Raw genomic sequence first — 57,671 nt, forward strand, 5'->3', positions numbered from 1 at the left:
ACCGGCGCGAGGCCTTCCGGCACCACAGCTACGTCTCGCTGCGCGCCGACGGGGTCATCGTGGGCTGCGGCGTCCAGGGCTACTCCTTCGCCGTGGAACGCGTCGCGGCGCTGCTCGCGGCGGCCTGAGCCGCGGACCCGGCCCCCGCGCCGTGTCAGGCCTCGCCCGGCCGCCAGTCGGGCCACTCGCCGGGATGGTCGGCCCAGTGCACCTGCTGGGGATCGGACACGTCGATGTCGGGGAACACGTCGCGCACCCGCAGCTCGAACTCCTCGCGCTCGAACTGCTGCCAGCCGACACCGCGCAGGTGCACCCGCCGGTAGCGGTGGTCCTCCGCGAGCGGGGCAACGTCCACCTTGTGGGTCGTCTCCATGCCTCCAGGGTGCACCCGCGCCCGCCGCGGCGCAGGTCTGGCCACCACCACCTCGGCGGGGCGCAGCAGGTGCCCGCCGACCCGGTAGCCGGGCCGTACGACCTCGGCGCACACCGGGCCCTCGGACTCCGCTCCTCCGGCGGTGCCCACGGCCTCGTGCCGGACCGGGTCGAAGGGGTCGCCGGGCGTGCCGAAGGACTGCAGGCCCAGCTCGCCGAGCCGGGTCTCCAGCACCTCCGCGACGGCGCCGAAACCCTGCGTCACCTCGCCCAGTTCCCTGGCACGGTCCACCGCGTCCAGCACCGGGAGCAGGCCCCGCAGCACGTTGGCGACGGCGATCTCGCGCACCGCCAGCCGGTCCCGGTGCACGCGCTTGCGGTAGTTGTCGTACTCCGCCTTCAGCCGCTTGAGGTCCGCCGTGCGCTCGGCGAGGCGGGCCCGCAGCTCACCCGCCCCCTCGGGCGGGGCGGCGCCGTTCATGCCGTGCCCCCCTCCCGCTTGTCGTCGTCGACGATCTCGGCGTCCACCACGTCGTCCGTGCCGTCGCCCGCGTCGGACGGCGGCGGTCCGGCCCCCTGGCCGGCCCCCGCGGCGGACGACTCCGCCTGGGCACGGGCGTACATCGCCGTACCGATCTTCTGCGCCGTGGCGCTCAGCCGCTCCGTGGACGTGCGGATGGCCGCGGTGTCGTCGCCCTCGGCCGCCAGCTTCTCCTTCAGGTCCGCGACCGCGGCCTCCGTCTCGGTCCGCAGATCGGCCGGGACCTTGTCGGGGTTGTCGCGCAGCAGTTTCTCGGTCGAGTAGACCAGGCCTTCGGCGGTGTTGCGGGTCTCGGCGGCCTCACGCCGCCGGTGGTCCTCCTCCGCGTACTGCTCGGCCTCGCGCATCATGCGGTCGATGTCGGTCTTCGGCAGCCCGGAGCCGCCGGTGACGGTCATCTTCTGCGTCGTACCGGTACCCAGGTCCTTCGCCGCCACGTGCATGATGCCGTTGGCGTCGATGTCGAAGGAGACCTCGACCTGGGGCACCCCGCGCGGCGCCGGGGGCAGGCCGGTCAGCTCGAACACGCCGAGCTTCTTGTTGTACGCCGCGATCTCGCGCTCGCCCTGGAACACCTGGATCTGCACCGACGGCTGGTTGTCCTCGGCCGTGGTGAAGATCTCCGAGCGCTTGGTCGGGATGGTCGTGTTGCGCTCGATCAGCTTGGTCATGATGCCGCCCTTGGTCTCGATGCCCAGGGACAGCGGGGTGACGTCGAGCAGCAGCACGTCCTTGACCTCGCCCTTGAGCACACCGGCCTGGAGGCTGGCGCCGATGGCCACGACCTCGTCCGGGTTGACGCCCTTGTGCGGGTCCTTGCCCGTCAGGGACTTGACCAGGTCCGTCACCGCCGGCATCCGGGTCGAGCCGCCGACGAGGATCACGTGGTCCACGTCGGAGACGTCGATCCGGGCGTCCTCGACCGCCTGGTGGAAGGGTGACTTGCAGCGCTCCAGCAGGTCCGCGGTCAGTTGCTGGAACTGGGCGCGGGTGAGCTTCTCGTCCAGGTGCAGCGGGCCCTCGGCGGACGCGGTGATGTAGGGCAGGTTGACCGTCGTCTCGGTCGACGACGACAGCTCGATCTTGGCCCGCTCGGCGGCCTCCCGCAGCCGCTGCAGCGCCATCTTGTCCTGCGACAGGTCCAGGCCGTACCCGTTCTTGAAGCGCTCGACGAGATGGTCCACGATGCGCTGGTCCCAGTCGTCGCCGCCCAGTTGCGTGTCGCCGTTGGTGGCCTTGACCTCCACCACGCCCTCGCCGATGTCGAGCAGGGACACGTCGAAGGTGCCGCCGCCCAGGTCGAAGACGAGGATCGTCTGGTCGTTCTCCTTGTCCAGGCCGTAGGCCAGGGCCGCCGCGGTGGGCTCGTTGATGATGCGCAGGACGTTGAGCCCGGCGATCTCGCCGGCCTCCTTGGTCGCGGTGCGCTGCACGTCGTCGAAATACGCGGGGACCGTGATCACCGCGTCCGTCACGTCCTCGCCGAGGTAGGACTCCGCGTCCCGCTTCAGCTTCTGCAGCACCCGGGCCGAGATCTCCTGTGCGGTGAACCGCTTGCCCTCGATCGCGCCGGAGTCGGGGAACCGCCAGCCGGAGTCCCCCATGTGCCGCTTGACCGAGCGCGCCGTGCGCTCCACGTTGGTCACGGCCTGGCGCTTGGCGATCTCGCCCACGAGAACCTCGCCGCCCTTGCCGAAGGCCACCACCGAGGGCGTGGTCCGCGCTCCCTCGGTGTTGGTGATGACGGTGGGCTCACCGCCCTCCAGTGCGCAGACCACCGAATTGGTGGTGCCGAGGTCAATACCGACCGGACGTGTCATGTCAGTCGCCTCCTCCCCTCCAGGGTGCGACGCCGGGGGGCCGACCACCAGACGGCAGGGGCGGGCGGGCGGGCCGCTCCCGATCCGGAATATTCACGACGCCCACCACGGCGGGCGCTGCTAGCGTCGGCCAGATGTCCTCACTGCACGCAGGAGTGATCCTCTTCCACGACCAACACCTCGCCGTACACGACGACTTGACCCTGCCCCGGGCCCCCGTCCCGCCGCGCGGCGACCCCGCGGCGGCGGCCCGCGAGGCGGCCCGAACCGCCCTCGGCGTCGACGTCCGGATCGACGCCTCACCGTGCCTGGAGGTGCGCGCGGCCGCGGGCACCGAGCTGTACTTCCGGGCCGCGGCCCCGCTCGCCCCGGCAGCCGCCCCGCCCCGGCTGCTCGCCCGGGAAGAGGCCCTGCACCTGCCGCTCGCGCCGTGGACCGCCTGGGAGGCCATCCTGCGCTCCTGGGACGGGCCGCCCTGGTGGCGGGGCCGCCTCGTCCTGGAGGAGCCCCTCGGCCGCCCGCCCAAACGGACCCGCGCCGGGGCGGTGATCATCCGCGACGGCCACATGCTGCTGATCCGCTACCGGCACCGCCGCGGCGGCGACTTCTACGAGATCCCCGGCGGCGGGGTCGAGCCGGGGGAGACCCCCGAGACCGCGGTGGTGCGCGAGCTCGCCGAGGAGACCGGCCTCACCGCCACCGTCGGCCGCGAGATCGCCCGGGTCAACCGGGTCCACCGCGGCTCGCACCCCGGCCACTACTTCCTCGTCGAGGCCAGTGGGACCATCGGCCCGCGCTCCTCCCTCGACCTGGAGAAGGGCGCCGCCCCGGTCTGGGTGCCCGTGGCGGACCTGCGGCACCTGCCCCTGTGGCCCAAGCGGCTGGGCTGGCGCATCGCCCACTGGCACAGCGTGGGCTGGCCGCAGCGGCCCGCCGAGTTCTGCGACTCGCTGCTGGACCTGCGGGTGCCCTGCGACTGGTGATCCGCGCGCGGTGGGAGGATCACCCGCATGGCACACATCATCCTGGTCCAGGGAGACATCACCGAGCAGGCCGTGGACGCCGTCGTCAACGCCGCGAACTCCTCGCTCCTGGGAGGCGGCGGCGTCGACGGCGCCATCCACCGCCGCGGCGGCCCGGAGATCCTGGAGGAGTGCCGCGCGCTGCGCGCGTCCCACTACGGGCGCGGCCTGCCGACGGGGCAGGCCGTCGCCACGACCGCGGGACGGCTGCCCGCCCGCTGGGTGATCCACACCGTCGGCCCGGTGTGGTCCGCCGAGCGGGACCGCTCGGCGGAGCTGGCCTCGTGCTACCGGGAGTCCCTGCGCGTCGCGGAGGAACTGGGCGCCCGCACGGTGGCGTTCCCCGCGGTCTCCACCGGCGTGTACGGGTGGCCGCTGGAGGATGGGGCGCGGATTGCGCTGGGGGCCGTGCGGGGCGCGGGGGCGGGGCGGGTTGAGGAGGTGCGGTTCGTGCTTTTTGATGAGCGGGCGTACGGGGTGTTCGAGGCGGCGTTGGCCGCGGGCTGATCCTGGGCGCGGTTCCCCCGCCCGCCCGCCCTCCCTCCCCGGACAGCGAGCGCAGCGTTACGCGCGGAGGGCGAGGACCGCGTCCACCGTGTCCGCCTCCGCCGCGGACTTGTCCGCCCTGTAGCGCAGGACACGGGCGAACCGGAGGGTGACCCCGGCCGGGTAGCGGGAGGACCGCTGGAGCCCGTCGAAGGCGATCTCGACGACGAGTTCGGGGCGGACCCGGACGACCCAGCCGTCGTCGCTGACGGCGAGTGCCCGGAGGTGTTCGGTCTGCCAGGCGAGCATCGCGTCGGTGAGGCCCTTGAACGTCTTGCCGAGCATCGCGAACGTCCCGTCGGGACGGCGGGCCCCGAGGTGGAGGTTGGAGAGCTTGCCGGTGCGGCGGCCGTGGCCCCATTCGGCGGCGAGGACCACCAGGTCCAGCGTGTGCACCGGTTTCACCTTGAGCCAGGCGGCGCCGCGCCGTCCCGCGCTGTAGGGGGCGTCGAGGGCTTTGACGACCAGCCCCTCGTGACCGCGTTCCAGGACCTGCGCGGCGAACTCCCGTGCCGCCTCGCGTGTGGCGGGGTCGGCCGGGTCGGTGGCGACCATGCGTTCGACGCGGCGCGGCTCGGGGGCGATGCGGGCCAGTTCGGCATGGCGTTCCGCGGTGGTCAGGTCGAGCAGGTCGCGGCCGTCGACCGACAGCAGGTCGAAGAAGACCGGTGCCACCGGCAGGGCCACCTGGGCGGTCGCGACGTCGAGGCGTGAGCCGACGCGGGAGGAGGTCTCCTGGAAGGGGCGCGGGCGGCCGTCGTCACCGAAGGAGATGACCTCGCCGTCGAGCACGGCCTCCTCCACCGCCAGCTCCATGGCCGCGGCCACGACTTCGGGCAGCCGGTCGGTGATCTCGTCGAGGGTGCGGGTGTACACGCGGACGTCGGGCCCGGCGCGATGCACCTGGACGCGGATGCCGTCGAGCTTCTCCTCCAGCGCGCAGGGGCCGAGGCGGTCCAGCGCCTCGTCCACGTCCTTGGCGGTCTGCGCGAGCATCGGCTGCACCGGGCGGCCGACCTCCAGCCGGAACGCGGCGAGTGCCTCGGGGCCGTCCGCCAGCAGGGCGCGCGCGACCGTGCCGAGCGAGCCGCCGAGCATCACCGCCCGCCGTACGTCCTCCGGTGGCGCCCCCGCCGCGACCGCGAGCCCTTCCACGGCGAGCGCGTCCAGGGCCCCCTGCCGCAGCTCGCCGCCGATCAGCCCGAGCAGGAAGGTCTGCTCGTCGCGCGTGGCCGCGCCCATGAGCTCCGCGACCAGCCGTTTGCGCTCCGCGGCGGCGCCCTTGCCCGTCACCGCCGCGATCCGGTCGAGCATGGCGTGGACTCCGGCCACGGTCAGCCCTGGCTCGGGCGCCGGCTCGTGGCGCTCGCGCAGGGTGCTCCAGCCGACGCCCGTGCGGCGCTGCGGAAGCCGCCCCGCGATGTAGGTGATCACCACGGGCGCCTCGTCGGGCTCCGCGGCCCTCAGGAGCCGGGCGAGCGCCGCGACCTTCTCCGAACGGGCGGACGTGGCCGCGATCTCCTGGGACGTACGCGCGATCTCCGCGAGCAGCATGGCTCCATCGTCGCCCAGCGGCGGCCCCTGCGCACCAGTCGTGCGCGGTCACGCGGCGCGGCTGCCGCCCGCCATCTGCCGGCGCTGCACCAGCCGCGTGATGTCGCCGCCGGTGACGATGCCGACCGGGCGGCCGCCGTCCACGACCACCACGCGCACGCCTGCGGCGCCGGAGCGCAGGTGGTCCAGGGCGTCGTTGACGAGCTCGTCCGGCGAGCCGGTGGTCACCTGGGACAGCGGGACCGCGACGTCGCGCACCCGGACCTCGGCGCGGCGCTCGGCCGGCACGGAGGTCAGGCGGCGCAGGGACACCAGACCGGACAGCCGCCCGTCGAAGTCGAGCAGCGGCAGGACGGAGTGGCGTGACTGCAGCGCGACCTCGTCGATGAAGCGGTCCACGGCGAGCCAGTCGGAGCCCGTCGCGACCGGCGAGGACATCGCGTCCCCGAGGCGCACCCCGCGCAGTGCCGAGCCGATGACGGCGCGCTGCCGCTCGGCCCCCGCGGTGAGGGCCATGAACAGGCCGACGAGCGCCAGCCACAGGCCGCCGGGCACGCCGCGGGCGAAGGCCAGCCAGCCACCGAGGACCAGGAGCACGCCGACGACCTGCCCGCCCCGGCCGGCCGCGCGGTCGGCGCGGTCGCGGTCCCCGGTCCGCCACCACAGCAGGGCCTGCAGCACCCGCCCGCCGTCCAGCGGCGACGCGGGCAGCAGGTTGAAGGCGCCGAGGAGCAGGTTGGCCCAGCCCAGCCAGATCAGCAGTGCCCCCGGGACGGAGCGGTGGGCGGCCGCCGCCACACCGATGCCGGCGCCGAGCGCGATGCCCCCGATGACGAGGCTGGCCAGCGGCCCGCTGACCGCGACCAGGAAGGCCGCGCGCGCCGACGTGGCACGGTCCATGCGCGTCATGCCGCCCATCGCCCACAAGGTGACGTCCTGCACGGAGATCTGCTTGCGCAGCGCCGTGGCCGCGTGGGCGATCTCGTGGACGAGCAGGCTCGCCATCAGCAGAACCGCGCCCACGGCGGCGGCCAGGGTGTAGACGGTGGGGGACAGCCCGGGGATCCAGGCGGGCAGGGTGTCGCGGCCGAGCCCGTACGCGAGCAGCACGACGAGTACGGGGACGCTCCAGTGCATCCGCAGCGGTACCCCGTACACCCGTCCCATCTGAATCGAGCCGTTCATCCCACTGTCCAGTGTCACTCCGTCCGGGCCGGGGCGGCGCGGTGTTCCTGCGGGCTGATCCCGCGTACCCGCTTGAAGGCCGCGCTGAGCGCGAAGGGACTGCCGTAGCCGACCCGGCGGGCGACCGCGCCGAGGGTCGCGTCGGGCTCGCGCAGCAGGTCCGCGGCGAGCGTGAGACGCCAGCCGGTCAGATAGGCCATCGGGGGTTCTCCGACGAGTTCGCCGAAGCGGCGGGCCAGTGCCGCCCGGGACACACCGGCCTCGGCGGCGAGCCCGGCCACCGTCCAGGGGTGGGCCGGGTTGTTCTGCAGCAGGCGCAGCGCCCGGCCCACCACGGGGTCGGCGAAGGCGCGGTACCAGGCGGGGGCCGACTCACCGCGCCGGGCGAACCACGTACGCAACGCCGAGATCAGCAGCAGGTCCAGCAGCCGGTCCAGGATCGCCTCCTGCCCCGGTTCGTCCTTGACGATCTCCTCGGACAGCAGCGCCGGCAGCGGGCTCTCCCAGTCCCCGGCGGGGAGCACCAGCAGCGGCGGCAGCGCGTCCAGCAGGCGCCGGCCGACCTCGCCGCCCAGCTGGTAGGTGCCGACCAGCATGGCGTCCGCCCCGTCGGCCCGGTTGCCCCAGGTCCTGACCCCCAGCGCCATCGCGTCGGCCAGGTCGTGACCGTCCGCGGACCGGCACACCCCGCCGGGCAGGATCCATGCGTGCGGTGGGGTCGAGGGCCGGTCGGCGACGGTGTACGGGGCCGGGCCGCGCGCGACGGCGAGGTCACCGGGGCCGAGCCGTACCGCCTCGCCGTCCTCGGGCACGATCCACGCCCCGCCGCGCGCGACCGTCATGACGCACAGCGGCACCCGGTCCTCGATCCGTACCGACCACGGCGGTTCCATGACCATGCGCAGCAGGAACGCGCCCCGCGCGCGGGGTCCGTCGAGCAGGCCCGTCAGTGCGTCCATACGGGTCAGCGTAGACGCTCGCGTATGGAGTGGAGCCGATCAGCCATGGTCCGTCTCGTTCCATGGTCGGTTCACTAGGGAGCCTGACGCAGACACGCACACCGCTGCCCCAAGGCACCGCGCTCGTCCTCGGCGGCACGGGCAAGACGGGCCGCCACGTCGTCCGGGCGCCGGCCGCCCGCGGCCTCGCCGTACGCACCGCCTCCCGCTCCGGCGAACCGCCCTTCGGCTGGGCGGACCGCGCCACCTGGGCACCCGTGCTCGACGGCGCGACCGTCGCCTACCTGGCCTATCACCCCGACATCGGCGACTCGGGAGCCGCCGCCACGCTCGGCGCCCTCGCCTCGCCGGCCGCAGCGAGCGGCGTGCGCCGCATCGCGCTGCTGTCCGCCCGCGGCGAGGACCTCGCCCGGCCCGCCGAGGACGCGGTGCGGGGCGCGGGCGCCGACTGCACGGTGATCAGGGCCAGTTGGTTCTGCCAGAACTTCAGCGAGGGCCTGTTCCGCGACGGCGTCCTCGACGGCGGAATCGTCTTCCCGGCCGGAACGGTCGGCGAACCCTTCGTCGACGCCCGGGACATCGCCGATCTCGCCGTCGCGGCGCTCACCGGTGACGGGCACGCCGGCCGCGTCTACGAAGCGACCGGCCCGCGCCTGCTCACCTTCGCCGACGCCGCCGCCGAGATCGGCGCCGCCACCGGCCGCCCCGGCCGCCCGTCCGCTACACGGCCGTTCCACCGCGCGCGTACGCCCCGCACCTCACCGCCCTCGGGCTGCCGGACGAGACCGTCGGCTTCCTCGTCCAGCTCTTCGGCGACCTGCTCGACGGGCGCAACGCCCTTCTCACCGACGACGTCGAACGGGTCCTCGGCCGCGCGCCCCGCGACTTCCGCGACTTCGCCCACGAGGCCGCCGCCGCGGGCGCGTGGCACCACTGACGCTCCCGGGTGTCCGCGGCGCCACGTCCCGACCTTCGAACCCGCCGTGGGACGTGAGGGGTTCGGGCCGGGCGGAGATGGACTCGGCCGCTCCCTGTGGGACGTGCGTGGGGATTCCGTACAAGCCCGAATCCGCACCGGAGTTGACCGGCGTGCCGGAGCCCGCGAGGCTGGGCGCGTCGGCGGTGGACGACCGGGGGAGCGCTCATGCACGGCGGCGAGGGCGACGCGGTGGTCATCGGCGGCGGCCTCGCCGGGATGCTGGTCGTACGGGCGCTGCTCGGCCATGTCCGCAAGGTGACGGTCGTCGAACGCGATCGCTACCCGGACGGCCCGGCCTTCCGGAAGGGCGTGCCGCAGGCCCGGCACCTGCACATCCTGCTGACCGGTGGCCAGGAAGCGCTGGAGGAGCTCCTTCCCGGCACCGGCGCGGAGCTCGCCGCGGCCGGCGCCCGCCGCCTGGACATGCCGCGTGACCTGCTGACCTGCGGCCTGACCGGATGGCAGATCCGCTTCCACGAGGGCCGGCACTCGCTGATCTCCTGCACGCGCCCACTGCTCGACCACGTCGTCCGCACCCGTGTCCTTGCGGCAGCCGCCGCCTCCGGCACGGCGGTGGAGGTCGTCGAGGCGACCGATGCGGTGGGCCTGCTGGGCGGCCCCGACCGCGTCACCGGTGTCCGCGTGCGGCCGCGCGGCGCGGGGCGCCAGGAGCGGGACATGGACGCGGACCTCGTGGTGGACGCGTCGGGACGCGCCTCGCGCACGCCGCAGTGGCTGGAGGCGCTGGGACGGGCGGCTCCCGCCCAGGAGTCGGTGGATCCGGGCCTCCAGTACGCGTCGCGCGTCCTGCGGCTGCCCGAGCCCCCGGGGACCGGGGTGTACGTCCAGTACCGGCCGGACAACCCGGCCGCCGGTGGGCTGCTGCCGCTGGAGGACGGCACGTGGATCCTCACGGTGTCCGGGATCGGCGGTCTCGACGTGCCCACGGACGAGGACGGCTTCGCCGAGTTCACCTCCGGGCTCGCCCACCCCTACCTCCACGAACTGCTGCGGGGCGCCGAACCGCTGTCCCCGGTGATCGGTTTCCGGGACACCTCCAACCGGCGGCGCCGCTACGAGGCCCCGGGCGGTGTGCCCGAGGGGCTGGTCGTCGTCGGCGACGCGGCCTGCTCCTTCAACCCCGTCTACGGCCAGGGCATGACGGTGGCGGCGGTCGGCGCGCTCGCCCTGCGCGACGCCTTGGCGGACGGCGGCCCGCGCGCGGGCCTGGCGGCGCGGGCGCAGCGGGCCGTCGCCCGCGCGGCGGACGCCGCCTGGCTCACCGCCGTGGGCGCCGACCGCCCGTACGTGGACGTCGGGCAGTCCTCCGCCCCGGGCCTCGGCGAGCGGTTCACGAGCTGGTACGTCGAACGGCTCGTGGCCCGCGCCGCCGTCGATCCGGTCGTCGGCTCCGCCTTCCGGGACGTGGTGGCCCTCACCGCGCCGCCGTCCCGCATGCTCGCTCCGGCCGTGGCTCTGCGCACGATGCTGCTGCGTCGCCGCCCGGCGCTCGCCGACCCCCCGCTGGGTCCCGTGCCGGCTACACGGCGGTGATGGCGCCCGCCACCAGGGCGGGTTCGTCGATCTGTACGTAGTGGCCGGCCCGCAGGAGGAGCCGCAGTTCGCTGTGCGGGAAGAGGACCGCGAACTGGCGGGCGACGCGGGTGTTGAGCCAGCGGTCCCGGGCGCCGAAGACCACGCGGACCCGCGGCTGGAAGTCCTGGAGTTCCGGGATGCGCCGGCGGCGGCTCAGCACCGCCCGCGGCAGCTCCTCGTTCAGGCGCCAGAAGGCCGGACGCGCGGCAGGGAACTCCTCGTACAGCAGTGTCACGTACGCCTCGCGCGCCACGGGGTCGCGGATGAACGAGCCGATCTGCCAGGCGAACAGGCGCCGGTCGAGGTCGGGGCGGCGCCGGGCGACGGCGTGGGCGGCGGCGCGCAGCAGGGGGGTGGAGTAGAGCGCGATCGCCGGCGGCCGGCGCAGGGCGGGCGTCCAGTGGTAGTAGGTGTTGAGCAGCACGAGCCGGGCGACGCGGCCGGGGTGGGCGAGCGCCCAGTCGATCGCGGGCGGCCCCGAGGCGTCGTGTGCCACGAGGATCAGCCGGCGGTCGCGGAGCCCGGTGGCCGGGGAGTCGGCGACGGCGGCGAGGTCGGCCTCCTGCTCGGCGACGCAGTAGGGGTGGCCGGGCGGCTTGTCGGAGCGCCCCCAGCCGAGGAAGTCGAAGCGCACGACGGGCACGCGGCCCCGGAGGTGCGGCACCAGCCGGTCGTAGAGGCGGCAGTTGTCGGGGAAGCCGTGCATCAGGACGACGGGAGTGCCCGCGCCGGGGGAGACCTCGGCGTACAGCCGGTGGGGGCCGCGCGTGACGGCCGGTGTCTCGGTGCCCGGGGCCATGGCGATCTCCCCTCGGCCGCGTTCCGTGGGCCCTTCGTTCAGCCTATCGCTCCCTGCCGAAGGGGTTGTGGGAGCGCTCCCATGTGGCCATGATGTCCGCATGACCTCACGTGCGGCCATCCGCCCCTATCGCCCGGAGGACCGGGCGGACCTCTACGACGTCTGCGTGCGCACCGGCCACGAGGGCGGCGACGCCCGCGCCCTGTACGCGGACCAGGATCTGCTGCCCGACATCTTCGCCGGCCCGTACGCCCACCTGGAACCAGACCTCGCCTTCGTCGTGGACGACGGGACGCGCGTCGTCGGCTACGTCGTCGGCGCCGCCGACACGGCGGCCTTCGTGCGGCGCTTCCGCGACGAGTGGCTGCCGACGGTCGCGGACCGCCACCCGGCGCCGAAGGGCGTGCCGCTGACCCCGGACGAGGAGATGGCGAGGCTGCTGCACTGGCCCGAGCGCATGATCCTCCCGGAACTCGCCGGTCATCCGGCGCATCTGCACATCGATCTGCTGCCCGAGTACCAGCGGGCCGGATACGGCAGGGAACTGATGGCGCGTCTGCTCGCGGCGCTCGCGGCGCGCGGTGCCGGCGCCGTCCATCTGGGCATGGTCACGGCGAACACCCCGGCCCGTGCCTTCTACGACCGCCTCGGTTTCCAGGTGATCCCGGTCGTGGACCCCGGGCCGCTGACCTACCTGGGACGGAAGACGGACGTGCCGGTGCGCTGAGGTGCCGCGTACGTCCGCAGGCGGTCTAGAGAGCGCTTGCCCCCGCGGGTAGGGTCCACGACGGCCCACCCAGCGGCCGGAGAGGAGCCACCCCGTGACCCGTTCCGCGCCCCCGCACCCCTTCGTCCTGCCGCCCGAGGACCGGGTGCTGAGCCCGTGCACCGGATGGACCCGGGCCCATTGGGAGGCCGTCGCCGACGGACTGCTCGCGGCCGTCGCCCCGCACGCCACCCCGGGCCGCGCGCTGTACCACCTGCCCGGCGGCCGCCCCAGCAGCTCGGGCGTGCGCTCGGACGGGCTGGAGGGCTACGCGCGGACCTTCCTGCTGGCCGCGATCCGCGTCGCGGGCGCCGACGGTGACGACCCGGAAGGGCTCCTGGAACGGTACGCCGACGGCCTGGCCGCGGGCACCGCCCGCCCCGGCGGGGATGGACCCGAGGACTGGCCGGTCGTCGCCGACCGCAGCCAGCCCCTCGTCGAGGCCGCCTCGATCGCCCTCGCGCTGCGCCTGACCCGCCGCTGGCTGTGGGACCGGCTCGACGACGCGGTGCGCGAGCGCGCCCGCGCGTGGCTGGCCCGCGCGGTCACCGCCGAACCCTGGGCCTGCAACTGGGAGCTGTTCCCCGTCACCGTCGCCGGCTTCCTCGGCGACCAGGAGGCCGTCACCCGCGGCCTGGACGGCATCGAGCGCTGGTACGTCGGAGACGGCTGGTACACCGACGGCGACCGGCGTGCCTTCGACTACTACAACGGCTGGGCCCTGCACCTGTACCCCGTGCTGGAGGCGTGGCTCTCCGGGGACACCGACCGCCTCGACCGCTACGGCGCGCGGCTGCGCGTCCACCTCGCCGACTACGCCCGGCTCTTCGGTGCCGACGGCTCGCCCGTGCACCAGGGGCGCTCCCTCACCTACCGCATGGCCACCGCCTGCCCCTTGTGGCTCGGCGCGCTCACCGGCCACACCCCGCTCACCGCGGGCACCACCCGGCGGCTGGCCTCCGGCGCCCTGCGCCACTTCCTCGACCGCGGCGCGGCCGGACCCGACGGGCTGCTGTCGCTGGGGTGGCACGGCCCGTACGAGCCCGTGCTCCAGGCGTACTCCGGCCCCGCGTCCCCGTACTGGGCGAGCAAGGGCTTCCTCGGACTGCTGCTCCCTGCGGACCACGAGGTGTGGACGGCCCCCGAGGAGGCCGCGCCCGCCGAGCGGGCCGACGCGCTGACCGCGCTCCCGGCGCCCAACTGGCTGCTGCAGTCGACCGTCGCGGACGGCGTCGTCCGTCTGCACAACCACGGCAGCGAGGACGCCCGCTACGACCCGCACTACACCCGCCTCGCGTACTCCAGCGCCACGGCGCCGGTGTCCGCCGCGGATCCGCCCGACAACCACTTCGGCCCGGTGCTTGCCGACGGCTCGGTCACCGCGCGGAGCGGGATCGTCCCGCTCGGCGCGGGCGAGGGCTGGGCCGCCTCGCGCTCCACGGCGGGCCGGGGCGTGCACGTGGTCGCCGTCGTCCTGGCGCGCGGCGCCGCCGAGGTCCGCGTCCACCTGGTCACCGGCGCCGAGCCCGGCACGGCCGTACGGCAGACGGGCTGGCCGGCGGGGGAGGGGCTGCGCTCCGAGCTGCTGCCGCTGCACGGACTCACCGACGCCCCCGCGCTGCCGCCCGCGCCGACCGCGTGCACCCCGCACGCCGTCGTCCCGGCCGCCGACGGCGTCACCACCGGCGCCGGCCGGAGCGACGGCGGCAGCGGCGACCTCTTCGTGTGCGCCGCGCGGCTGACCGGCGCACCGGACCCGGAGCCGCTGTCCGCGGCGGCGAAGGCCGAGGTGCGCTCCACCTCCGCCGGCCACGAGGTGACCGTCCACTGGGCGGACGGGACGGCCCACCACGTGCGCCTCACCCCGGGCGGCGCGGTGGTGGAATCCTCTGCCCCGGACGGTCGTTGAGGCGGGCATGAGCGATACGGAACTGCTGCGACTGCTCGCCGACACCAACGGGGGCGAGCTGGTGACGATCAAGCGGGACGGCCGCCCCCAGATCTCCAACGTCACCCACCACTACGACCCCGCGACCCGGGTGCTGCGGGTCTCCCTCACCGACGACCGCGCCAAGACCCGCAATCTGCGGCGCGACCCCCGCGCCAGCTACCACGTGACCACCGCGGACCGCTGGGCGTGGACGGTCGCCGAGGGCACGGCCGAACTCACCCCCGTCGCCGCGGACCGGAACGACGCGACCGTCGAGGAACTCGTCGACCTCTTCCGGGCCGTGCAGGGCGAGCATCCCGACTGGGACGACTACCGGCGCGCCATGGTGGAGGACAAGCGCCTGGTCCTGAAGCTGCATGTGGAGCGCGCCTACGGGCAGCCCCGCGCCGGGGGATAGCCACGCCGGGTCCGCGCCCCGTGACAGGACGCGCACAGGATGGACAACGGGGCGCGGAACTGGAATGACCGATGTAGGAGTTGTCGCTGTACATACTGGTGCTGCCGGGACCCCCACGGTCACGGCGCGATCGTGACCGCCGACTACCGGGAGGTGCCGTGACCGGCTCCAGTCCGAAGCGTTCTCCGCTCGCCCGTCTCATCCCCGCTTTCGGAGACAATCCCTACGGGGAAAGGATGGAGCGCATCCAGCGGTCGCCCCACTTCGCCGACGGCGTCTTCACGAACCCGGTGAGCGCCAGGACGGCGCCCTCGGGTTCCATGCTGCGGTTCGCGCGTTCCTACTTCCGCAAGGAGGACCGGGTGCGCCGCGCCCCGGGCGGCGACATCCCGCTGTACGGGTCCACCCTTGCGGATCTGGCGGCGCCGCCCGCGTCCGGACTGCGGCTCACCTGGATGGGCCACTCCACCGTCTGGACCGAGATCGACGGGCACCGCGTGCTCTTCGACCCCGTCTGGGGCGAGCGCTGCTCCCCCTTCTCCTTCATCGGGCCGAAGCGGCTGCACCGGCCGCCGGTGGCGCTGCGGGAACTGGGCGAGGCCGACGCGATCGTCATCTCGCACGACCACTACGACCACCTCGACATGCCCACGATCAAGGCGCTGGCCGGTACGGGCACGCGCTTCGTGGTCCCGCTCGGCGTCGGGGCGCACCTGGAGCGGTGGGGCGTCCCCGCGGACCGCATGACCGAGCTGGACTGGCACGAGTCCACACAGGTCGGCGGGCTCACCCTGACCGCGACACCCGCCCGGCACTTCTGCGGCCGGGCCATCCGCAACACCCAGCACACCCTGTGGGCCTCCTGGGTCGTGGCCGGACCCGAGCACCGCGTCTACCACAGCGGCGACACCGGCTACTTCCCTGGATTCGCCGAGATCGGCGCCTCCTACGGCCCCTTCGACGCCACGATGGTGCAGATCGGCGCCTACAGCGAGTTCTGGCCGGACATCCACATGACGCCGGAGGAGGGCGTCCGCGCCCACGGCGACCTGCGTGGCGAACTGATGCTGCCGATCCACTGGGGCACCTTCAACCTCGCGCCGCACCCCTGGGAAGCGCCCGCGGAGGGCACCGTCGCCGCCGCCCTGGCCTCCGGCGCCCGGGTCGCCGTGCCCCGCCCCGGCGAGCCCTTCGAGCCCGCCGCCGGTCTGGCCCTCGACCCCTGGTGGCGGGCTGTCGCCAAGGGCGGCGAGGGCCGCGCCTGGCCCGCCCTCACCGACGGGAGCGGGACGGCCGCTCCGCAGGCGGACACCGCCACGGCATAACCGGCCTCCCCGGATGGACCGCCGACCCGGCCCGGTCCCGCGCCGTCCCGCGGGCCGGCCGGGTCAGCCGTCCAGGCCCCAGAACGATCCGCGCTTCATCGCTGCTCCTGACGTGGGTGCTCCTGACGGGGGTGGGGCCGCCGTACCCGGCCTGCGCCCCGGCGCGCCGCCGGACGGTGGGATCCGTCCGGCGGCGCCGCGGTCGGTGGTCCCCGGTCAGTGGTCGCCGGTCAGCGAGGAGAAGGTGAACGAGAAGGACGCGGGGGCGGCGTCCAGCCGGTACCGGGGGAGCACGCCGGGGCCGCAGGACTGACTGCCGATGCCCTGCTGCGCGTGGTCGAGGTTGACCCACAGGGTGTCGCCCGGCACGAGCGCGGTCGTGTGCGCGGCGGCGTCCAACTGCTCGGTCGTCCACGGACGGGCGGTGAACCAGAAGGGCGGCTCGCCCTCGACGGCCACTCCCGTGCCGTCCTCGCGGCGCAGCCGCACCCACCGCACGTCGGCGCGGGCTCCGTTCTCCTGCGGGCGGACGTAGGGCGTCTGCAGTGCCTCGACCGGCGCCGTGTGGCGGCCGATGCGGGACGCCGTGCGCGTGTCGGGGTAGGCCTCGCCCGGTCCGCCGCCGTACCACTCGGCCGACGTCAGGGTGGAGCACAGGCCGAGCCGGACGCCGAGCCGGGGCAGCGGCAGCGTCCACACGCCCTCGGGCGTGACGTCGACCTCCAGACGCAGCCGGTCGCCGTCGGCGGTCCAGCGGTAGACGGTGCGCAGCGCGAACCCCTTGGCGGCAGGGGCGACCCGGGTCCGCACGGTCAGGCCGCCGTCCTCCACCACGACCTCGTCGACGCGGTGCCGCATGCGGTGCAGCCCCGCCTCCCGCCACAACTGCCCGTAGCGCTCGTCGGGCTGCCAGGGAGCGCCCTCGTCGTTGTCGGTCGGGGCCCGCCACACGTCCAGCCGGGGACCGCGGACCGCGTAGCCGTCGATCAGGCGCAGCTCCCCGCCCGCCGCGTCGAACGTACCGGGACCGAGCAGCACGACACCTCCCTCGGCGGCCCGCGGCGAGTGCGGCGCGGAACCTCCCGCGGCGGCGCGCGCGGTGGACGGGACGAGCGCGGGCCACTGGCCCCAGGCCACCTCGTGCCCGGCCGCCGCCCACGGCATGTCCCGCTGCAGGACCGCCCTCACCTGCCAGAACGCCTCCCCGGCCAGGTCGGACGCGGCGGGCTCGGGCAGCTTCAGCTCGGTCGACTCGCCGGGTGCCAGCGGCGGCACGGCCAGGCAGTCCTGCGCCGCGGTGACCCCGTCGACCTCGTACGTCCAGGTGAAGCGCAGATGCGAAAGGTCCGCGGTGTCATGGGTGTTGGTGACGCGCACGGTGCCCGCGGCGGCATCGCCCTCGATGCGGACCGGTTCGATCACCTTCTTGTACTCGACGAGACCGGGTGACGGCGTGCGGTCGGGGAAGAGCAGCCCGTCGCACACGAAGTTGCCGTCGTGCATCTCCTCGCCGAAGTCGCCCCCGTACGCGTACCACCGGCGGCCGTCCGGGGTGCGGCGGGCGATGCCGTGGTCGATCCACTCCCACACGAAGCCGCCCTGCAGACGCTCGTGCGCCTCGAACAGCCGCTGGTACTCGGCGAGGCCGCCCGGCCCGTTGCCCATGGCGTGCGCGTACTCGCACAGGACGAAGGGCATCGCGCGGCGCCTGGCGTCCAGTTCCGGGTCGCCCCAGGGGAGCTCCTCGCGCCGGCCGATCAGCTCGACCTCGGCGTGGTCGGCGTACATCCGCGAGTACAGGTCGGTGTCGGCGCAGGACAGGTCGCCCTCGTAGTGGATCGGCCGGTCGGGGTCGCGCTCGCGGATGCGGCGGGCCATGGCGGACAGGCCGCGGCCGGTGCCGCACTCGTTGCCGAGCGACCAGACCACCACCGAGGGGTGGTTCTTGTCGCGCTCGACCATGCGGTCGGCGCGGTCCAGCAGCGCCGGGGTCCAGCGGTCGTCGTCCACGGGGTTGCCGGCCCAGCCGACCTCGCCGAAGCCGTGGGTCTCCAGATCGCACTCGTCGACGACCCACAGGCCCAGTTCGTCGCACATCTCCAGGAAGGCGGGGTGCGGCGGGTAGTGGCTGGTGCGGACGGCGTTGATGTTGTGACGCTTCATCAGGAGCACGTCCTCGCGCATCGTCGCGAGGTCCAGGGCCCGCCCGTGCGAGGGGTGGAACTCGTGCCGGTTGACGCCCCGGAAGAGGACGCGCCGGCCGTTCACCGTGAGGACGCCGTCCTCGACGGCGACGGTGCGGAAGCCGATCCGGAACGGGACGCGCTCGCCCTCGCCGGCCAGTTCTGCGGCGTACAGGCGCGGGACCTCCGCGCTCCACGGTTCGACGGGCAGCGTGACCGACGCGCCTGCGGCGATGTCGACGCCGAGCTCGGGCACGGTGACCCGGCACCCGGACGGGGCGTCGACGCGCAGCGTGCCCGCGCCGCGGGTGTGGTCGTACGCGGCGTGCACGAAGAAGTCGGGCACGCATCCCTCCGGCCGGTGCAGCAGCGTGACGTCGCGGAAGACGCCCGGCAGCCACCACATGTCCTGGTCCTCCAGGTAGCTGCCGGAGGACCACTGGTGGACGCGGACGGCCAGCACGTTGCCGACCGGGCGCAGCAGGTGCCCCACCGCGTATTCGGCGGGCAGCCGGCTGCCCTTGAAGACGCCCAGCTCCTCGCCGTTGAGCCAGATCCGCGCGCAGGACTCGATGCCCTCGAAGCGCAGGACGCATTCGCCGCCGGCCGGCCAGGTCTCCGGCAGCGCGAAGGCGAGGCGGTGGTCGCCCGTCGGGTTCTCGGTGGGGACGTGCGGCGGGTCGACGGGGAAGGGGTAGCGGGCGTTGGTGTACCAGGGCGCGCCATGGCCGTGCAGCGGCCAGTGGGAGGGCACCGGCAGCATGTCCCAGCGCGAGGCGTCGAAGTCCTGGCGGACGAAGGCGGTGTCCTCGGCTTCCGCGGCCGGGGACAGCCGGAACCGCCACAGGCCGTTCAGGCTCAGCCGCGCAGCGTCCGAGGCGGGGGTCCAGGCGCGCGGCGGCAGGGCGCCTCTGCCGGGGGAGAAGTCCTCGTAGTAAGGGAGTTCCGGTGCCCCGGGCGTCCGCGTGGACGCCTGCCGGGGCTGGGGCATGCTCATACGGCTCCTCGGTCGGCCCGGCGCGCCGGCCGGCGTACCGGGCTCGTGGACGGTGAGGGTGCGGGCCACCCGCTGACGAAGGTGATCATGGGCAGGGGCGCGGCGCCAGGAGGCGCCCCGGTACGCCGGGAGGGACCACGCCGGACGCCGTACGCCCGGGGCGCGCACCGTGCGGCGCGGGCCGGAACCGTACGGGTGTTCCGGCCGCGTCGGCACCGGCGGCCTCCCGCTGCGACGAGGGCGGCGGTGCACGGTCGCGGGCGGTGGCGGCCCGCCGTGCGGATGCCCAGGGACGTGCCCCTCATGGCGGCCCCCTGCGCCCCCTCGCCGACCGGCCTTCGCACCGGAAGGCTACGGCGGCGCGCGGGCCTTGCGCAGTCCCTTGCGGCAACCCGCGGGGGGAAGCCCGGGTGGCCGCCCGCGGGCCTCACCCCCCGGTGATCGCGCGGGCCAGCGCCTTGACGTCCGCCGGACGGGTCGTGTCCACCCGGTGCACCCGGCCCAGGGCGAGCGGCACCGCGCCCTGCACCCACAACCGCCAGTCCTCCTCCGGGAAACGCGTCACCTCGGTGTGGACCGGATGCCGCAGCGGGGCCCGATCACGGACCCTGCGGCGCGCCGTCTCCGCGGGTACCGCGCACCACACCTCGTGCACGTCGTCGGCCCCGGCGCGCGCGAGCCCCGCGGCCACCAGCGGTCGCGTGTGCGCGAGCCAGGGGCTCTCCAGCACCGCCCCCCTCGGCGCGTCCGCCAGCAGCGTCCACAGTGTCTCGGCGGCCGCGGCCCCCAGTGACCGGCTCCATTCCCGGGCGGGCCGGTCCGCCGGGCGCAGCGCCGCCAGGGTGTCGGCCAGCGTCTCCTTGACGGAGTCCTTGCTCAGCAGGGGGAGTTCCAGTTCGCGGGCGAGCGCCCGCGCGAGCGTCGTCTTCCCGGCACCGGGCAGACCGTTGACCAACACGGCTAACATGACGCGACCTTAACCACCGGCCGTGGCCGGAATGTCTCATCCCAGCCGACTTCGTCGACGTGTCGAGGGTGCCGCCGCCGTCGGCGGCGGTCCGCCGCGCCGCCCGTCCCCGCCCGTGGCAACGCGGTGGCGCCGGCCGCGAGGGCCGCGGGGCCGTGGCACGGGATGCCCCCACGGCACGCGGCCCGGGGGAAGCTGCCGGATCGTCCCGGCGACCCACGACGAGGAGGACGCTTCGGATTCTCCGCCTCCCGACGCACCGCAGGCGGGGGCGACTCCAGCGGCGGCCGGGGGCGAGCCGGCGTGCGGCCAGGGCCCAGGTGTATTGGTCGCGAGCGTTGCCGACACCGGGGCGGGCTTGATCAAGGCGAAGACCTCCGGTGCGGTGGAGCTGTCCAGGACTGCACCACACGGAGGTCTTCGTGTCCCACCGCGATGCCCGGCCGACCGTTCACGGCAGGCGGCTGCTGGTCGAGCGTGTCTGTGCGGGGCGCCCTGTCGCGCACCCGGCGGCCACCCACCCAACACCCGCGTGAACGACGCTGCGGGTCAATGCCCCTGGGCGGGCGGCGCCACCAGCGTCGCGGACTGCCCCGCGTCCTGCAGCGCGGCGGCGACAAAACCGCCGGCCTTCAACTCCTCGACCACCTCACGCAGGAACGCGACCGTCTCCGGCCGCCGCTTCCGGGTCGTGCCGACCGCCTGCCGGATCTCCATGAACCGCTCGTCGACCAGCCGCAGTCCGGGGTGGGCCGCGACGAAGCCGGTCATGGGCTGGCGGATGCCCGCAGCGACCTCCAGGCCCTCGGCGAGGAACACCTCCACTCCCTCCTCGCCGCGCACCACCGCGGCGTGCCGCAGGGTGCGGGTGAGGAAGAGGTCGTAGGCCGAGCCCCGTTTCACGCCGATGCGCACGCCCGGCCGGTCCACGTCGGCCGCCGTGCCGATTGACGAGTCCTGGGGCACGGCGTAGACACCCTCGATCACCACGTACGGAGCGGTGAAGGCCACGTCCGCCTCGCGGGCGGGCTCCACGGCCAGGAAGCAGAGGTCCGCCAGGCCCGTCGCCATCGCCTCGTAGGACGTGCGGGCCGCGTCGAAGCACAGGAACTCCACCGGCATGCCGAGCCGTGCCGCGACCTCCCGTGCGATGGCGACCGTCACGCCGCCGGGTTCCCGCTCGGTGCCGTGCGCCAGTACCGGATTGCCCAGGTTGATCGAGGCCCGCAGAACCCCGGTGGGGGCCAAGTCCTCGATGACGTCGGTCGTCGCGATGGTCATGGGGCCGAGTCTAGGAGTCCCCGCCGACAACGAGGCGGGTGAGGCGTACGCCCGCGGCCCCTTTCCTCAGGTCTCCACAGGCTCGCGGCGGCGTTGTCAGTACCCGCGCCTACAGTTCCGGTCACTTGATCAACCCGGTGCAGGGAGGCACACGATGGGGTGGGTGACGGCGGGCGACTACGAGGTCTCCCTCGACGACGGAAAGGTCGTCTGCCGCAACGCGGCCGGCCGGCGGCTGAAGTCCGTTCCGGGCAAACTGGCCGACGACCCCGCGGTGGTGGGGCTGCGCCAGCTCACCGAATGGCTGGACCGCCACGAACGGCAGTGCCTGGCCGACGTGGAGCGGTGGATGGTGCGCTCACTGCCGGTGCCGATCGCCGTCGTCGCGGCGGTGTGGCCCGACCCGGCCTGGCAGGCCGCCCTGCGGGACGTCGTCGTCACCGGTGCCGACGGGCAGGTCGCCGGCTTCCTGCGCGACGCCGGGACCGAGCGCGGGCTCGGGCTGGTGGACCTGGACGGAGACACCGTGCGCATCGCCCCCGAACTCGTGCGCATCCCGCACCCGGTGCTCTTGGACGACCTCGAGGACCTGCGCGAGTTCGCGGTCGAACTGGGCGTGGAGCAGCGGGCGCAGCAGCTCTTCCGCGAGGTCTGGCACCGCCCGGCGGACCTGGACCCCGAGGGCACCGTGGTCGAGGACTACGCGGGGGGCACGTTCAAGGAGCTGCGCTTCCTGCACGGCCGCGCCACCTCGCTCGGCTACCGGGTACGCGGAGGGCACGCCGTCTGTCCCGTCCTCGAGGACGGCCGGTCCGTCGAGGCCCGCATCTGGATCGGCGACTACGACGGCTGGAGCGAGACCGAGACCGGCCCCCTGTCCTGGACCGACAGCGCGGGACGCGCCCTGGGGCTCGGTCAGGTCGGCCCCGTCGCCTGGTCGGAAGGCATGCGCATGGCGGCCACCCTCTACGCGGGCCGCGACATCGAGGACGAGGAGCAGGCGGCATGAGCACCCACGACCGGAACAGCGTCACCGCGCTGCTGGACGCCGGAGCCGTCCTGCCCCTGGGCACCATCGCGGGCGAGGAGGCCGACACCCTCACCGTGCGCGGCTACACCCACCCCGTGCTCGACGGCCGCCGTGTCGTCCGGCTCGTCCCGGGCACCCTCGGGGAGGCGGAGGACCTGGCGCTGGACTTCCTCGGCCTGATCCGCGAGCCCGAGACACCCGAGGTCGGACAGGTGCGCCGGGAGACCCTCGGCTTCCCCGCCTGGGCCCTGGTCAACGACCCGGCCAACGGCCACCACGCGCTCGCCCTGGTCAAGGACATCGAACGGCTCGCGCGAATCGCCAAGTCCCGGGCCGGAGCCGCCAGGGACGGCTTCGAGGCCCTGGCCGAACGTCTCGGCCGCGCGGTGCCGCACTTCCTGCCCACCTTCCACGAGCAGGCCGCCCGGGTCTTCCTCCAGCACGAGAACACCACCTACGCCGCCGCCTTCTTCGGCAAGGCCCGTGCCGCCGAGCGCGTCCACGGCCTCACCGTCGACGAGGACCGCCAGCGCGCCGTGTTCCTGGAGTTCGCGTTCGCGGGCGCCCTCACCGTCAAGGCGCTCAAGGAGCACGTCAAGGACCTCGCGCTGCGCCTCGACCCGTCCGAGGCCTGGCGGCAGTTCCGCCAACTCGCCGTGGAGCGCTGCGCGGCCGGGATGCCGCCGTACGCCTCGCTGCCGCAGGACGCCCGCGCGCTGATCAAGGCCGCCGGGCTGAACCGGGTCACCGAGGAATGCGCCCTCGTCGCCGACCTGCTGGCCTCGCCCGCCGTCGTGCGCGCGCCCGGCTCCTTCTGGACCGCCTACCGGCCCACCCTGGTCGTGCTCGCCGAGCGGCAACCGGCGGTACGGGCACGGCTGCTGGAGATCATGCCGACCGGCCTGGGCCGCGACCCGGAGCACGACGAGTTCTGGCTCGCGCTGCTCGCCGAGACCGGCGCCGACACGCTGCTGACCGGGGAGGCCGGCGAGACCGCTGCGGCCGTCGACGCGGCGGACTGGCTGACCCGCTGGGCCACGCACCGCAAGCACGGCTCACCCAGCTCCGAACGCTCCGCGTCCACCCTCGCCCTGGTCGCCCGGATGGCTCCCCGGCTGCGCGCCGACGGACGTCCCGTCGACCTCTTCGCGGCCCGCTGGCGCGTCGGCGCCGAACTCGACCTGCTCGACCTGTGCGCGGCGGAGGGCGTTCCACTCACCGTCCCCGAGGCCCCCGGGAACGTCCACCTGCCGCTCGCGCCGTGGCTGCTCGACCGCGGTACCGGACGGCGCGACCTCGTGGCCTGCGGCGCCGACCCCCGCCTGCGGCGCCTGCTGCACCACGCGATCGGCCAACTCGGCGACCAGCGCACGCAGACGGCGGCGCTGGAGGCCCTGGCCGCGCACCCGGTGCTCAGCACCGTCCTGCACGCCTGGCTGGACGAGGCGGCCGAACGGTTCACCGGCGCCCGCGGCCTGCCCGCCTCGCGCGCCGCCCTCAGCCGCATGCGGTCCTTCCGGTCCGTCGCGGCACGCGTCAACCCCGGCGCCGTCGCCCGCGTCGCCGGCCACGACCTCGCTCCGCTGCTCGGCCGCACCCTGCGTGAGGGCATCCTCGACGAACTGGGCTGGCCGGCGCTCGAGGAGGCCATCGAACTCCTCGACGCCGCTGTCGCCGCGGCTCCCGGGGAGCACGCGCTCGGGATCGCCGAGGCCTGGCCCGCCCTCGTCCTCTCGCGCAAGCACAAGGTCGTGGTCGTCGGCCCCGACAAGGTGCTCCTCGAACACGACCTGCGTATCCCCGTCGAACTCGACCGCTGGCACCGGCCCGAGTTCCGCTACACCGACGGCGAACTCCTCGTGATGTGGCGGGAGGGCGACAAACAGCGCGGCTACTGGTCAGCCCGGCCCGCCGACATCTTCACCCTCGGCGGCGAGCCCCTTCCGACGTGGTGGCACGCGCAGGTCGGCGCGCCCTCGATCCCCCTCCCCGGCGGCGGCCGCGCCACCGGCGGCCGCACCCTGCACGCCGGTGACACGGTGGTGCCGCCGAGCCACCCGGTCCTCGGCGACGGCACCTCCTTCTGGCGCCAGGGCAAGCAGGGCCGCGAGCAGGTCTGGATGGAGTACGACCCGGTCACGGGCACCCACGGCCGCGCCTCGCTGCCCGCCTTCCTGCGCTCCGGCATCCGCGAGGGCGCCCGGCTCCAGCAGGACGACTGCGAGGTCCTGCCGCTTCAACCCGGCCTGGAGACGTCACCCTTCGGCACCGACGGCACGGTCCTGGGGCGCTGGGTCCGCGTCGAGGGCGAGGGAAGCGAGGCGCGCTGCACCGCCGGCACGCCCGACGGCCGCATCGTCGGTTTCCCCCTCCTGAAGGCGGCGAGCCGTTCCCGGGCCGTCCCGCTCGGCGCGCTGCGCCTTCCCGGTGGCGCCGAGCCGGTCGTGGCGCACACCGGCCAGGCGGTGTCGCTCCACGTGGCCGGCGACACGACCGGTGCCGACGAACTCGCCACCTTCTCGGTGTGCGGGAACGGTGGGGAGTTCGCCGCCGGCACCCGGCTCGTCCCGCCGCTCCCCTTCTGGCACGCCCTGCGCCCGCGAGACGAGAAGGGCTCGGCCGTGCTGCGCGCCTTCACCGACGCGCAGGCCGCCGACGTGCTGAAGACCACGGCGAGCGCCCTCGCCGAACGCAGCGCGGAGGTGGCCCGCACCAAGGAGTACACCGGCCCCTCCGCCACCGCCGTGGCACGCGCCTGCGTGGCGCGGGCCCTTCCCGGGCTCGCCGAGAAGCGGCTGATCGAGGGAGTGAGCGCGCTGGTGCAGGGCGTCCTCCGCCACGTGGAGGGCGTGAACGGCTTCGTCGCACCCCCGACGGGGCGGACGGCGCAGTCACGCAGCCGTACCGAGGGCATGTTCGCCGACCACAGCCCCGAGCACGGCGACGACCACACCCTGCGCGGCGCCGTCGCCGGCATCGTCGACGACGGGTACTCGTGGTGGTCGCGCGACACACAGTGGGCCACGCTCCGGCAGATCCGCTCCGTCAACCACGTGCTGTCCGGTCGCCCCGCCGAGGGCAAGCCGCTCCCCGGCCGGGACAGGATCGGCGCCCTCGGCGGCGGATGGCACAGCGACGAGTGCACCGTCACCGGCATGGGACTGACCTGGCCGTCCGTCCTCGGTGCGCTGCGCGCGCTGGCCTTCCGCGCGGCGTCGCCCGCCGTCCCGGCGAAGGAGCGCGAGGCGCTGTGCCTGCTCTTCGAGGCGATCGCCGCGGGACGACTGGCGGCGCCCGGGGGCGGGCTCCGCGAGGTCGTCCTCGGGGAGAAGCACGAGACGCAGCAGCGAGTGGGGCAGGTCCTGCGCCGCGGTGACCGCACCGTGGTGATCCTCGCCTGCAAGAACGTCGACGGACAGCGTGAGCAGGTCCATTGGGCCGCCCTCGACCACGACCCCTCCGGAGCCTTCGGCGCCGTCGCCCACTTCACCGCGGAGGGGGAGAGCGACCGCACCCCCGACCTCCCGGCGGCGCGACTGGACGAAGTGATCCGGCTTCTGCGGGACAAGGGTGCGACGCCCTGGCGGGAGGGCGGCCCGGGGGAGCTCGTCGCGGCGACGGGCGGCGGCCTCGGCCCCGTACAGGCGGCGCTGCTGCTCGCCGGCATGCCCCAGGACCCGGACACCTCGGCACTGGCGGCCGTCGGGCTGAAGCCGCGTCAGAGGGAGTTCGGCGAGGGACTGCTGGCCTCGCTGGGCCAGGACGGCCAGACGGCCCTTGCCGGCGCCCTTCTGCCGGAGGAACCGGCTGAACTGTGGACCACCGGGCCCGACATCGCGGCGGCAGGCCGCGTCTGGGCCGAACGGCTCGGCGACTTCGTCCGCCTGCCGGAGGAGGTCGCCGGTGAACTCGCCGGCGTTCCGGCCGGGGCCGCCGAGGCGGTCCTCAATCCCGCCCGGACCCCCTGGCTCAGCCGCACCACCGTGCAGCGGCCCGACAAGGACGGCGACCTCGTTCCCCAGGACCCCCACGCGCTGCCCGGACGGCAGGACATCCCACGCTCCGTCGCCGCGCTGGCACAGCTCGCCTACGGCCTGCCCTACGGGCATCGGCTGCGCGCCGCGCTGCCCGGCGGCCTGGCCGCGCTGCGCCGCCGGCTCGCCGATCCCGGACTGCTCGTCGACGCCGACATCGAGTGGACGGCGAAGGGCGGCCCCACCGCCGTTCAGCTCCGCAAGGCCTACGGACTGCCCGCGACCGGCGGCGCCGACGCCCATGGCCTGACGCACGTCGGCGAGGCCCTGGTGCTGCGCCCCTGGTACGGCGACACCGAGACCGTGCTCGTCCGCCCGGCCGGGCTGACCGGGCCCGACGACGCCGTCTTCGGCCTCGTCGAGGGACTGGTGGGTCCGCACCGCGGCGGCGCCCTGCACGGCCTGCGGGCCGTTCTCGGTGACGGACTGGAGCGCGCGCTCGCCGCGGGCACCGGCCCCGATTCCCCGGCCGGCCATGCCCAGGACCCCACCTTCAGCGTGCCCGATCTCGTCGCCGAGGTCGCCGCCGCCCACGGCCTCGGTGAGGACGCGGCCGCGCTCTACCTGCAACTGCTCGCCCTGCCGGACCCCACGGACCGCAACTGCGCCCGCTGGACAGGCTGGAAGCCCGCGCGCATCAAGAAGGCCCGCACCGAACTCGCCGCGAGCGGCCTCGTCGTCGAGGCCCGCCGTCCGCGGGCCGGGCGCACTCTCTTCCTGCCCTGCGGCTGGCGCGACCTCAAGGCACCCGCCCTGCCGGTGGAGACCTGGAAGGAACGCCTCTACCCCGTCCGCGACCACGTCAGGACCGTCCCCCTGCTCCCGGTATCCGAACTGTTCACCGCCGCCTGGGACCGTGTCCGCGACGGCGACGCCCCCGCATTCGAAGAACTCACCACCCGCGCCACCCGGAAGGGCCGCCGCCGATGACCACCACCGCACCCCCCGCCGACACCACCGCGCCCGCGCGGCGGCAGGTCACTCCGCCCGAGGACCGGTACGCCACCGAGCTGGCCTTCCTCGCCGCCCACGACACCGGACCCCGCCCGCCCTCCTGGCGGCTCACCCCGCGTGCCGTCGTCACCTTCGTCATGGGCAGCGGTGGACAGCCGCTGAAGCTGCCGGAGGACGCCGTGGTGCCCGGCGACGTCCCGCGCCGGCTCGTGGTCGAGGGAAAGTTCGTCGGCGACCGCGCCCTGGTGGAGCGGTGCGTCGTGACGCTCGCGGGGGAGCGCGGGCTGCTGCTCGTCGGCGAGCCCGGTACCGCGAAGTCGATGCTCTCCGAGCTGCTGTCCGCCGCCGTCTGCGGCACCAGCGGCCTGGTCGTCCAGGGCACCGCCGGCACGACGGAGGACCAGCTCAAGTACGGCTGGAACTACGCCCTGCTGCTCGCCCAGGGACCCAGCCGGCAGGCGCTCGTCCCCTCGCCGGTCCTCACGGCCATGTCGCGCGGCGCCGTCGCCCGCGTCGAGGAGGTCACCCGCTGTCTTCCCGAGGTGCAGGACTCCCTGGTCTCCCTGCTCTCCGAGCGGCGCATCGCGATCCCCGAACTCGCCGGCGGCGAAGACGCCTTGGCGCACGCGGCACCCGGTTTCACCCTCATCGCCACCGCCAACCTGCGCGACAAGGGCGTCTCCGAGATGTCCGCCGCCCTCAAGCGCCGCTTCAACTTCGAGACCGTCGGCCCCATCGGCGACCTGGACGCCGAGACCGCGCTCGTGCGCAGCCAGTCCCGCGCCGCCGTCGAACGCGCCGGGGCGCCCTACCAGGTCGACGACGCCGTCCTGGAGGCCCTGGTCACCGCTTTCCGCGACCTGCGCGAGGGCCGCTCCGCCGAGGGGTGGGAGGTGGAGCGCCCCTCCACGGTGATGAGCACCGCCGAGGCCGTGTCGGTGGCGGGCGCGCTCGCCCTGGCCGCCGCGTACTTCCCCGGCGACCGCGACGTGCTCGGCCTGCTGCCCGGGCATCTGCTCGGCGTGGTGCGCAAGGACGACCCGGCCGACGCGGCACGGCTGCTCGGTTACTGGGACGGTCCCGTCCGGCGCCGCGCCGAGCAGGGCTCCCCGACCTGGCGCACCCTGTGGGAACTGCGCACCGTGCTGGAGGGATGACGGCCGTGTCCCGGACCCCCGACGCCGCCCTCGCGGCGTTCACGGACACGGCGGCGCCGTACCTCGTCGGCGTGCGCCACCACGCGCCGTCGCTCGCGGCCGCCGTGCCCGCCCTGCTGGACGACGCGAAGCCGGACGTCCTGCTCGTCGAACTCCCGGGCGAGATGCAGGAATGGCTGCCCTGGCTCGCCCACGAGGAGACCCGGGCACCCGTCGCCCTCGCCGCCGCCCCCGGCGACGGAGCGGGCGGCGGGCCGGCCTTCTACCCCTTCGCCGACTTCTCGCCCGAGCTGGCCGCCGTGCGCTGGGCGGCCCGGCACGGCGTCCCTGCCGTGGCCTGCGACCTGCCGCTCGCCGATCGCGCGTGGGCCGCCGGCCGGGAAGCGCCGGGAACGGCGGGGGAGTCCGGGCCCGGACTCCACGCGGCCCTGCGCGACCGCGTCACCGGCCGCCCCGGGGACGACCTGTGGGACCGCCTCGTGGAGGCCACCGCCCCCGGTTCACCGCCCGAGGCGCTGCGCCGTGCCGCTCTGCTGACCGGATGGGCCCTGCGCGAGGACGCGGCGGCCTCCGGCGGTGTCCCCGCACTCGACCTGCGGCGCGAGGCGTGGATGCGGTCCCGCCTCGCGGAGGCCACGTCCGGCGGGGCCCGCGCGGCCGTCGTCGTCGGCGCCTTCCACGCCCCGGCGCTGCTGCCGGCTGCGACCACCGGGAGCGCGTCCGCGACCGGCGAGGACTCCGGGACCGCGGCGCGCGAGGACGACCGCCCCTGGACGACCTCCCTCATCCCGTACACCTATGCGCTGCTGGACGAGCGCTCCGGCTATCCCGCGGGCATCCGCGACCCGGAATGGCAGCACCTCGTCCTCGACACGGCCGGCGACCCCGACGCCCTCGAGAACGCGCTGATCCGCACGGCGGTCCGGGTCTGTGCCGAACTGCGGGCACTGGGCCACCCGTCGGGTCCCGCCGACGCCCGGGAGATCGGCCGGCTCGCCGGCGACCTCGCACGGCTGCGCGGACTGCCGGCCGCCGGGCGGGGCGAACTCGTCGAGGCCGTGCAGACCGTGCTCGCGCAGGGCGAACCGTACGGGCGGGGACGAGCGGTCGCGCGGGCCATGGAGCGCGTCCTCGTGGGCAGCCGGAGCGGGCGGCCCGCCCCCGGCGCCCCGCGCAGCGGACTCGCCCCCGCGGTGGAGGCCGAGGCCGCCGCGCTCGGACTGCCGGGACCGGAGCCCGCGACGGCGGCCACCGACGCCCGGGACCTGCGGCTCGACCCACTCCGCTCCGACCTCGACCGCCGGCGCGAACTGCTGCTGCGACGACTGGCGGTGTGCGGTGTGCCGTACGCCGAGCCGAGGGACGTCAGCGGCGTCGGAGGAGCCGACGCCCTCACCACCCGCTGGCAGGTGCGCTGGACACCGGCGACCGCCGCGATGCTCACGGCCGCCGGCACCCGCGGGGTCACCGCGGCGCAGGCCGCCGAGGGCGTGCTCCGCGAGCGCCGCCGCTCGGAGACGGAGGAGGGCGGCCCCACCGCGGCCCAGACGCTGCGCGGGCTCGCGGAGGCCGCCGAGTGCGGGCTGCCCGTACTCGCCGACGAACGGCTGGCCGAGGCGGCGGACGTCCTCCCCGGCACCGGCACCCTGCCCGAACTCCTCGGCGGCCTGGGGCTGCTGGACCGCGTGCGCGCCGGGCACGTCGCCGGCCTCGGTCCCGACGAGGACCGCACGGCCCGCGCGGAAGCCGTCGCCGGCCTGCTGACGGCGGCCGCGGTGCGCCAGGCCGACGGTCTCACCGGTTCCGAGGATCCCGCCGACGCCCACGCACTGCTCGAACTCGCCCATCGCGCCGACCGGTTCGGCGGTATCCGGCTCGCCGACGCGCTGGCGCGCCTCGCGGCCGGAGGATCGCCCCTGATGCGCGGCGCCGCCGGTGCCGTCCGGGTGCTCCTGGGCCACGAGCCCGCGCACGACCTCGGCGCCCGGGTCGCCTCCTGGCTCGACGGGGCGACCGACCCGCCCTCGCGCGCCGCCCTCAGCGCCCGCCTCACCGGCCTGCTCACCGCGGCCGGCCCGCTCCTGGAAGCCGCCGCCCCGGCGCTCGAACCGCTGCTTGACCGGGTCGCCGACCTCCCCGACCGCGCCTTCCTCGACCGGCTCCCCGCCCTCCGTGGCGGCTTCGACACCCTCAGCCCCGCCGCCCGCGACCGGCTCCTGACGGCGGTCGAGGAACGCCTCGACACCAGCGGCATCGCCGACACCGCGGGAGCGGACCCCCTGGCCCTCGCCGCGTGGACCCGCGCCAACCTCACCGCCCGCGCCACTTTGCAACGCCTGGGCCTGCTCCCTCCGCGTGACGAGCCGGCGCCGGAGCGGGCGGCGCGCGACGCGGTGCCGGGTGCGCGTGATTGCGCACCCCGTACGACGGACGACCCCTCGGGACGCACCATCGGCGCCGCGGACCGCTGGCGGCTCGTGCTCGGCCGCCGGGCGGAGCGGCTACCGCGCGGCGCGGCGGCCCTGGCCACCGCCCTGGACGAGCTGTACGGCCGGGGCCGTGGCGAAGGGAGCCGCGGCGACATGGCGCCCGGCAACGGCGGCGGCCGGGAGGCGGCCTACCCCGGGGTGCGCGAATGGTCGGAGGAACTGGCCGTGCTGTTCGGGCCGGGCATCCGTGAGGAAGTACTCGCCGCGGCGGCCGCGTCGGGCCGCAAGGACGCCCTCACGGAACTCGACCCGGACAGCGTGCGCCCCTCGGTGGAGCTGCTGCGCACCGTGCTCGCGCACGCCGGAGGGCTGCCCGAGGCACGGCTGGCGGCCCTCCGGCCCCTCGTCCGCCGCCTCGTCGAAGCCCTGACGCGGCAGCTCGCCACGCGCCTGCGCCCCGCGCTGCACGGCGCCGTCGTCCCCCGTCCCAGCCGGCGGCCGTGCGGCGGTCTCGACCTGCCGCGCACCCTGCGGGCGAACCTCGCGACCGCCCGCCGCGCCCCCGACGGCACGGTCCAGGTCGTCCCCGAGCGCCCGGTGTTCCATACCCGGGCCAGACGCGCCGCGGACTGGCGGCTGATCCTCGTCACGGACGTCTCCGGGTCCATGGAGGCGTCGACGATCTGGGCGGCGCTGACCGCGTCCGTGCTCGCCGGGGTGCGGACCCTGTCGACGCACTTCCTGGCCTTCTCCACCGAGGTGATCGACCTCACCGACCACGTCACGGACCCGTTGTCCCTGCTGCTGGAGGTCAGCGTCGGCGGCGGCACCCACATCGCGGCCGGACTGCGCCACGCGCGCGAGTTGGTGACCGTGCCGTCGCGCACGCTCGTCGTGGTCGTCAGCGACTTCGAGGAGGGCTACCCGGTCGGCGGACTGCTCGCCGAGGTCCGGGCGCTCGTCGGCGCCGGCTGTCACGTGCTGGGCTGCGCGAGCCTCGACGACACGGGACGCCCCCGCTACTCCACCGGTGTCGCCGGACAGCTCGTCGCCGCGGGCATGCCCGTGGCCGCCCTCAGCCCCCTCGAACTCGCCCGCTGGGTGGGGGAGAAGATCACATGAACCCGAACCTGCCCCCGGTCGCGCCCGCCGTCACCGCCGCACTCGTCACGGCACTCTCGCCCCGGCTGCGCAAACGCCTCGACGCGGCCGCCGCCAAGCTGGCCGGCCGCCCGGTCGTCCGAGACGGCGACACCGTGCGCGTCGCGATCGACGACGACACCGACCTCGAACTGCACGCCCCCGGCGGCACGGTGACGAGCACCGGGGCCATCCGCTGCGGGTGCCTGCTCGCCCCGGACTGTCTGCACCGGGCCTCCGCCGCCTCCGCCGCGCCGGTCGCAGAACCCGACGCCGGTGACACGGAGCCGGTGGGCGCCGAGCCGGACGGGGTCGCCGCACCGCCCGAGGCGGCGGAGACCGCCACCCCGCAGCAGTGCGCCGCCGCCGGCGCCGTGCGCGGCGCGGCCGCCGCCGTCCTCGAGGCGGGCGTCGACGGCGCCGGCGCCGTGCCCCAGGCGGAGTTGCTGCGGGCGGCGCACACGGCCCGGATCGCCGGCCTGCCCCGGATCGCCTCGGCCGCCGTCTCCGTCGTCACGCGGCTGCGTGCCGCCCGCTCCGGCGACCCGGCCCACCGCCTGGCCGACCTGGTCGAGGCACTGCGCGAACTGCTCGGCCCCGCGCACCGCGTGCCTCACGCCGCGGGCCCCGAACTGGCCGCCGTGCGCGGCACCGCACGGCAGCCCTACAGCCCGGACGGCTCCTTGCGGGTGTACGGCCTGTTCTCCGAACCCGTGCTCACCGCGAGCGGCCACGCGGGCGCCGTCACATGGACGGCCGACGCAGACGGCCGGCTCCACACCGTCTCCGACGTCCTCCCCGGCGGACCGGGAAGGGCCACCGGCGCCGCCGACCGCAGCGTCCGCATCGGCGACACCGCCCTGACGCACCGCGAGTTGTCCCGCGCGGGACTCGCCGTGTCCGGCGCCACGGTCTCGCCCACCGGCCGTCTCGGCGCGGGCGCCGGGGTGCGTGCGGTACGGGCCTCCGGCGCGTCCTGGACCGGCGAACCGCTGGACCGCCTGTGGTCCGTACCCGTCGCCGACCAGGCCGCCCGCGCCCTGGCCACGGGCGACGGCCTGCTCTTCCTCGACGTCACCCTCACCGGTACCGTGCGCGAGTCCGGCGGGGACTGCCTGCTCGCCGACTGCGACGGCCTGACGATCCGGCTCACCGCCGCCCACGACCACCCCGCCCTGCCGTACCGGGACAATCTGCGGCTCCTTGCCGCCGCCCCCGGCCTCCGCCTGCGCGTCGTCGTCCGTCTCGACCCGGCACCGCATGCTCGCGCCCGGCTGCTCGCCCTGAGCCATCCCACGGACCCGGAGACACGACTCGACGCCGGCCTCGACCGCCTTCAACGTGCCGACCTGCCCCCGTCCGGGCTGCCCGCGGGCGCCGCCGCCCCTCTCGCCGCCTCCGACGACGCGCCCCTGCACCTGCTGCACCGCCGCGTCCAGCAGGCGGTGTCCGGCGGCCGCCGCGTGGTCGCCCTCCCCTCCACCGTCCCCGCCGACACCCACCGCCTGCGCCGCGCCGGGCTCGCCACCGCGGCCGACCTTCTCGCCGACCTCCACGCCCGAGCGGCCACCCGCGACCGCGACGCCTTCGGCCGCCTCCTCCCCACCGACCCCGTCCACTTCGCCCACGCCTGGCTCGCCGCCGCCACCTACACCGCCGAGGTCGACCGCGCGCTCTGTGCGGCCGCCTGGGGCACCGACGTTCCTGAGTGAGCCGGTGATCCACCCCGCTCCGGCCTCGCGCCGGGCCATGGCCTTGCCCCGTGGGTGGAGGCCGGGAATGCTGGGCCGATGCCGGGGCAGCGCAGGAGGAGACGTCAGCGGCGCGACGAGAGGGAGCGGGCCGCCGCACGGTTCGCGCCGGAGACGGGCCACTGGGAAGTGCTCTTCGAGACCCATGACGCGTCGGAGTGGCGTGCGCACATGCGCCGTCTGCGATCGTCCGGCACGCGGATCGACTGGACGGCGGTGCGGATGGACACGTTGTGCGGCCGCCTGGTCCATCCGACCGTCTACCGGCTGAGCCTCTTCGTGCCGGACGCCGACCGCGATCCGCGCCAGGGGCCCGCCGGCAGCTGATCCTTGCGATCGTCCGACAAGCCGGGGGGTCGCGTCGCGCCCGGAGCGGCCCCTTGAGTTCCGGCCGTCTTCCCCGTCATGCCTGAGCGGGGCGAGTGCGGTCGCCAACGGGGCCTGTTTCCACCCGACTTCGGGCCGCGTCGGGCCAAGGATCCACGTCCCGCCGCCGGAACGGGCCGTGCGCGGGCGCGTTTCCGGCGCCCTCCTGCGACGGCCGGCGGAGCCCCGCCGGCCGCACGGTCCGCCCCGGTACCAGCCCCGGTACCAGCCCCGGATCCGCGCGTGGAGCCGCCCCGGGCGCGCGCGGCCCCGTTTGGCGCGATCCGTTCGCCCGGGCGTGTGGTTCACGTGTGCATCGAGGGCCCTGTGTTGACAGGTATTCAGCTGAGGCGTTTCACTCAAGCCCGCTGGCAACGTTGTCAGGAGCCGGACAACGTTGTCGTGCGTCGAGCGAGTGCGGCGCACCCTCAGTCATCCGTGAAGACGACCCGGTTGTGGAGGCACGTGATGGCAAGACCCTGGCGCGACCTGCTGATCCTCAGGCCCCATCTCCCGCGCGTACGGCGCCTGCGCGTTCCGCTGGCGGCGGTCGCCGTCCTGAGCCTCGCGGCCGGACCGCTGCAGGCGGCCTCCGCCGCGGCACCCGCCGCTGACGTCCCCTGGGTCGACGACCCGGCGTCGTTGGTCAATCCGATCATCGGAACATCGGGTGCCGTGGACACCTTCCCCGGTCCCGACATGCCCTTCGGCATGCTCCAGTGGGGGCCGGACACGACCCCGGACCGCCCCTCCGGCGGCGGTTACGAGTACGACGACAAGAAGATCTCGGGCTACAGCCTCACGCACATCTCGGGCCCCGGCTGCCCCGCCGCCGGTGACGTGCCCGTACTCCCCGTCGCCGGGTCCCTCACCGGCGACCTGAGCGCCACCTCGACCGGCTTCAGCCACGCCAACGAGCGGGCGGAGGCCGGCTACTACCGGCTGACCGACGACGCGGGCATCACCACGGAGCTGACCAGCACCACCCGCGCCGGGCTCGCCACCTTCACCTTCCCGGGCAGTGCCGACTCGCACCTGCTGCTCAAGCTCAGCGGCGGTGCCACGCAGATCGACAACACCCGCGCCCAGGTGGTCAACGACCACGAGGTGTCGGGCGCGGTGAGCAGCGGCCACTTCTGCGGCGCCGACAACACCTACACGCTGCACTTCCGCATGACCTTCGACCGGCCCTTCACCAGCAGCGGCACCTGGGTCGGCTCCTCGGTCAACCCCCAGGCGAAGTCGCTGCGCCTCGGCGCCCCGGAGCAGCCGCTCGCGCCCCCGGCGACCCGCGGTCCGCAGAAGGAACGGCACTTCACCGTGCCGGGCCGCCCCGGACCCCGCGCCGGCCACGGCCCCGGCGGCGACTCCGCGAAGGGTTCGGAGACCGGTGGTGCCACCCCGAGTGCGGGCACCCGCGCGAAGCCCCCGGTCACCGGCGCCAACGGCATGTACCTGACCTTCGACACCACCACGCAGAAGGCCGTGAAGGCCAAGGTGGCGATCTCGTACACCAGCGACGCCAACGCGGGGAAGAACCTGACCTCCGAGATCCCGGGCTGGAACTTCGCCGGCGTCCGGCAGGCCAACCACGACGCGTGGAACAAGATCCTCGGCCGGCTGCGGATCGGCGGCGGGAGCCACGACCAGCAGGTGCAGTTCTACACCGCGCTGTACCACTCGCTCCTGCACCCCAACGTCTTCTCGGACGTCAACGGCGAGTACGCCGGCATGGACGGCGAGGTGCACACCGTCCGCAAGGGCCACGCCCAGTACGCCAACTACTCCGGCTGGGACACCTACCGCTCCCAGACGCAGCTGATGGCCGTCGTCGCGCCGGACGTCACCAGCGACGTCGTCACCTCCATGGTCAACGGCTTCGACCAGACCGGGCTGTTCCCCAAGTGGGCGCAGAACAACGGCGAGAGCTACGTCATGGTCGGTGACCCGGCCGCCGGGATCATCGCCGGCGCGTACGCCTTCGGGGCCCGCGACTTCGACGCCCCCGGCGCACTGGACTCCCTCGTCCACCAGGCCACCCACCCCAACAACGACCGCCCCGGCCAGACGGTCCGCGACGCCAAGGGCTACCTGCCCATCGACGGCAGCGACTGGGGCTGCTGCAACTTCTACGGCCCGGTGTCGACGCAACTCGAGTACGACAGCGCCGACTACGCCATCGCCGCCCTCGCCACGTCCCTCGGCGAGAACGGCGTCCACCGCACCTTCGCCACCCGCGCCCAGGACTGGCAGAACGTCTTCAACGTGCGCACCGGCTACGTCCAGGCCCGCACCGCCTCCGGCGCCTTCGCCACCGGCTTCGCGCCGGGCACCTCCAACGGCTTCGTCGAGGGCACCTCGGCGCAGTACACCCCGATGATCCCGTTCAACCTGAAGGCGCTGATCGCGGCGCGCGGCGGCGCGGACGCCTACGACGCCTACCTCGACAGCCTCCTGTCGGACATCGCCCACCCCGGCGGCACCAACGCCGACCTCAGCAACGAGCCGAGCGTGGAGATCCCCTGGGAGTACTCCTACCTCGGCCGTCCCTGGAAGACGCAGGCCGCCGTCCGCGAGGCCCAGCAGAAGCTGTACTTCAACGCGCCCGTGGGGCAGTTCGGCAACGACGACCTGGGTGCGATGAGCTCCTGGTACGTCTGGTCCGAGCTGGGCATGTACCCGCAGACGCCGGGCACCGACACCCTGGTGCTGGGCAGCCCGGTCTTCCCCAAGGCGCAGATCCGCCTCGGCGGCGGCCGAACGGTGAAGATCAACGCCCCGCAGGCCGCCACGGACGCACCGTACGTGCAGTCGCTGCGGGTCGACGGCACGGCGCACAACGCCGCCTGGCTGCCGTTCGCCGACCTGAGCGAGGGCGCCACGCTCGACTTCACCCTCGGTACCAGCCCCAACACCTCGTGGGCGTCGGCGCCTTCCGCGGCCCCGCCGTCGGACGCCACCGGCCAGCGGACCGTGCTGGCGGGCTCCGGCCCGTCCGGCGCCGGCCTGGTGCTCGCCCCCGGCGGCAGCGGCACCGGCACGCTCGACCTGGCCAACATCGGCTCCAAGGAAGAAGTGGTGCGCTGGACCGCGCAGGTGCCGTCCGGGGTCTCCCTGGACGCCGACTCGGGCTCGCTCACCCTGGGGGCGGGGGCGAAGGAGTCCCACCCGGTGACGGTGACCGGCGGCAGCGGGGAGGGCACGTACGACATCGTCTTCTCGCTGAGCACCGCGTCCGGCAGTGACCTCGGCACCACGGTGCTGCACGTCGCCGTCGCCGCACCGGGCGCCCTGTGGCCGTACTACACCAATGAGGGTGTCCACCCCGACGGCAGCCAGTACAACGGCGGTTTCGACGGCGGCGGCTGGGCGTACTCGAAGGAGGCGCTGGCCGCGGCCGGCGTCCAGGGCGGCAGCACGGTGACCGCCGACGGCATCACCTACACCTGGCCCGGCACCACGGCCGGGCAGCCCGACAACATCGAGGCCTCCGGGCAGACCGTCCCGCTGAACGCGCCCGCGGGGACGGTGTCCGTCGGCCTGCTGGGGTCGGCGACCAACGCCTCGTCCGCCGGCGCGACCGGCACCTTCACCGTCACCTACGCCGACGGCAGCACGGCGCAGATCCGCTCCGGCTTCTCCGACTGGACGCTGGGCGGCGGCGGGGGCAAGCCGATCCCGGGCAACACCACGGCCGTCACGACGGCCTACCGCAACACCGGGAGCGGCAAGCAGGACAAGGTGGCCACCTATGTGTTCGCCGTGAAGCTGCCCGTGGACGCCGCCAAGCGCGTCGCGAGCATCACCCTGCCGGCGACCGCCGACGGCACGGCGCACGTGTTCGCCTTCGGGTACGGGAGCTGACACCGCGTCCGGGTGGCGGTGCCCCGCGGGGCACCGCCACCCGGACGCACACCCGGACGGCTCAGGACACGACGTCCTTGCCCCGGAACCCGCGGTAGGCCAGGGCGAGGAAGACCACCGCGAACGAGACCGACACCGACACTCCCTTGAGCATCCCGGCCCACTCCAGCCGGGGCTGCAGCGCGTCGAACCACGCGTACTGCCAGTGCGTCGGCAGGACGCTGCGCAGGGAGCCCAGGGCCGTGATCGCGTCGAGGATGTTCGACAGGATCGCGACCCCGACCGCCCCGCCGACCGCCCCCAGCGGGGCGTCGGTGACCGTCGACAGCCAGAAGGCGAAGCCCGCGACGGCCAGTTGGCAGGCGAAGACGTACAGTGCCGCGATCGCCAGGCGCCCGGCCGCGGTGCCCGGCGGCAGCGAGCCTGCCGAGGTGAGTTCCATGTCGTGCCAGCCGTAGGCGAGGGTGCCGACCCCCAAGGAGACCGCCGGCAGGGCGAGCACCGCGACCGCGCTGAAGACCAGCGAGACCAGCACCTTGCTGGTGAGCAGACGGGCCCGGGGCACGGGCGCGGCCAGCAGGTAGCGCAGCGAGGACCAGCTCGCCTCGGAGGCGATGGTGTCCCCGAAGAAGAGCGCGACGGGGATCGTCACCAGGAACCCGGACGAGACGAAGAGCACCGCCAGCGCGAAGTTGACCCCGGAGGCCGTGGCCACGTCGATCATCGTCGGCACCGAGTCCCGGCCGCTGGGCGTGCCGCCGATGGCGAACGCGGCCCAGACGACGACGGGCAGGCCCAGGACGACGGCGAGCGCGACCAGCGTGCGCCGCCGCAGGAGCTGCCGTACCGCCTCCACGCGGAAGGGCAGGGTGCGGGCCGGGCGGTACCCCGGCGCGACCTCCGCGGCGCCCTCTGTGCCCGCCGGGATCGCGGTGCCCGCCGGGCTCGCGCCGTCCGCGGTGTCCACAGTGTCCAAGGGGCCGGTCATGCGGACTCTCCGATCAGGGTCAGGAACGCGTCCTCCAGGCGCCGGTGCGGCCCGACCCGCTCCACCGGCACGTCCAGCCGCAGCAGTTCGGTCAGCAGCTCGGGCACGGTCGTCGTGCCGGGCCGCACCAGCAGCCCGTCCTCCACGGACTCGGCCGCCGCGATCCCCGGCAGCGCGGCGAGCTTCGCGGCGACGGCCTCGCGGGCCCCCTCCGGCATCCTGGGGGCGCCGACGAGCAGCACCTCGCCGCCGCCGGAGATCTCGCCGACCGGGCCGGCCGCGATCAGCCGTCCCTTGTCCATCACCACGAGGTGCGTGCAGCTCTGCTCGACCTCCGACAGCAGGTGGCTGGAGACGATGACGGTGCGCCCGGCGGCCGCGTAGCGCCGTACGACGTCGCGCATCTCGCGGATCTGCGGCGGGTCCAGGCCGTTGGTCGGTTCGTCGAGGATCAGCAGGTCGGGCAGGCCCAGCATGGCCTGAGCGATGGCGAGCCGCTGCCGCATGCCCTGCGAGTAGGTCCGCACGGCGCGTTCCAGGGCCTCGCCGAGACCGGCGATCTCCAGCGCCTCCTCCACATGGGCGTCGGCGGCCGGGCGGCCCGTGGCCCGCCAGTACAGCTCGAGGTTGGCCCGCCCGGTCAGGTGCGGCAGGAAGCCCGCGCCCTCCACGAACGCGCCGACCCGCGACAGGACGGGCGCGCCGGGCCGGATCGCCTGCCCGAAGACCCGGATGCCGCCCGCGTCGGGCCGGATCAGGCCCATCATCATCCGCATCGTCGTGGTCTTGCCCGCGCCGTTGGGGCCGAGCAGCCCGAGCACCTGGCCGCGCTCCACGCGGAAGGACAGCTCCCGCACCGCGTAGCGGTCGGCCGCGCCCTTGTACCGCTTGGAGAGCCCGGAGATCTCCAACGGCACGCCGGCGAGCGCGGGATCGGGGGCCTGCCGCACAGTGCCCGCCCGCCGCCGCCCGGTCAGCAGCAGCGCCGCGGCCAGCGCGAGCGCGGCGAGGGGCAGTACCCACACCCAGGCGGGCAGCCCGCCCTGGTCCGTGGTCAGGGCCGGGTCGACGGGCACGGTCAGCGCGGCGCCCGCGGGCAGCGACACGCGGTACGTCGCGGGCCGCACCGGGGAGGAGTAGCCGAGGTCGGTGCTGGACAGCACCAGCCGCAGCCGGTGCCCCGCGGCGAACTCGTGGTCCACGGCGGGCAGCCTGACCGGCACGATGCCCTTGCCGTCCGCGCGCAAGGGCGCGACCAGTTGGTGCGGCAGCGACTCGGCGCCGCCCGGCCCCACGTCGTACAGCTTCGCGAAGAGCACCGCGCCGTCGGGGGCGTCGGTGCGTACGTCCACCCGCACGCTCGCGGCGCCCGTCAGCCGCAGCGGGGCGCGCAGCGGCGCGGAGTCGAAGGCGGCGCGCTGACCGGGGAAGTCCAGCGACAGGGACAGGCCCTGGCCGAGGTCGGAGAGCTGCGACAGCGCGCCGACGCCGGGCACCGCCGAGATGGCGGGCGGGTTGCCGCCGGCCGGGTTGGCCACCGACTGGGCGCCGCCGGTGAGGGCGACCCGGCGGGTCCGCGTGCCGTCGAGCCCGGGATAGGCGGGCGCGTCGGCGCCGCGCTTGATCGCCCGGCCGTCGGTGGTGTCCACGCCGCCGGCCCGGGTGACGCGGAAGGCGGGGCCGGTGCCGACGCCGGCGTCCTTCTTCAGGTAGTGGTCGAACCAGGCCGTGATCCGGCCCTCGACCCGGTCGGTCTCCTGGTCGCCGCCGTCGTGTCCGCCGGAGAACCAGTCGACGGCGACCGGCGCGCCGCTCGCCGCGACCGCCCGGGCGATGGCGTCGCCCTGGTCCAGCGGGAAGAGCGAGTCGTTCTGGCCCTGGACGACCAGGGTGGGCACCTTGATGCTCGCGGCGACCGACGAGGGGCTGGAGCGCTCCAGCAACTGCCGGGTGGCGGCGTCCTCCCGCCCCGATACCGCCGAGCGGTCGTACATCGCGCACAGTTGGGCGGTGAAGCCGCACTTCGCCCCGTCCGCGCCGGTGGAGAAGAAGATCCCGGCCCACAGCTTCTTGAACACGCCGCCCGGGAACAGGGCGTCGGACAGGTTCCACCAGGTGATGGCGGGAGCGATGGCGTCGACCCGCCGGTCGTGGCCCGCGGCGAGCAGCGAGACGGCGCCGCCGTACGAGGCGCCGGTGACACCGACCCGCGGGTCGTCGGGACCGTCGCTCAGCACCTCGGGGCGCCTGCCCAGCCAGTCGATCAGCCGCGAGACGTCGGCGACCTCGGCGTCGGGGGAGTCGAGCCCGATGCGGCCGCCGGACCGGCCGAAGCCGCGCGCCGACCAGGTCAGCACCGCGTAGCCGTGCCGGGCCAGGTCCTCGGCCTGCGGCCGGACGTCGTCCTTGCTGCCGCCGAAGCCGTGCGCGAGCAGGACGGCGGGCCGCGGCGTACCGCCCCCGGAGGTGAAGTACGACGCGTCGATGCGCACCGTCCGCGCGCTGCCGGGGGATTCCGGGAGGGAGAACACCCGGTCCTCGCGGTGGACGGCCGCCGGGCCGTCGGCCGCGGCCAGCGTCACCGCCCCGCCGCCGGCCAGCAGGGCGAGCGCGGCCACCCCGGCGGCGAGACGCCGCCGGGTACGCAGGGGCCTGGGCAGGGCCAATCGCATGCGGTGATCCTCGGGTGGGAAGGGCACGTGCGCCGGCGGAGTTCCGGTGCCTTCCACTATGCATTCCGGTGATCACCCGCGACGTCCGTCTCAGGCACCGGATCGCCGTACTCCACCGGGAGTACGGTGGCGACCGTGCCTCTGGACCGCCTCGCCACCGCGCCCCTGCCCCGCCTCGGACTCGGCCTCGCCGCCGTCGGAAGGCCCGGCTACATCAATCTGCACCGGGATGCCGACCTGCCCGCCGACCGCACCGTCGACGCGATGCGCGACCGGGCCCACGAGGTGCTCGACACCGCGTACGCCGCCGGGATGCGCTACTTCGACGCGGCCCGCTCCTACGGCCGCGCGGAGGAGTTCCTCGCCGGCTGGCTCGCCGCCCGCCCCGAGGTCAACGACGTGGTGGTCGGCAGCAAGTGGGGCTACACCTACACCGCGGACTGGCGCTCCGACGCGAAGGTGCACGAGGTCAAGGACCATGCCGCGGCCACCTACGACCGGCAGATCGTGGAGACCCGGGCCCTGCTCGGCGACCGGCTCGACCTCTACCAGATCCACTCCGTCACCCCGGACAGCCCGGCGCTGGCCGACCGCGCCCTCCACGAGCGCCTCGCCGCCCTCGCCGCCGAGGGCGTCGCCGTCGGCTTCTCGACCAGCGGTGCGCTGCAGGCCGAGGCCATCCGCAGGGCCATGGAGGTGACGGTCGACGGGCAACGGCTCTTCACGGCCGTGCAGGCCACGTACAACCTGCTCGAACCCTCCGCGGGACCGGCCCTCGCCGAGGCCCACGCCGCGGGCCTGACGGTCATCGTCAAGGAGGGCATGGCCAACGGCCGCCTGGCCCAGGCGGAGCCCGGCTCGGTCCTCGCCGAGGTCGCCGGCGGGGCGGGCGCCACCCCGGACGCCGTCGCCCTCGCCGCGATCCTGCACCGCCCCTGGGCGGACGTCGTGCTGTCCGGTGCGGCCACGGGCGCCCAGGTGGAGTCCAACGCCGCCGCAGTCGTCCACCTGAGCGCGGAACGCCTCGCCCGCCTCACCGCCCTCGCCGAACCGGCCCCGGTCTACTGGCGGGAGCGCTCCGCCCTGCCCTGGACCTGATCCCGCCGGCCGGGACCTGCCTGACCCTCAGCGCGCCGCGGCCGTCACGGCGCCCGCCCGCGCGCCCGCGAGGAAGGATTCGACGCCGCGCCGCAGCCCCGCCGCGTCCAGACCGTGCGCCCGTGCGTGGTCGTGCCGGGTGCCGTAGCGGCGCAGCTCCTCCCGCGCGGTGCCGAGGGCCAGGACGCGGTGCGGCAGATCCATGAGCGCCTCGTTCGCGAACCGCGCCGAGGTGCCCGCCAGGTACGGCTCGACCAGTACGACATCCGCGCGGTCCGCCGCCCCGGCGGCGGCGCGCAGCCCGGCCGCGTCGAAGGGCCGCACGGTCGAGGCGTACAGCACCGTGACGTCGAGTCCGGCCACCGCCTCCAGCGTCGCGTCGAGCAGCGGCCCCACGGTGACCACGGCCCCCGCGCGGCCCTCGCGGACCGTGCGGAACCGCCCGGGGGACACCGGCAGCGCGGCGCGGTTGGACTGCTCGCTGAGCCGGACGTACACCCGGTGGTCCCCGTCGCCGGCCGCGTGCCGGAGCAGTGCCTCGGCCTCGTCGGGGTGGCCGGGGACATGGACGGTCCATCCCGGGAGGGTGTCGAGCAGCGCCACGTCGCCGGGCGACTGGTGGGTGCGGCCGCCGGCCGCGATGTCGTAGGACGCGCCGGAACTGACCAGCACCGCGCCCACGCCCTGGTGCCCCAGGTCCAGCTTGACCTGCTCGAACGGCCGCTCCACCAGGAAGCTGCCGAAGGTGTGCACGACCGGCCGCAGCCCGGTCAGGGCCAGCCCGCCCGCAGCCCCGACGAGCAACTGCTCGCGGATGCCGACGTCGATCACGCGGTCGGGATGGGCCCGGGCCGCGTCCGTGAAGCGGTCGCCGGAGATGACCGCCAGGACCACGGCCAGCCGCGGGTCCTCGTCGAGCAGGGCGGTGGTGACGGCGGTGAAGCGCTCGCGCATGGTGTCCATGGTGGGGAGACTCCTCGGTCCGTGTCGTCTTCGGTGGCGTGCGGAGGACGGTCAGTACTTGGACTCGACGCGGGCGACGACCGCCCGCGGAGCGCCCGGGTGCGGCGCGGTGAACGCCTCGTACAGCGCTTCGTGGTCGCGGCCGTCCACGGTCACGGCCGACCAGCCCTCGGCGGCGAAGCGCGAGGCGAGCCCGCCCCGCCAGCCGTACGTGGCGGAGGAGTTGTCGACCGCCACCACGTGCAGGGACTCCAGGCCGATCGCGCCGGCGAAGGCGACCGCCTCGTGGTTGCTGCCCTCGTCCATCTCGGCGTCGCCGACCAGTGCCCAGACCTTGGGGCGGGTCAGCCCCTGGGCCCGCAGCCCGAGGGCGCTGCCCACCGCGAGCGCCAGCCCGTGCCCGAGGGAACCGGAGCCGATCTCCACCCCCGGCACCAGCATCCGGTCCGGGTGGTGGCCGAGCCGTGAGTCGTAGGAGCCGAAGGAGGGCAGCCACTCCTCCGGAATGAAGCCCTTGGCCGTCAGCACGGCGTAGTACGCCATCGGACCGTGGCCCTTGGACAGCAGGAAGCGGTCGCGGTCCTCGTCGTCCGCGGTGTCCCGGGTCACTCGCAGCACACGGTCGTAGAGCACCCACAGCACGTCGAGGGTGGAGGTGGCCGCCGGGCCGTGCTTCTCGTCGCCCGTCATCAGCGACATCAGGCGTGGCAGGTCCCGGTAGTCGTACGCGGGGGTTGTGCGTGTCGGGGTCATGGGTCGAGCGTGCAACTTCAAGGCGACTTGAGGTCAAGCGTAGGCTCGGAGGACATGAGCCCGCATGCGCCGCAGCCCCCGACCCCGGCCCGCCCCGCGCACCATGACCGCCTCGCCATCGGCGAGCTCGCCGCCCGCAGCGGCCTGGCCGCCTCCTGTCTGCGCTACTACGAGGAGATCGGCCTCATCCGCTCCGAACGCACGGCGGGCGGGCAGCGCCGCTACCCGCGGTCCACCCTGCGCCGTGTCGCGTTCGTCCGCGCCGCTCAGCGCGTCGGCCTCTCCCTGGACGAGGCGCGCACCGCCCTGGACCGGCTGCCCGAGGACCGGGCGCCCAACGCGGCCGAGTGGAACACCGTCGCCCGCGCCTGGACCCGCCGCATCGACGAGCAGATCGCCGAGCTGGAGCGCCTCAAGCGCCGGCTCACCAGTTGCATCGGCTGCGGCTGTCTGTCCCTGCGCAAATGCGGTCTGTACAACCCCGACGACGCCGCGGCCGCGTCCGGCGCCGGCGCCCGCTACCTGCTCGGGGACGAACCGGCGGGGCCGGAGGCCGCGCCTACAGCCCGTCGACCTTGAACGGATCGTGCTCGGCCAGGAGCTTGTCCAGCCGTGCCTGGTCGACACGGCTGGTGACCTGGCCCTCGTCCTGCCGGTCCCTTACCACCTTGGCCAGGGTGAACGCCGAGGTCACCACAGAGAGCAGTGCCACCGCCAGGAAGGCCCGCGCCCACGGGCCCACGGGCAGGTAGGCGATGCCCACCACCATCGCCGTCAGGGCGAGGGCGAACGAGAGCGCGGCCTGCGCGGAGTAGGCCGCCGTCGTGTGCTGCCGGATCGGATTCGCCATGGCAGCAGTGTCGGGGCGGTGTGGCGCGCGCCACATGAGTACGGCTACTCATTTTCGCGGCGGGCCCGCCGCCCGGGCCGGGGGCCGCTCGGCGACCCGGGGCGATACCTGTGAGCGAGCACCGGCCGACGTGCGGTATTGTTCTCGTGCGCGGTCAGCCCGGGGAGAACCCGGACGATCCGGCACCGGGACGTGGCGCAGCTTGGTAGCGCACTTGACTGGGGGTCAAGGGGTCGCAGGTTCAAATCCTGTCGTCCCGACGGTGTTTTCGCAGGTCAGAAGCCGTTTCCGCTCAGCGGAAGCGGCTTTTGCCGATTCCGGTTCCGTCCGAATGATCCGCCGCCGTCCGATGCCCGCGAGCGGACGACGGGGCCTGCGGCTCCCGCGCGACACCCACCCACGGCGCTCCGATAAGGTGCTGATCTTCGCTCAACTCGCTGCTGTGGAAGGTCTGTTATGGCGATGTTCGGAAACGCGCACGCGGTCGATGTGACGGCGGCCCAGGAAGAGTTCGCGCGACTGCTGGGGGAGGACGAGCAGCTGCACGCCGCCTTCGAGCTGGTCCGCGACAGCATCCTCTTCACCGACCGCCGGCTGATCTTCGTGGACAAGGAGGGGGTGACCGGCAAGAAGGTGGAGTACCTCTCCGTTCTGTACAAGAGCATCACGCGCTTCTCGGTGGAGACCGCCGGCCCGTTCGATCTGGACGCCGATCTCAAGATCTGGACCTCCGGCAGCCACGAGCCGATCGAGAAGAGCTTCACCAGGGGCGTCAACGTCTACGAGATGCAGGGCATCCTCGCGAAGTTCGCGGCGCGCTAGGGCGTGTTTCGAAAGTAGCGCCGGCCGCCCGGAGGGCGGGTCCCGCGGCGTCTGGTGCGGTGCATCGCAAGGCGGAGAGTCGTCCTCGTAGTGGGCTACTCGGACGATTCGACAACGCAGCGAGGTGCCGTGCCAGGCGTCGCGGGACAGGCGGGACTTTCGAAACACGCCCTAGTCGTTCCCCTCCCCCTCGGAACAGGGCCCGGCGGTCGGGCCGTAACCACGCCAGGAAGGTGCGGCAGATGAGTGATGTGGTCGGGGAGATCCTCGAGGAGATCGTCGAGGGTGCGGTGGAGGAGCTCGCCGAGGAGATCGGCGGCGACGCTCTGGAGGACATCGTGGAGGAACTCATCGACTGACGCCCGGGACGGCCCGGGCGGGCGCCAAGTGCCGCGCGGGTCGGGTGTCCCGCGGCGCCGCAGGCAGCAGGCCGTTCCCCCGTGACGGGGGAGCGGCCTCGCGTGTGCCCGGGGCGCCGGTGTCAGTGGCGGTGTCTACCGTAGGGGCATGCCCGACTCACAAGACGTCCGCCGCATCGCCCTCTCACTTCCGGAGACGGCCGAGAAGGAGGCCTGGAGCATGCCCACGTTCCGGGTCGCGGGGAAGATGTTCGTGACGGTCCCCGACGACGAGACGTCGTTCGCCGTGCGCTGCCCGATGCACGAGCGTGAAGAGCTGATCGCGGCGGAGCCGGAGAAGTTCTGGGTGCCGCCGCACGAGGCCGGTTCGCACTGGGTGCGGGTGCGCCTGGCCGCGCTGGAGGATCTGGACGAGCTGCGGGACATCCTCGTGGACTCCTGGCGGCAGGCCGCACCGCCCGCGCTCCTGGAGTCGCGGGATCCCTCCCTGTCCTGAACCGGGCCGCGATCCCGTCCATGACGAGCCACCAGCCCGATCGGAGCGCCGCCGCGTGACCACCGAACCCCGGCGGACCGACGTCACCTTCTCCGGCCGGATCGAGCAGGCCGCCGCCGCGGCCGCCCTGGCCGAGGCGCGCGGCGCCGACGGCTTCGTGGTGAACGAGCTGCGGCACGACGCCTTCCTGCAACTCGCCGTCGCGGCCGGCAGCACCCGGCGGATCGCGTTGACCACCGGGGTCGCCATCGCCTTCGCCCGCAGCCCGATGACGGTGGCGACGGCCGCCTGGGACGTCCAGCGGCTGTCCGGCGGACGGGTGATCGTCGGACTCGGCTCGCAGGTCAAGCCGCACATCACCCGCCGCCACAGCATGCCGTGGTCGCAACCCGCGACCCGGATGCGGGAGTTCACCGAGGCGCTGCGTGCCGTCTGGCACAGCTGGCAGACCGGCGGACGGCTGGCCTTCCGCGGCGACTTCTACACCCACACCCTCATGACCCCGATGTTCGACCCGGGGCCGCTGCCGTCCGGGCCGCCGCCCGTGTGGCTGGCCGCCGTCGGCAGGCGCATGACCGCCGTCGCGGGAGAGGTGGCCGACGGGCTGATCTGTCACCCCCTCACCTCCCCGGAGTACCTGCGCCGGGTGAGCCTCCCGGTCCTCCACGACGCCCGTGACAAGGCCGGGCGGACCGCGCGGCCCTTCGACGTCGCCGGGACCGCGCTGGTCGCGACCGGCCGCACCGAGGAGGAGTACGCCGCCGCCCTCACCGCCACCCGCGAGCGGATCGCGTTCTACGCCTCCACCCCCGCCTACCTCCCCGTCCTCGAACTGCACGGCTGGGGCGAGCTCCAGCGGGAGTTGCACGGGATGTCCGTGCGCGGCCGGTGGCAGGAGATGGGCCGCCTGGTGGACGACGACGTCCTGGACGCCTTCGCCCTGCACGGCGAACCGGGAGCGGTGGGCCGGGCCGTGCGCGAGCGCTTCGGCGGCCTGTACACCCGCGTCAGCGTCTCCTTCTCGCACGACGCCGACGACACCCTCGCCCTCGACGTGCTCGAGGCCGCCCGGGAGTGAGCACCGGCCGCCGTACCGCGGTCGACCCGGTCGTGCACCGGCAGGCCGCGGACAGGGGGCGGCCCCTGTCCGAGCACGTCCCCCGCCTATGCGCCGGGCGCTCCCTCGGCGGTCGTCGCCCGCGACACCGGCCAAGCCCTGGGGCACCCACTCGGCGTGCTGCCGCACGCCGCTGCCGCGCGGACACCGCGCCGTCACGGCGCTCCTCGCGGCCACCAGTGCCGGGTCGTGCCCGAGGGGCGCCGCGCCGGCCCGGTCGGGGATGGCCGAGGTCGCACACCCGCCGGGCACCCGCGGGCCGCGGCCCACCTGGGTACGAACCGGGGGACCCTGCGGCGCGGCACGCCGGGGTGCGGCCACGGCCGCCGGCTCACGGCACGTCCCCGTGGCCGTGCCGCCGGGACGTTCCGCGCCTCGGCGTGGCGGCAGCCGATGCGCCCTGCGGCCGACCCGGCCGATGCGCTGACCTGCGGCGCCCCTATACCCCGCCGCCCCGAATCGTGCAAGCTTACGAAAGCTCCGTCGCCTGCGGGGACACGGGAGGGGATCATAAGCGACATGAGATCGCGCCCGTATGTGCTGCTGTCGGTCGCCTCCTCGTTGGACGGTTGCCTGGACGACACGAGCACGACCCGCCTCCTGCTCTCCAACGACGAGGACTTCGACCGCATCGACCAGGTCAGGGCCGGGGTGGACGCCATCCTGGTGGGGGCCAACACCATCCGTTCGGACGATCCCCGGCTGTTGGTCTGCCCGGAGCGGCAGCGCGAGCGGCTGAGCGCGGGCCGGCCGGCGACGCCGGTCAAGGTCACGCTGACCGAGAGCGGCAAACTGGACCCGGAGGCGCGGTTCTTCACGACCGGCGACTGCGCCAAACTCGTGTACACGACCACCGGCACGGTGGCCGCGCTGGGCGAGCGGCTCGACGGGCTGGCCACGGTGGTCGGCGCGGGCGACCCGCTGGACGTGCGCGAGGTGCTGGACGACCTCGCCGGGCGCGGGATCGAACGCCTGATGGTCGAGGGCGGGGGCGTGGTCCACACGCTCTTCCTGTCGGCCGGGCTCGTCGACGAGCTGCAGCTCGTGTACGCCCCGTTCTTCGTGGGCCAGGCCGACGCGCCGCGCCTGGTCCAGCCGGCCGACTTCCCCCAGGGGCCGGGACACCGCATGCGGCTCGCGGAGGCCCGGCAGATCGGGGACGTCGTCCTGCTGCGGTATCACCCCCGCCAGGACGACTGACCGGCGGTCGAGGCCACCGGCACCGGCAGCGACTCGTGGCCACCCCCGGGCGCCTCGACCGGCCGGGTCCGCCACAGCCACGCGATGTCGCGGCCGAAGGACCACACGAGCGCGGCCAGCGCCAGCGCCGCCACCCCTGCCGCGGCCGGCCCCGGGAGGATCCCCGAGCAGGCCGCCACCAGCGCGATCCCCTGGCACGCCGCCACCGTCTTGCGGGCGAAGCTCGGCGGGAGCGGCGCGTTCAGCCAGGGCAGCACCCACGACGCCGCGACGAACGCGTACCGCATGCCGCCGATCGCCAGCACCCACGGGCCCTGCTCCATGGCCAGCTGCACGCTCAGCACCATGATGAGGAAGGCGTCGACCTCCATGTCGAAACGGGCGCCCAGCCGCGAGCAGGTGCCGGTGCGGCGGGCGACCTTGCCGTCCACCGCGTCGAGGACCAGCGCCACCGACGCCACGCCGGTGAAGACGGCGCCGTGCGCCGCGCCCGCCACCGCGAGCGCCGTGACCCCGCCGACCAGCACCGCACGGCCGAGGGTCACCCGGTCGGCCGGACCGAGCGCACGAGCCCCCGAACGGCGCAGCCCGCCCGTCAGCAGCGCCCAGATGGCGGCACCGTAGGCGGTCCCCGCGATCCAGCCCAGCGCGTGCAGGCCCACCGAGGCCCACAGCACGACGAGCAACCCGAACTGGGCCACCGCGGCGACGGCTTGCTCCCGCCCCGCTGTGCCCTTGTCGAGCCGGGTTCCCACGGTCATCACGGTCATCTTTGTTCCCCCGGTTACGGGTTTCTCGGGAGCGCCGCGTACGGTACGGCCTCATCTGTCGTGGAGGGATACGGAGAAAACCCATGGAGCGTTCGGCACGGGCCTTCTGGCTTCGCAAACCCGGCGAGGGCGAGATCCGCGAAGTGACCCTGCCGGAGCCGGGACCGGACGACGTCGTCGTGCGCACGCTGCACTCCGGAATCAGCCGCGGCACCGAGACCCTGGTCTTCCGCGGGGGCGTACCGGAGAGCCAGCACACGATCATGCGGGCGCCCTTCCAGGAGGGTGACTTCCCGGGCCCGGTGAAGTACGGCTACCTCAACGTCGGCGTCGTCGAGGAGGGCCCGGCGGAGCTGCTGGGCCGCACCGTCTTCTGTCTGTACCCGCACCAGACCCGCTATGTCGTCCCGGCCTCGGCGGTCACTCCCGTACCCGACGACGTGCCCGCCGCGCGGGCCGTCCTGGCCGGCACCGTCGAGACCGCCGTGAACGCCCTGTGGGACGCCGCGCCCCTGGTGGGCGACCGGATCGCGGTGATCGGCGCCGGGATGGTCGGCTGCAGCGTCGCCGCGGTGGCCGCCGGCCTCCCCGGGGCACGGGTGCAGCTCGTCGACGTCGACCCGGCGCGGGCCGCGGTCGCCGCGGCCCTCGGCGTGGGCTTCGCCCTGCCCGGCGAGGCCGAGGGGGGCTGCGACCTCGTCGTCCACGCCAGCGCCACCGAAGCCGGGCTCGCCCGCGGCCTGGAACTGCTGGAGCCTGAGGGCACGCTGCTGGAGATGAGCTGGTACGGCGACCGGCGGGTCTCGCTGCCCCTTGGCGAGGCCTTCCACTCCCGCCGCCTGGTGGTCCGCAGCAGCCAGGTCGGCACGGTGTCGCCCAACCGGCGTACCCGGCGCGGCTACGCCGACCGGATGGCGGTGGCCCTGCGCCTGCTGGCCGATCCGGCCTTCGACGCGCTGATCACCGGGGAGAGTCCCTTCGACCGGCTGCCCGAGGTGATGAACCGTGTCGCCGGCGGTGAACCATCCGTGCTCTGCCACCGTATTGCCTACCGACCGGCCTAGTTCAGCCCTGGAAGGTTCCACCGTGTTCAGTATCACCGTTCGCGACCACATCATGATCGCCCACAGCTTCCGCGGCGAGGTCTTCGGCCCCGCGCAGCGACTGCACGGCGCGACGTTCCTGGTGGACGCGACCTTCCGCCGTCCCGAACTCGACGACGACAACATCGTCGTCGACATCGGCCTGGCCACCCAGGAGCTCGGGAAGGTCGTCGCCGGCCTCAACTACCGCAACCTGGACGACGAGCCGGAGTTCGCCGGGGTCAACACCTCGACGGAGTACCTGGCCAAGTACATCGCCGACCGGCTCGCCGACCGGGTGGCCGAGGGCGCCCTCGGCGAGGGCGCGCGCGGACTCACCGCCATCGCCGTCGCCCTCCACGAGTCCCATGTCGCCTGGGCGAGCTACGAGCGGACGCTGTGAGCGCCGCGGCCCTCGCGCCGGACGTGCGTACCGTCCATGTCGTCCTGCCCGGCGACGTGGACGACACGGCCGTGCCGAGCGGCGGCAACATCTACGACCGCCGGCTGAACCAGTCGCTGGCGGCCGGCGGCCGCACCGTCCGTGAGATCGCCGTGCCGGGTGACTGGCCGCGGCCCGGCGAGGCCGCGCGCGAGCGGCTGGCCCGGTCCCTCGCGGACCTGCCCGACGGTGCCTGCGTCCTCCTCGACGGCCTGGTGGCCTGCGGCGTCCCCGAGATCGTCGTCCCGCAGTCGGGCCGGCTGCGGGTGGCGGTCCTGGTCCACCTGCCGCTCGCCGACGAGACGGGGCTGCCGGCCGAGGTCGCCGCCGAACTCGACTCCCGGGAGCGGGAGACCCTGCACGGCGTCGGCGCGGTGGTAGCCACCAGCCCCTGGGCCGGGCGCCGGCTCGTCGAGCACCACGCACTGCCCACCGGTCGTGTGCACGTGGTGCCCCCGGGCACCGACGCGGCGCCCCTCGCGCCGGGCACCGACGGGTCGTCACATCTGCTGTGCGTCGCGTCCGTCACCCCCCGCAAGGGGCAGGACGTGCTCATCGAGGCCCTGGCGGACCTCGCCGACCTGAGCTGGAGCTGCGATCTCGTCGGGCCGCTCGAACGCGACGGCGCCTACACCGAGCTGATGCGCGAACTGCTCGCGGCGACCGGTCTCACCGACCGGGTGCGGCTCACGGGCCCGCTCACCGGCCAGGCCCTGGCCGGGGCGTACGCCGCCGCCGACCTCCTCGTCCTGCCGTCCCGCGCCGAGACGTTCGGGATGGTCGTGACCGAGGCGCTGATGCGGGGCATCCCGGTGCTCGCCTCGGACGTCGGCGGTGTGCCGGACGCCCTCGGGCAGGCCCCCGACGGCAGTCTTCCGGGCGTCCTCGTGCCGCCCGGCGACAGCGCGGCGCTGGCCGCCGGACTGCGCCGCTGGTTCGCCGAGGACGCCTTGCGGCGCCGTCTGCGGACATCGGCGCGGGACCGCCGCGACACCCTGCGGGGGTGGGAGGAGACATCGCGGCGCATGGACGCGGTGCTCCGGAAGATGGTGGAGGAGGGGTCATGACGAACAGGTCCGGGACATCGGCGGGGGAGGCGGAGGCAGCCGCCTTCACCCCGCAATGGCTGTCGCTGCGCGAGGGCGCCGACGCCGCCGCCCGCTCGGCGGAACTGATCCCGCCGCTGCTGGACCGGCTGGCCGCGGTGCCGCCCCCGGACGGCACGCTCGTCGTGCGCGACCTCGGCTGCGGCACCGGATCGCTGGGCCGCTGGCTGTCCGATCTGCTGCCGGGACCCCAGCACTGGATCCTGCACGACCGCGACCCGAGGCTGCTCGCCCTGGCCCGGGCCGGTCTGGACGGCCGGATCACCCCGGGGGGCGCCGTCACGGCCGCCACCCAGGAGGGCGACCTGACCCGGCTGCGCGCCGCCGACCTGGCCGGGACCTCGCTCGTCACCGCCTCCGCGCTGCTCGACCTGCTCACCGCCGACGAGGTGGACGCCCTCGCCGTCGCGTGCGCCGACGCCGGCTGCCCCGCGCTGCTGACCCTGTCCGTCGTCGGCCGGGTGGCCCTCGACCCCGCCGACCCCCTCGACCACGAGATCGCCGCGGCCTTCGACGAGCACCAGCGGCGCGAGAGCGACGGCCGCGGCCTGCTCGGGCCGGACGCCGTGGCCGCCGCCACCGAGGCGTTCGAGCGGCGCGGTGCCACCGTGCTCAGCCGGCCGAGCCCGTGGCGGCTGGGCCCGGGCGAGTCCGCCCTGACCGCGGAATGGCTGCGCGGCTGGGTCGGCGCGGCCGTCGAGCAGCGCCCCGGGCTCACGGCCCACGCCGACGGCTATCTCCGTCGGCGGCTCGACACCTGCGCGGCCGGCGGACTCCGGGCCGAGGTCGGCCACACCGATCTGCTCGTGCTCCCCGCGGCGGCGGGCGGTGACGTGCGATGACCGTCCTGAAGCGCGCATGGCCCTGGCTGCGGCTCCTGCTGGGCGCCGGCATCCTGGGCGCCCTGGTGTCCCGGCTCGGCACGAGCGCGTTCCTCGACGGGCTCCACATGGTCAGCGGCACCTCCGTGCTCGCCGCCCTCGGCATCGGCCTGCTCACCACCGTCCTCAGCGCCTGGCGCTGGTGCATCGTGGCCCGCCGTCTCGGCCTGCGGCTGCGGATCGGCCGGGCCGTCGCCGACTACTACCGGGCGCTGCTGCTCAACGCGGTCCTCCCGGCGGGCGTCCTCGGGGACGTGCACCGCGCCGTCCAGCACGGGCGCACCGAGGGCGACGTCGCCCGCGGGGTGCGGGCGGTCGTCCTGGAACGGACCGGGGGACAGATCGTCGTCCTCGCGCTCGGCGCGGCCGTACTGCTCAGCCGGCCCGCCCTGCTGGCCGACATGACGCGCGCACTCCTCCCCGACGGCACCGGCGCCCTGGCCCTCACCGCGGCCGTCCTCGGCACGCTCGCGGTCGCCGCACCGCTCACGGCATGGGAGCTGCGCCGCCGGCGCCGCACCGGCAAGGCCGCCGCCGCCCTCGCGGGCAGCCTGGCCGACCTGCGCCGCGGCCTGCTGGCCCGGAGCACCTGGCCGGGCGTCGTCCTGCTCTCCGCGGCGGGCCTGGTCGGCCATGTCGCCCTCTTCGTCGTCGCTGCCCGCGCCGCCGGGTCGACCGCCCCCGTCGCCCAGCTCGTCCCGCCGCTCACCCTGGCCCTGCTCGTGATGGGCCTGCCGATCAACATCGGCGGCTGGGGCCCCCGCGAGGCCGTCTCCACGCTCGCCTTCGGCGCGGCCGGCCTCGGCGCCGCCCAGGGCCTGTCCACCGCGGTCGTCTACGGGGTCCTCACCCTCGTCGCCAGCCTCCCCGGCGTCGCCGTCCTCGTGCTGTCCCGGCCCCCGCGTCCCGCCACCGCTCCGTCCCGCCGCCCCTTCACCGCCCGCATCCGCGGCGTCCGCCGCGATCGCGCGCTCCACCGGCCCGTCGCGGTCGCCGTCGCCCCGAAGAGCTGATCCGCCTGCGGCGAGCCGTGCTTGCCGTGGCCGCGTTGTTCTCGTCCGCGCCGCGGACGGCGCGGGCCGCCCTTCCCCGACGTGGTGGGCGTCGTGTGCCGCTTGTGGGCGGCCGCGCGCGGTTCGGCGTCGGTAGGGGTGCGTTCCTTGTGAGGGCGGTGGCGACGACTGTAGGCGCGGGGTCGGGCAGCACCCCGGGTTCACGGCCCGCGCCTGGTGTATGCCGCCCGTCGTCGCCGTCGCTCCGAGAGCTGATCCGCTGGCGGCGAGCCTTACTGCGGCCGCGCTTCTCGTCCGCCCCGCGGAGGGCGGGGGCCGTCCTTCCCTGACGGGGTGGGCGTCGTGTTGAGGGCGCCGGCGCCGACTGAGGCGCGGGGGTTGGCCAGCGCTCCGGAGGGCGGCGGACGGCGCCGGCCGGGCGCGTTCTCGACGTCGACGGCGGCGGGCACGGGGCCCGCGAGGCGTACGGACCCGGGCCGCGCCCGGCGCAGCCGGCCGTCAGGAGGACGGCAGGAGTTGTTCCGTCCAGATGGTCTTGCCGCGCAGCGTGTGGCGGGTTCCCCACCGCGCGGTGAGCTGGGCGACGAGGAGCAGGCCGCGGCCGCCCTCGTCGTAGACACGGGCACGGCGCAGGTGGGGAGCGGTGCTGCTGGCGTCGGAGACCTCGCAGATGAGGCTCGTGTCGTTGATCAGCCGCAGCTGGATGGGCGCGCGGGCGTAGCGGATGGCGTTGGTGACGAGTTCGCTCACGACGAGCTCGGTGACGAACGCCATCTCCTCCAGCCCCCATTGCGCGAGCTGCTCCGTGGTGAGCTTGCGCGCGTGGGCCACCATGGCCGGGTCGGGCGGCAGCTCCCAGGTCGACACGCGGGAGATGTCGAGGCCGTTGGCGTGGGCGAGCAGCAGCGCGACGTCGTCGGCGGGGGTGTCGGGCAGCATGCTGCGCATCACGTGGTCGCACACGTCGTCCAGGGACGCCGACGGGCCGTCCGTGAGCGCCGCGGCCAGCCGCGCAGCGCCCACGGCGAGGTCGTCCTCGGGCACGCGGTCGTGCTTGCCCGCGCCGATGAGCCCGTCGGTGAACAGGGCGATCATGCTGCCGTCCGGCAGGTCCAGCTCGGCGGACTCGAACGGCAGGCCGCCGAGGCCCAGTGGTGGGCCGGCGGGCAGCGCGGGCACCTCGACCGCGCCGTCCGGGCGCACGATCACCGGGGCCGGGTGACCGGCGCGGGCGATGGTGCAGTGGCGGGCGACCGGGTCGTACACCGCGTACACACACGTGGCGCCGATGTTCCCGGCGTCGGCGTGCTCGCCGTCCTCGCCGTCCCCGGTGCCCCCTCCGGCGCCGTCCGGGTGCTCCTCGCGGTCGAGCCGCAGCACGAGGTCGTCCAGGTGGGTGAGGAGTTCGTCGGGCGGCATGTCGACGTCGGCGAGGGTACGTACGGCCGTGCGCAGCCGTCCCATGGTGGCGGACGCCTGGATGCCGTGCCCGACCACGTCGCCCACCACGAGCGCCACCCGTGTCCCGGACAGCGGGATCACGTCGAACCAGTCGCCGCCGACGCCGACCCGCGCGTCGGCCGGCAGGTAGCGCGAGGCGACGGTGACGGCCGCCTGCCGCGGTGTGCGCTGCGGCAGCATGCTGCGCTGCAGGGTGAGGGCGGTGTTGCGCTCACGGGTGTAGCGCAGCGCGTTGTCGATGGACAACGCCACCCGTGCGGTGATCTCCTCCGCCAGGATCAGGTCGTCGGGGTCGAACGGGTCGGGCGTGCGGTGCCGGAGGAACTGCGCGAGCCCCAGCGTGGTCCCCCGGGCGCGCAGCGGGACCACGATGAGCGAGTGGATGCCGAACGCGTGCGCGGAGCGCGCGTGCTGCGGGTTCGCGCGCAGCCACTCCTGGACGTCGTCGTCCTCGATCCAGTGGCACGACGCCCTCCCGGTGACCAGCGCCCGCGCCATGGGCGACTCCTCGGGATAGCGGTCCGGCTGCCCGGGAGAGACGGAGGTCTCCGGCGCCCCGTCCAGGACGGAGTCCTGGGCCGCCCGGCGCAGGATCACCGGGCCGGGCGCGCGCGGCCCGGCGTTCGTCGCCTCGTCCAGGACGGCGTCCAGCAGGTCGACGCTCGCGAAGTCGGCGAACTGCCCGATGACGACCTCGGTGAGCTCCTCGGCGGTGCGCACGACGTCCAGCGTGGTCCCGATCCGCACGCCGGCCGTGTTGACCAGGCTCAGCCGCTTGCGCGCCTTGTACTGGGACGTCGTGTCGAGCGCGGCCACGGACACGCCGCGCACGTGCCCGGCCGGGTCCTTGAGCGGATAGAGGTAGACCGACCACGCGTGGGCGCGGGTCTCGCCGGGGGCCTGGGTGAACGTCTCGGCGGTCATCCGCTCGCCGGTCTCCATGACCCGGTCCATCATTTCCTCGAGCTTCTCCGACCGGCGTCCGGGGGAGAACTCGACCACCCGCAGCCCGATGACCTCCTGCTCCGGGACCCCCATCACGCGGCGGCCCTCCGCGCTGCTGCCGATCAGCCGCTTCTCGTGGTCGTACACCCCGAAGACCGCGGGCATCTGGTCCAGGGCCCACTCCGCGAGCGGTGTCCCGGGCTCCTCCGCCACGACCGCCCAGTCGCTGCCCATCGGGGCGGCGGCGACCTCGGCCCCCACGGCGTGGCCCCGGCGGTGCCGCAGCAGCAGCCGGCCGCGCCATTCCTCCTGGCGCTTCAGGCTCCGCAGCGCGGCGGGCGGGAGCTGCCCGGCGAGCAGTGTCCGGGCCGCCCGTCCCACCACCTCGTCCCGCTGGTACCCCAGCAGCCGCGCGGCGCCGGGCGTCCACCCGGTGACGACGCCGCTCGCGTCCACGGCGGCCATGGCGGCCCCGGCAACGGACTGCCCGTCGTCCATCGGTTCTTGTACCGGCATCGCCGACGTCCTCGCCTGCTCGGTTCCGAGGCCCGGACCCCGCGCCATCCTTCCCAGCATCCCACCGCGGGCAAAACGTCTCAAACAGACACCGGGGCGGGGCAGCCGTCAGGGAGAGGCGGGAGTCGCCGCCTCCGCGGCGCCCGGCCGGGCGGGCCGCTCCGCGTCGGGA

Annotated in this window: 43 protein-coding genes, 1 tRNA gene and 1 pseudogene (2 of these 45 cut by a window edge); 28 read left to right on the top strand and 17 right to left on the bottom strand. The window is 74.8% G+C overall.

Features of this window, described 5'->3' with window-relative positions; all coding sequences use genetic code 11:
• Positions 1–128, top strand: the end of a protein-coding gene (gene aroQ / locus PV364_RS02775; protein WP_319657958.1) for a type II 3-dehydroquinate dehydratase. The gene continues 334 nt to the left of window position 1, outside the view; 128 of the gene's 462 nt are visible here — the last part of the coding sequence; the start codon falls outside the window, past its left edge; its stop codon occupies positions 126–128.
• Positions 129–154: 26 nt separating this feature from the next.
• Here aroQ and grpE read toward each other — a convergent pair whose 3' ends face one another.
• Positions 155–853, bottom strand: coding sequence for a nucleotide exchange factor GrpE (gene grpE / locus PV364_RS02780; protein ID WP_319657959.1), 699 nt, complete (start codon positions 851–853; stop codon positions 155–157).
• The gene (gene dnaK / locus PV364_RS02785) at positions 850–2,733 is read right to left on the bottom strand and encodes a molecular chaperone DnaK (RefSeq protein ID WP_319657960.1); all 1,884 of its coding nucleotides are present in this window, start codon (positions 2,731–2,733) and stop codon (positions 850–852) included. The genes grpE and dnaK overlap by 4 nt, the downstream gene beginning before the upstream one ends.
• A gap of 134 nt (positions 2,734–2,867) precedes the next feature.
• Between dnaK and PV364_RS02790 the strand changes: the two genes are divergently transcribed.
• Together PV364_RS02790 and PV364_RS02795 are read left to right on the top strand one after the other, a co-directional pair.
• A complete protein-coding gene (locus PV364_RS02790) occupies positions 2,868–3,716 on the top strand; it encodes an NUDIX hydrolase (RefSeq protein ID WP_319657962.1) in 849 nt (282 codons plus the stop codon).
• Positions 3,717–3,743: 27 nt separating this feature from the next.
• A complete protein-coding gene (locus tag PV364_RS02795; RefSeq protein ID WP_319657963.1) occupies positions 3,744–4,262 on the top strand; it encodes an O-acetyl-ADP-ribose deacetylase in 519 nt (172 codons plus the stop codon).
• 57 nt (positions 4,263–4,319) lie between these two features.
• Here PV364_RS02795 and PV364_RS02800 read toward each other — a convergent pair whose 3' ends face one another.
• The 3 genes from PV364_RS02800 to PV364_RS02810 are packed head-to-tail and all read right to left on the bottom strand — an operon-like array spanning position 4,320 to position 7,999.
• Positions 4,320–5,855 (bottom strand): ATP-dependent DNA ligase, encoded by a 1,536-nt coding sequence (locus tag PV364_RS02800; RefSeq protein ID WP_319657964.1) that lies wholly within the window; start codon positions 5,853–5,855, stop codon positions 4,320–4,322.
• Between the two features lie 48 nt (positions 5,856–5,903).
• Positions 5,904–7,040: a site-2 protease family protein gene (locus tag PV364_RS02805; protein WP_319657965.1), complete on the bottom strand. Its 1,137-nt coding sequence runs from the start codon at positions 7,038–7,040 to the stop codon at positions 5,904–5,906.
• Positions 7,041–7,054: 14 nt separating this feature from the next.
• Positions 7,055–7,999, bottom strand: a complete 945-nt coding sequence (locus PV364_RS02810; RefSeq protein ID WP_319657966.1) for an AraC family transcriptional regulator — start codon at positions 7,997–7,999, stop codon at positions 7,055–7,057.
• Positions 8,000–8,061: 62 nt separating this feature from the next.
• On the opposite strand from PV364_RS02810, the pseudogene PV364_RS02815 reads away from it, so the two are divergent.
• Together PV364_RS02815 and PV364_RS02820 are read left to right on the top strand one after the other, a co-directional pair.
• Positions 8,062–8,936, top strand: a pseudogene (locus tag PV364_RS02815) (NmrA family transcriptional regulator).
• Between the two features lie 207 nt (positions 8,937–9,143).
• The gene (locus PV364_RS02820) at positions 9,144–10,532 is read left to right on the top strand and encodes an NAD(P)/FAD-dependent oxidoreductase (RefSeq protein ID WP_319657967.1); all 1,389 of its coding nucleotides are present in this window, start codon (positions 9,144–9,146) and stop codon (positions 10,530–10,532) included.
• On the opposite strand, the gene PV364_RS02825 is transcribed toward PV364_RS02820, so the two are convergent.
• Complete coding sequence (locus PV364_RS02825) at positions 10,519–11,373, bottom strand: alpha/beta hydrolase (RefSeq protein WP_319657968.1); 855 nt, start codon at positions 11,371–11,373, stop codon at positions 10,519–10,521. The genes PV364_RS02820 and PV364_RS02825 overlap by 14 nt on opposite strands.
• Before the next feature lie 100 nt (positions 11,374–11,473).
• On the opposite strand from PV364_RS02825, the gene PV364_RS02830 reads away from it, so the two are divergent.
• The 4 genes from PV364_RS02830 (at position 11,474) to PV364_RS02845 (ending at position 15,812) form a co-directional block, all read left to right on the top strand.
• The gene (locus PV364_RS02830; protein WP_319657969.1) at positions 11,474–12,100 is read left to right on the top strand and encodes a GNAT family N-acetyltransferase; all 627 of its coding nucleotides are present in this window, start codon (positions 11,474–11,476) and stop codon (positions 12,098–12,100) included.
• 94 nt (positions 12,101–12,194) lie between these two features.
• Entirely contained in the window at positions 12,195–14,048 is a 1,854-nt protein-coding gene (locus tag PV364_RS02835) for a DUF2264 domain-containing protein (protein WP_319657970.1), read from the top strand.
• A 7-nt stretch (positions 14,049–14,055) separates the two neighbouring features.
• Positions 14,056–14,487, top strand: coding sequence for a PPOX class F420-dependent oxidoreductase (locus tag PV364_RS02840; RefSeq protein WP_319657971.1), 432 nt, complete (start codon positions 14,056–14,058; stop codon positions 14,485–14,487).
• A 158-nt stretch (positions 14,488–14,645) separates the two neighbouring features.
• Positions 14,646–15,812: an MBL fold metallo-hydrolase gene (locus tag PV364_RS02845; RefSeq protein WP_319657972.1), complete on the top strand. Its 1,167-nt coding sequence runs from the start codon at positions 14,646–14,648 to the stop codon at positions 15,810–15,812.
• A 216-nt stretch (positions 15,813–16,028) separates the two neighbouring features.
• On the opposite strand, the gene PV364_RS02850 is transcribed toward PV364_RS02845, so the two are convergent.
• From PV364_RS02850 to PV364_RS02865, 3 genes are all read right to left on the bottom strand, one after another.
• The gene (locus PV364_RS02850; RefSeq protein ID WP_319657973.1) at positions 16,029–18,992 is read right to left on the bottom strand and encodes a glycoside hydrolase family 2 TIM barrel-domain containing protein; all 2,964 of its coding nucleotides are present in this window, start codon (positions 18,990–18,992) and stop codon (positions 16,029–16,031) included.
• A 427-nt stretch (positions 18,993–19,419) separates the two neighbouring features.
• Entirely contained in the window at positions 19,420–19,959 is a 540-nt protein-coding gene (locus tag PV364_RS02855; protein ID WP_319657974.1) for an AAA family ATPase, read from the bottom strand.
• A 549-nt stretch (positions 19,960–20,508) separates the two neighbouring features.
• A complete protein-coding gene (locus PV364_RS02865; RefSeq protein WP_319657975.1) occupies positions 20,509–21,240 on the bottom strand; it encodes a transporter substrate-binding domain-containing protein in 732 nt (243 codons plus the stop codon).
• 154 nt (positions 21,241–21,394) lie between these two features.
• Between PV364_RS02865 and PV364_RS02870 the strand changes: the two genes are divergently transcribed.
• The 7 genes from PV364_RS02870 to PV364_RS02900 all read left to right on the top strand — a co-directional run bounded on the left by PV364_RS02870 (position 21,395) and on the right by PV364_RS02900 (position 37,965).
• Entirely contained in the window at positions 21,395–22,249 is an 855-nt protein-coding gene (locus PV364_RS02870) for a DUF4132 domain-containing protein (protein WP_319657976.1), read from the top strand.
• A complete protein-coding gene (locus PV364_RS02875; protein WP_319657977.1) occupies positions 22,246–27,234 on the top strand; it encodes a hypothetical protein in 4,989 nt (1,662 codons plus the stop codon). The genes PV364_RS02870 and PV364_RS02875 overlap by 4 nt, the downstream gene beginning before the upstream one ends.
• Positions 27,231–28,415, top strand: a complete 1,185-nt coding sequence (locus PV364_RS02880; protein WP_319657978.1) for an ATP-binding protein — start codon at positions 27,231–27,233, stop codon at positions 28,413–28,415. Before PV364_RS02875 ends, PV364_RS02880 begins: the two co-directional genes overlap by 4 nt.
• Entirely contained in the window at positions 28,412–31,966 is a 3,555-nt protein-coding gene (locus tag PV364_RS02885; RefSeq protein WP_415924521.1) for a DUF5682 family protein, read from the top strand. The genes PV364_RS02880 and PV364_RS02885 overlap by 4 nt, the downstream gene beginning before the upstream one ends.
• The gene (locus tag PV364_RS02890; RefSeq protein WP_319657980.1) at positions 31,963–33,696 is read left to right on the top strand and encodes a hypothetical protein; all 1,734 of its coding nucleotides are present in this window, start codon (positions 31,963–31,965) and stop codon (positions 33,694–33,696) included. The genes PV364_RS02885 and PV364_RS02890 overlap by 4 nt, the downstream gene beginning before the upstream one ends.
• A 210-nt stretch (positions 33,697–33,906) precedes the next feature.
• Positions 33,907–34,062, top strand: a complete 156-nt coding sequence (locus tag PV364_RS02895) for a hypothetical protein (RefSeq protein ID WP_319657981.1) — start codon at positions 33,907–33,909, stop codon at positions 34,060–34,062.
• A gap of 507 nt (positions 34,063–34,569) precedes the next feature.
• Positions 34,570–37,965 carry a lectin gene (locus PV364_RS02900; protein ID WP_319657982.1) on the top strand — a complete coding sequence of 1,132 codons (3,396 nt, stop codon included), beginning with the start codon at positions 34,570–34,572 and terminating at the stop codon, positions 37,963–37,965.
• Positions 37,966–38,026: 61 nt separating this feature from the next.
• Here PV364_RS02900 and PV364_RS02905 read toward each other — a convergent pair whose 3' ends face one another.
• Both PV364_RS02905 and PV364_RS02910 read right to left on the bottom strand, forming a co-directional pair.
• The gene (locus tag PV364_RS02905) at positions 38,027–38,953 is read right to left on the bottom strand and encodes an ABC transporter permease (RefSeq protein WP_319657983.1); all 927 of its coding nucleotides are present in this window, start codon (positions 38,951–38,953) and stop codon (positions 38,027–38,029) included.
• Positions 38,950–41,625, bottom strand: coding sequence for an alpha/beta fold hydrolase (locus PV364_RS02910; RefSeq protein ID WP_319657985.1), 2,676 nt, complete (start codon positions 41,623–41,625; stop codon positions 38,950–38,952). Before PV364_RS02910 ends, PV364_RS02905 begins: the two co-directional genes overlap by 4 nt.
• Positions 41,626–41,760: 135 nt before the next feature.
• On the opposite strand from PV364_RS02910, the gene PV364_RS02915 reads away from it, so the two are divergent.
• Positions 41,761–42,723 carry an aldo/keto reductase gene (locus PV364_RS02915; protein WP_319657986.1) on the top strand — a complete coding sequence of 321 codons (963 nt, stop codon included), beginning with the start codon at positions 41,761–41,763 and terminating at the stop codon, positions 42,721–42,723.
• 27 nt (positions 42,724–42,750) lie between these two features.
• Here the strand turns inward: PV364_RS02915 and PV364_RS02920 are convergent, their stop codons facing one another.
• Together PV364_RS02920 and PV364_RS02925 are read right to left on the bottom strand one after the other, a co-directional pair.
• Positions 42,751–43,686 (bottom strand): transketolase, encoded by a 936-nt coding sequence (locus PV364_RS02920; protein WP_319657987.1) that lies wholly within the window; start codon positions 43,684–43,686, stop codon positions 42,751–42,753.
• 51 nt (positions 43,687–43,737) lie between these two features.
• Positions 43,738–44,439: a transketolase gene (locus PV364_RS02925; RefSeq protein ID WP_319657989.1), complete on the bottom strand. Its 702-nt coding sequence runs from the start codon at positions 44,437–44,439 to the stop codon at positions 43,738–43,740.
• 54 nt (positions 44,440–44,493) lie between these two features.
• On the opposite strand from PV364_RS02925, the gene soxR reads away from it, so the two are divergent.
• The gene (gene soxR, locus PV364_RS02930; protein WP_319657990.1) at positions 44,494–45,018 is read left to right on the top strand and encodes a redox-sensitive transcriptional activator SoxR; all 525 of its coding nucleotides are present in this window, start codon (positions 44,494–44,496) and stop codon (positions 45,016–45,018) included.
• On the opposite strand, the gene PV364_RS02935 is transcribed toward soxR, so the two are convergent.
• The gene (locus tag PV364_RS02935; protein WP_319657991.1) at positions 44,999–45,289 is read right to left on the bottom strand and encodes a YiaA/YiaB family inner membrane protein; all 291 of its coding nucleotides are present in this window, start codon (positions 45,287–45,289) and stop codon (positions 44,999–45,001) included. The two genes, soxR and PV364_RS02935, sit on opposite strands and share 20 nt — an antisense overlap.
• A gap of 186 nt (positions 45,290–45,475) precedes the next feature.
• Between PV364_RS02935 and PV364_RS02940 the strand changes: the two genes are divergently transcribed.
• The 5 genes from PV364_RS02940 to PV364_RS02960 all read left to right on the top strand — a co-directional run bounded on the left by PV364_RS02940 (position 45,476) and on the right by PV364_RS02960 (position 49,283).
• Positions 45,476–45,549, top strand: a tRNA-Pro gene (locus PV364_RS02940).
• Between the two features lie 196 nt (positions 45,550–45,745).
• A complete protein-coding gene (locus PV364_RS02945) occupies positions 45,746–46,111 on the top strand; it encodes a PH domain-containing protein (RefSeq protein ID WP_319657992.1) in 366 nt (121 codons plus the stop codon).
• A gap of 507 nt (positions 46,112–46,618) precedes the next feature.
• Entirely contained in the window at positions 46,619–46,966 is a 348-nt protein-coding gene (locus tag PV364_RS02950) for an MmcQ/YjbR family DNA-binding protein (RefSeq protein WP_319657994.1), read from the top strand.
• A gap of 55 nt (positions 46,967–47,021) precedes the next feature.
• Positions 47,022–48,044 (top strand): TIGR03617 family F420-dependent LLM class oxidoreductase, encoded by a 1,023-nt coding sequence (locus PV364_RS02955; protein WP_319657995.1) that lies wholly within the window; start codon positions 47,022–47,024, stop codon positions 48,042–48,044.
• A 558-nt stretch (positions 48,045–48,602) separates the two neighbouring features.
• Positions 48,603–49,283, top strand: a complete 681-nt coding sequence (locus PV364_RS02960; protein WP_319657996.1) for a RibD family protein — start codon at positions 48,603–48,605, stop codon at positions 49,281–49,283.
• Here PV364_RS02960 and PV364_RS02965 read toward each other — a convergent pair.
• A complete protein-coding gene (locus tag PV364_RS02965; protein ID WP_401974315.1) occupies positions 49,262–50,044 on the bottom strand; it encodes a CDP-alcohol phosphatidyltransferase family protein in 783 nt (260 codons plus the stop codon). The two genes, PV364_RS02960 and PV364_RS02965, sit on opposite strands and share 22 nt — an antisense overlap.
• Positions 50,045–50,136: 92 nt before the next feature.
• Here PV364_RS02965 and PV364_RS02970 point away from each other — a divergent pair, with 92 nt between their 5' ends.
• From PV364_RS02970 to PV364_RS02990, 5 genes are read left to right on the top strand one after another with little or no spacing between them, the layout of a single operon-like run.
• A complete protein-coding gene (locus tag PV364_RS02970) occupies positions 50,137–51,117 on the top strand; it encodes a zinc-binding alcohol dehydrogenase (protein WP_319657998.1) in 981 nt (326 codons plus the stop codon).
• Positions 51,118–51,139: 22 nt separating this feature from the next.
• Complete coding sequence (locus tag PV364_RS02975; RefSeq protein WP_319657999.1) at positions 51,140–51,538, top strand: 6-carboxytetrahydropterin synthase; 399 nt, start codon at positions 51,140–51,142, stop codon at positions 51,536–51,538.
• A complete protein-coding gene (locus PV364_RS02980) occupies positions 51,535–52,644 on the top strand; it encodes a glycosyltransferase family 4 protein (protein WP_319658000.1) in 1,110 nt (369 codons plus the stop codon). Before PV364_RS02975 ends, PV364_RS02980 begins: the two co-directional genes overlap by 4 nt.
• On the top strand, positions 52,641–53,525 hold the full coding sequence (locus tag PV364_RS02985) for a class I SAM-dependent methyltransferase (protein ID WP_319658001.1): 885 nt from the start codon (positions 52,641–52,643) through the stop codon (positions 53,523–53,525). The genes PV364_RS02980 and PV364_RS02985 overlap by 4 nt, the downstream gene beginning before the upstream one ends.
• Positions 53,522–54,577: a lysylphosphatidylglycerol synthase transmembrane domain-containing protein gene (locus tag PV364_RS02990; RefSeq protein ID WP_319658002.1), complete on the top strand. Its 1,056-nt coding sequence runs from the start codon at positions 53,522–53,524 to the stop codon at positions 54,575–54,577. Before PV364_RS02985 ends, PV364_RS02990 begins: the two co-directional genes overlap by 4 nt.
• A 498-nt stretch (positions 54,578–55,075) precedes the next feature.
• On the opposite strand, the gene PV364_RS02995 is transcribed toward PV364_RS02990, so the two are convergent.
• Together PV364_RS02995 and PV364_RS03000 are read right to left on the bottom strand one after the other, a co-directional pair.
• Entirely contained in the window at positions 55,076–57,499 is a 2,424-nt protein-coding gene (locus PV364_RS02995) for a SpoIIE family protein phosphatase (protein WP_319658003.1), read from the bottom strand.
• Positions 57,500–57,607: 108 nt separating this feature from the next.
• Positions 57,608–57,671, bottom strand: partial view of an MDR family MFS transporter gene (locus PV364_RS03000; RefSeq protein WP_319658004.1) — the end only. The gene runs 1,397 nt beyond the window's last position; only the last 64 of its 1,461 coding nucleotides appear in the window; its start codon lies off the right edge, out of view — the gene reads right to left on this strand; its stop codon occupies positions 57,608–57,610.

The organism is Streptomyces sp. MI02-7b, assembly GCF_033793585.1.
GTDB lineage: Bacteria > Actinomycetota > Actinomycetes > Streptomycetales > Streptomycetaceae > Actinacidiphila.

Bases quoted from the DNA above. Each gene is read 5' to 3' on its own strand.
- PV364_RS02865 (WP_319657975.1), bottom strand. From the start codon at position 21,240: ATGACCATCGCGACGACCGACGTCATCGAGGACTTGGCCCCCACCGGG.
- PV364_RS02990 (WP_319658002.1), top strand. From the start codon at position 53,522: ATGACCGTCCTGAAGCGCGCATGGCCCTGGCTGCGGCTCCTGCTGGGC.
- PV364_RS02905 (WP_319657983.1), bottom strand. From the start codon at position 38,953: ATGACCGGCCCCTTGGACACTGTGGACACCGCGGACGGCGCGAGCCCG.
- PV364_RS02945 (WP_319657992.1), top strand. From the start codon at position 45,746: ATGGCGATGTTCGGAAACGCGCACGCGGTCGATGTGACGGCGGCCCAG.
- PV364_RS02840 (WP_319657971.1), top strand. From the start codon at position 14,056: ATGAGCGATACGGAACTGCTGCGACTGCTCGCCGACACCAACGGGGGC.
- PV364_RS02965 (WP_401974315.1), bottom strand. From the start codon at position 50,044: ATGACCGTGGGAACCCGGCTCGACAAGGGCACAGCGGGGCGGGAGCAA.
- PV364_RS02950 (WP_319657994.1), top strand. From the start codon at position 46,619: ATGCCCGACTCACAAGACGTCCGCCGCATCGCCCTCTCACTTCCGGAG.
- PV364_RS02800 (WP_319657964.1), bottom strand. From the start codon at position 5,855: ATGCTGCTCGCGGAGATCGCGCGTACGTCCCAGGAGATCGCGGCCACG.
- PV364_RS02960 (WP_319657996.1), top strand. From the start codon at position 48,603: ATGAGATCGCGCCCGTATGTGCTGCTGTCGGTCGCCTCCTCGTTGGAC.
- PV364_RS02985 (WP_319658001.1), top strand. From the start codon at position 52,641: ATGACGAACAGGTCCGGGACATCGGCGGGGGAGGCGGAGGCAGCCGCC.
- PV364_RS02795 (WP_319657963.1), top strand. From the start codon at position 3,744: ATGGCACACATCATCCTGGTCCAGGGAGACATCACCGAGCAGGCCGTG.
- PV364_RS02935 (WP_319657991.1), bottom strand. From the start codon at position 45,289: ATGGCGAATCCGATCCGGCAGCACACGACGGCGGCCTACTCCGCGCAG.
- PV364_RS02890 (WP_319657980.1), top strand. From the start codon at position 31,963: ATGAACCCGAACCTGCCCCCGGTCGCGCCCGCCGTCACCGCCGCACTC.
- PV364_RS02920 (WP_319657987.1), bottom strand. From the start codon at position 43,686: ATGGACACCATGCGCGAGCGCTTCACCGCCGTCACCACCGCCCTGCTC.
- PV364_RS02820 (WP_319657967.1), top strand. From the start codon at position 9,144: ATGCACGGCGGCGAGGGCGACGCGGTGGTCATCGGCGGCGGCCTCGCC.
- soxR (WP_319657990.1), top strand. From the start codon at position 44,494: ATGAGCCCGCATGCGCCGCAGCCCCCGACCCCGGCCCGCCCCGCGCAC.
- PV364_RS02850 (WP_319657973.1), bottom strand. From the start codon at position 18,992: ATGAGCATGCCCCAGCCCCGGCAGGCGTCCACGCGGACGCCCGGGGCA.
- PV364_RS02790 (WP_319657962.1), top strand. From the start codon at position 2,868: ATGTCCTCACTGCACGCAGGAGTGATCCTCTTCCACGACCAACACCTC.
- PV364_RS02830 (WP_319657969.1), top strand. From the start codon at position 11,474: ATGACCTCACGTGCGGCCATCCGCCCCTATCGCCCGGAGGACCGGGCG.
- PV364_RS02910 (WP_319657985.1), bottom strand. From the start codon at position 41,625: ATGCGATTGGCCCTGCCCAGGCCCCTGCGTACCCGGCGGCGTCTCGCC.
- PV364_RS02810 (WP_319657966.1), bottom strand. From the start codon at position 7,999: ATGGACGCACTGACGGGCCTGCTCGACGGACCCCGCGCGCGGGGCGCG.
- PV364_RS02995 (WP_319658003.1), bottom strand. From the start codon at position 57,499: ATGCCGGTACAAGAACCGATGGACGACGGGCAGTCCGTTGCCGGGGCC.
- PV364_RS02880 (WP_319657978.1), top strand. From the start codon at position 27,231: ATGACCACCACCGCACCCCCCGCCGACACCACCGCGCCCGCGCGGCGG.
- PV364_RS02895 (WP_319657981.1), top strand. From the start codon at position 33,907: ATGCGCCGTCTGCGATCGTCCGGCACGCGGATCGACTGGACGGCGGTG.
- PV364_RS02925 (WP_319657989.1), bottom strand. From the start codon at position 44,439: ATGACCCCGACACGCACAACCCCCGCGTACGACTACCGGGACCTGCCA.
- PV364_RS02870 (WP_319657976.1), top strand. From the start codon at position 21,395: ATGGGGTGGGTGACGGCGGGCGACTACGAGGTCTCCCTCGACGACGGA.
- PV364_RS02900 (WP_319657982.1), top strand. From the start codon at position 34,570: ATGGCAAGACCCTGGCGCGACCTGCTGATCCTCAGGCCCCATCTCCCG.
- PV364_RS02805 (WP_319657965.1), bottom strand. From the start codon at position 7,040: ATGAACGGCTCGATTCAGATGGGACGGGTGTACGGGGTACCGCTGCGG.
- dnaK (WP_319657960.1), bottom strand. From the start codon at position 2,733: ATGACACGTCCGGTCGGTATTGACCTCGGCACCACCAATTCGGTGGTC.
- PV364_RS02825 (WP_319657968.1), bottom strand. From the start codon at position 11,373: ATGGCCCCGGGCACCGAGACACCGGCCGTCACGCGCGGCCCCCACCGG.
- PV364_RS02970 (WP_319657998.1), top strand. From the start codon at position 50,137: ATGGAGCGTTCGGCACGGGCCTTCTGGCTTCGCAAACCCGGCGAGGGC.
- PV364_RS02855 (WP_319657974.1), bottom strand. From the start codon at position 19,959: ATGTTAGCCGTGTTGGTCAACGGTCTGCCCGGTGCCGGGAAGACGACG.
- PV364_RS02885 (WP_415924521.1), top strand. From the start codon at position 28,412: ATGACGGCCGTGTCCCGGACCCCCGACGCCGCCCTCGCGGCGTTCACG.
- PV364_RS02875 (WP_319657977.1), top strand. From the start codon at position 22,246: ATGAGCACCCACGACCGGAACAGCGTCACCGCGCTGCTGGACGCCGGA.
- grpE (WP_319657959.1), bottom strand. From the start codon at position 853: ATGAACGGCGCCGCCCCGCCCGAGGGGGCGGGTGAGCTGCGGGCCCGC.